The 57,671-nt window shown below is 54.5% G+C and carries 44 protein-coding genes, 1 tRNA gene and 1 pseudogene (1 of these 46 running past the window's edge); 25 read left to right on the plus strand and 21 right to left on the minus strand.

The window, feature by feature from the left end; translation table 11 throughout:
- Positions 1 to 52: 52 nt before the first annotated feature.
- Positions 53 to 562, minus strand: coding sequence for a hypothetical protein (locus tag IDM49_RS10765; RefSeq protein ID WP_190724506.1), 510 nt, complete (start codon positions 560 to 562; stop codon positions 53 to 55).
- Positions 563 to 974: 412 nt separating this feature from the next.
- Here IDM49_RS10765 and IDM49_RS10770 point away from each other — a divergent pair.
- Positions 975 to 2,959: pseudogene (locus IDM49_RS10770) on the plus strand (M13 family metallopeptidase).
- Between the two features lie 329 nt (positions 2,960 to 3,288).
- Here IDM49_RS10770 and IDM49_RS10775 read toward each other — a convergent pair.
- Positions 3,289 to 4,842, minus strand: coding sequence for an MFS transporter (locus tag IDM49_RS10775; protein WP_190724507.1), 1,554 nt, complete (start codon positions 4,840 to 4,842; stop codon positions 3,289 to 3,291).
- A 131-nt stretch (positions 4,843 to 4,973) separates the two neighbouring features.
- Between IDM49_RS10775 and IDM49_RS10780 the strand changes: the two genes are divergently transcribed.
- Complete coding sequence (locus tag IDM49_RS10780; protein WP_190724508.1) at positions 4,974 to 5,501, plus strand: TetR/AcrR family transcriptional regulator; 528 nt, start codon at positions 4,974 to 4,976, stop codon at positions 5,499 to 5,501.
- 161 nt (positions 5,502 to 5,662) lie between these two features.
- Here the strand turns inward: IDM49_RS10780 and IDM49_RS10785 are convergent, their stop codons facing one another.
- Positions 5,663 to 6,433, minus strand: coding sequence for a LamB/YcsF family protein (locus IDM49_RS10785; RefSeq protein WP_168615647.1), 771 nt, complete (start codon positions 6,431 to 6,433; stop codon positions 5,663 to 5,665).
- Between the two features lie 186 nt (positions 6,434 to 6,619).
- On the opposite strand from IDM49_RS10785, the gene IDM49_RS10790 reads away from it, so the two are divergent.
- The 3 genes from IDM49_RS10790 to IDM49_RS10800 all read left to right on the plus strand — a co-directional run bounded on the left by IDM49_RS10790 (position 6,620) and on the right by IDM49_RS10800 (position 10,929).
- On the plus strand, positions 6,620 to 8,335 hold the full coding sequence (locus tag IDM49_RS10790) for a 5-oxoprolinase subunit B/C family protein (protein WP_190724509.1): 1,716 nt from the start codon (positions 6,620 to 6,622) through the stop codon (positions 8,333 to 8,335).
- Positions 8,328 to 10,082, plus strand: a complete 1,755-nt coding sequence (locus IDM49_RS10795; protein WP_190724510.1) for an acetyl/propionyl/methylcrotonyl-CoA carboxylase subunit alpha — start codon at positions 8,328 to 8,330, stop codon at positions 10,080 to 10,082. The genes IDM49_RS10790 and IDM49_RS10795 overlap by 8 nt, the downstream gene beginning before the upstream one ends.
- A 157-nt stretch (positions 10,083 to 10,239) precedes the next feature.
- The gene (locus IDM49_RS10800; protein ID WP_190724511.1) at positions 10,240 to 10,929 is read left to right on the plus strand and encodes a GntR family transcriptional regulator; all 690 of its coding nucleotides are present in this window, start codon (positions 10,240 to 10,242) and stop codon (positions 10,927 to 10,929) included.
- Positions 10,930 to 11,043: 114 nt separating this feature from the next.
- On the opposite strand, the gene IDM49_RS10805 is transcribed toward IDM49_RS10800, so the two are convergent.
- The 6 genes from IDM49_RS10805 to IDM49_RS10830 form a co-directional block, all read right to left on the minus strand.
- Positions 11,044 to 12,525, minus strand: coding sequence for a 5-methylcytosine restriction system specificity protein McrC (locus IDM49_RS10805; protein WP_190724512.1), 1,482 nt, complete (start codon positions 12,523 to 12,525; stop codon positions 11,044 to 11,046).
- 11 nt (positions 12,526 to 12,536) lie between these two features.
- The gene (locus tag IDM49_RS10810) at positions 12,537 to 14,120 is read right to left on the minus strand and encodes an McrB family protein (RefSeq protein ID WP_228008100.1); all 1,584 of its coding nucleotides are present in this window, start codon (positions 14,118 to 14,120) and stop codon (positions 12,537 to 12,539) included.
- The gene (locus tag IDM49_RS10815) at positions 14,110 to 15,201 is read right to left on the minus strand and encodes a Fic family protein (protein ID WP_190724513.1); all 1,092 of its coding nucleotides are present in this window, start codon (positions 15,199 to 15,201) and stop codon (positions 14,110 to 14,112) included. Before IDM49_RS10815 ends, IDM49_RS10810 begins: the two co-directional genes overlap by 11 nt.
- A gap of 185 nt (positions 15,202 to 15,386) precedes the next feature.
- Positions 15,387 to 15,644: a Txe/YoeB family addiction module toxin gene (locus tag IDM49_RS10820; protein WP_190724514.1), complete on the minus strand. Its 258-nt coding sequence runs from the start codon at positions 15,642 to 15,644 to the stop codon at positions 15,387 to 15,389.
- Between the two features lie 2 nt (positions 15,645 to 15,646).
- Positions 15,647 to 15,901 carry a type II toxin-antitoxin system Phd/YefM family antitoxin gene (locus tag IDM49_RS10825; protein WP_190724515.1) on the minus strand — a complete coding sequence of 85 codons (255 nt, stop codon included), beginning with the start codon at positions 15,899 to 15,901 and terminating at the stop codon, positions 15,647 to 15,649.
- Positions 15,902 to 16,205: 304 nt separating this feature from the next.
- A complete protein-coding gene (locus IDM49_RS10830) occupies positions 16,206 to 17,444 on the minus strand; it encodes an NRAMP family divalent metal transporter (RefSeq protein WP_228008101.1) in 1,239 nt (412 codons plus the stop codon).
- A 357-nt stretch (positions 17,445 to 17,801) separates the two neighbouring features.
- Between IDM49_RS10830 and IDM49_RS10835 the strand changes: the two genes are divergently transcribed.
- Positions 17,802 to 18,929 carry a zinc-dependent metalloprotease family protein gene (locus IDM49_RS10835; protein ID WP_190724516.1) on the plus strand — a complete coding sequence of 376 codons (1,128 nt, stop codon included), beginning with the start codon at positions 17,802 to 17,804 and terminating at the stop codon, positions 18,927 to 18,929.
- Positions 18,930 to 19,205: 276 nt separating this feature from the next.
- Here IDM49_RS10835 and IDM49_RS10840 read toward each other — a convergent pair whose 3' ends face one another.
- A complete protein-coding gene (locus IDM49_RS10840) occupies positions 19,206 to 20,708 on the minus strand; it encodes a protein adenylyltransferase SelO (protein WP_190724517.1) in 1,503 nt (500 codons plus the stop codon).
- A gap of 393 nt (positions 20,709 to 21,101) precedes the next feature.
- Here IDM49_RS10840 and IDM49_RS10845 point away from each other — a divergent pair, with 393 nt between their 5' ends.
- From IDM49_RS10845 to IDM49_RS10860, 4 genes are all read left to right on the plus strand, one after another.
- Positions 21,102 to 21,638, plus strand: a complete 537-nt coding sequence (locus tag IDM49_RS10845) for a type 1 glutamine amidotransferase domain-containing protein (protein WP_168615637.1) — start codon at positions 21,102 to 21,104, stop codon at positions 21,636 to 21,638.
- Between the two features lie 105 nt (positions 21,639 to 21,743).
- The gene (locus tag IDM49_RS10850) at positions 21,744 to 22,064 is read left to right on the plus strand and encodes a putative quinol monooxygenase (protein ID WP_168615636.1); all 321 of its coding nucleotides are present in this window, start codon (positions 21,744 to 21,746) and stop codon (positions 22,062 to 22,064) included.
- Positions 22,065 to 22,515: 451 nt separating this feature from the next.
- Positions 22,516 to 23,340, plus strand: coding sequence for an NUDIX hydrolase (locus IDM49_RS10855; RefSeq protein ID WP_168615635.1), 825 nt, complete (start codon positions 22,516 to 22,518; stop codon positions 23,338 to 23,340).
- 41 nt (positions 23,341 to 23,381) lie between these two features.
- A complete protein-coding gene (locus IDM49_RS10860) occupies positions 23,382 to 24,353 on the plus strand; it encodes a thermonuclease family protein (protein WP_190724518.1) in 972 nt (323 codons plus the stop codon).
- 155 nt (positions 24,354 to 24,508) lie between these two features.
- Here IDM49_RS10860 and IDM49_RS10865 read toward each other — a convergent pair whose 3' ends face one another.
- Both IDM49_RS10865 and IDM49_RS10870 read right to left on the minus strand, forming a co-directional pair.
- Positions 24,509 to 25,141 carry a superoxide dismutase gene (locus IDM49_RS10865; protein WP_168615633.1) on the minus strand — a complete coding sequence of 211 codons (633 nt, stop codon included), beginning with the start codon at positions 25,139 to 25,141 and terminating at the stop codon, positions 24,509 to 24,511.
- Between the two features lie 231 nt (positions 25,142 to 25,372).
- The gene (locus IDM49_RS10870; protein ID WP_190724519.1) at positions 25,373 to 26,113 is read right to left on the minus strand and encodes a LysR family transcriptional regulator; all 741 of its coding nucleotides are present in this window, start codon (positions 26,111 to 26,113) and stop codon (positions 25,373 to 25,375) included.
- Here IDM49_RS10870 and IDM49_RS10875 point away from each other — a divergent pair.
- A complete protein-coding gene (locus IDM49_RS10875; protein WP_190724520.1) occupies positions 26,101 to 26,364 on the plus strand; it encodes a hypothetical protein in 264 nt (87 codons plus the stop codon). The two genes, IDM49_RS10870 and IDM49_RS10875, sit on opposite strands and share 13 nt — an antisense overlap.
- Before the next feature lie 702 nt (positions 26,365 to 27,066).
- Here the strand turns inward: IDM49_RS10875 and IDM49_RS10880 are convergent.
- The 3 genes from IDM49_RS10880 to IDM49_RS10890 all read right to left on the minus strand — a co-directional run bounded on the left by IDM49_RS10880 (position 27,067) and on the right by IDM49_RS10890 (position 29,143).
- Positions 27,067 to 27,567 (minus strand): DoxX family protein, encoded by a 501-nt coding sequence (locus IDM49_RS10880; protein ID WP_190724521.1) that lies wholly within the window; start codon positions 27,565 to 27,567, stop codon positions 27,067 to 27,069.
- Positions 27,568 to 27,626: 59 nt separating this feature from the next.
- Entirely contained in the window at positions 27,627 to 28,121 is a 495-nt protein-coding gene (locus IDM49_RS10885; protein ID WP_193836654.1) for a DoxX family protein, read from the minus strand.
- Positions 28,122 to 28,615: 494 nt separating this feature from the next.
- Positions 28,616 to 29,143, minus strand: a complete 528-nt coding sequence (locus tag IDM49_RS10890) for a MarR family winged helix-turn-helix transcriptional regulator (protein WP_228008102.1) — start codon at positions 29,141 to 29,143, stop codon at positions 28,616 to 28,618.
- Positions 29,144 to 29,556: 413 nt separating this feature from the next.
- Here IDM49_RS10890 and nhaA (IDM49_RS10895) point away from each other — a divergent pair, with 413 nt between their 5' ends.
- A complete protein-coding gene (gene nhaA, locus IDM49_RS10895; RefSeq protein ID WP_190724523.1) occupies positions 29,557 to 30,945 on the plus strand; it encodes a Na+/H+ antiporter NhaA in 1,389 nt (462 codons plus the stop codon).
- A 327-nt stretch (positions 30,946 to 31,272) separates the two neighbouring features.
- Positions 31,273 to 32,646, plus strand: a complete 1,374-nt coding sequence (nhaA, locus tag IDM49_RS10900; protein WP_190724524.1) for a Na+/H+ antiporter NhaA — start codon at positions 31,273 to 31,275, stop codon at positions 32,644 to 32,646.
- Between the two features lie 291 nt (positions 32,647 to 32,937).
- Here nhaA (IDM49_RS10900) and IDM49_RS10905 read toward each other — a convergent pair whose 3' ends face one another.
- A complete protein-coding gene (locus tag IDM49_RS10905) occupies positions 32,938 to 34,086 on the minus strand; it encodes an alpha/beta hydrolase (RefSeq protein WP_190724525.1) in 1,149 nt (382 codons plus the stop codon).
- Positions 34,087 to 34,254: 168 nt separating this feature from the next.
- Here IDM49_RS10905 and lysX point away from each other — a divergent pair, with 168 nt between their 5' ends.
- Positions 34,255 to 37,545 carry a bifunctional lysylphosphatidylglycerol synthetase/lysine--tRNA ligase LysX gene (lysX, locus tag IDM49_RS10910; RefSeq protein WP_190724526.1) on the plus strand — a complete coding sequence of 1,097 codons (3,291 nt, stop codon included), beginning with the start codon at positions 34,255 to 34,257 and terminating at the stop codon, positions 37,543 to 37,545.
- Positions 37,546 to 37,630: 85 nt separating this feature from the next.
- The gene (locus IDM49_RS10915) at positions 37,631 to 38,314 is read left to right on the plus strand and encodes a hypothetical protein (RefSeq protein WP_190724527.1); all 684 of its coding nucleotides are present in this window, start codon (positions 37,631 to 37,633) and stop codon (positions 38,312 to 38,314) included.
- A gap of 175 nt (positions 38,315 to 38,489) precedes the next feature.
- Here the strand turns inward: IDM49_RS10915 and IDM49_RS10920 are convergent, their stop codons facing one another.
- Positions 38,490 to 39,266 (minus strand): transposase family protein, encoded by a 777-nt coding sequence (locus IDM49_RS10920; RefSeq protein WP_190724528.1) that lies wholly within the window; start codon positions 39,264 to 39,266, stop codon positions 38,490 to 38,492.
- 245 nt (positions 39,267 to 39,511) lie between these two features.
- Here IDM49_RS10920 and IDM49_RS10925 point away from each other — a divergent pair, with 245 nt between their 5' ends.
- Positions 39,512 to 39,817, plus strand: coding sequence for a hypothetical protein (locus IDM49_RS10925; RefSeq protein ID WP_193836656.1), 306 nt, complete (start codon positions 39,512 to 39,514; stop codon positions 39,815 to 39,817).
- 1,313 nt (positions 39,818 to 41,130) lie between these two features.
- Here IDM49_RS10925 and IDM49_RS10930 read toward each other — a convergent pair.
- Both IDM49_RS10930 and IDM49_RS10935 read right to left on the minus strand, forming a co-directional pair.
- Positions 41,131 to 42,579 (minus strand): NAD(P)H-binding protein, encoded by a 1,449-nt coding sequence (locus IDM49_RS10930; protein ID WP_190724529.1) that lies wholly within the window; start codon positions 42,577 to 42,579, stop codon positions 41,131 to 41,133.
- A 361-nt stretch (positions 42,580 to 42,940) separates the two neighbouring features.
- A complete protein-coding gene (locus IDM49_RS10935; protein WP_190724530.1) occupies positions 42,941 to 44,614 on the minus strand; it encodes an alpha-keto acid decarboxylase family protein in 1,674 nt (557 codons plus the stop codon).
- A gap of 242 nt (positions 44,615 to 44,856) precedes the next feature.
- Here IDM49_RS10935 and IDM49_RS10940 point away from each other — a divergent pair, with 242 nt between their 5' ends.
- The 6 genes from IDM49_RS10940 to IDM49_RS10965 all read left to right on the plus strand — a co-directional run bounded on the left by IDM49_RS10940 (position 44,857) and on the right by IDM49_RS10965 (position 54,512).
- The gene (locus tag IDM49_RS10940) at positions 44,857 to 45,507 is read left to right on the plus strand and encodes a phosphatase PAP2 family protein (RefSeq protein ID WP_190724531.1); all 651 of its coding nucleotides are present in this window, start codon (positions 44,857 to 44,859) and stop codon (positions 45,505 to 45,507) included.
- A complete protein-coding gene (locus IDM49_RS10945) occupies positions 45,507 to 46,052 on the plus strand; it encodes a DUF2127 domain-containing protein (RefSeq protein WP_190724532.1) in 546 nt (181 codons plus the stop codon). Before IDM49_RS10940 ends, IDM49_RS10945 begins: the two co-directional genes overlap by 1 nt.
- A 322-nt stretch (positions 46,053 to 46,374) precedes the next feature.
- Positions 46,375 to 47,940 carry an alanine/glycine:cation symporter family protein gene (locus IDM49_RS10950; RefSeq protein WP_190724533.1) on the plus strand — a complete coding sequence of 522 codons (1,566 nt, stop codon included), beginning with the start codon at positions 46,375 to 46,377 and terminating at the stop codon, positions 47,938 to 47,940.
- Between the two features lie 445 nt (positions 47,941 to 48,385).
- A complete protein-coding gene (locus tag IDM49_RS10955) occupies positions 48,386 to 50,080 on the plus strand; it encodes an LGFP repeat-containing protein (protein ID WP_190724534.1) in 1,695 nt (564 codons plus the stop codon).
- Positions 50,081 to 50,324: 244 nt separating this feature from the next.
- Positions 50,325 to 52,832: an S-layer homology domain-containing protein gene (locus IDM49_RS10960; protein WP_190724535.1), complete on the plus strand. Its 2,508-nt coding sequence runs from the start codon at positions 50,325 to 50,327 to the stop codon at positions 52,830 to 52,832.
- 234 nt (positions 52,833 to 53,066) lie between these two features.
- On the plus strand, positions 53,067 to 54,512 hold the full coding sequence (locus IDM49_RS10965) for a TIGR01777 family oxidoreductase (protein WP_190724536.1): 1,446 nt from the start codon (positions 53,067 to 53,069) through the stop codon (positions 54,510 to 54,512).
- A gap of 112 nt (positions 54,513 to 54,624) precedes the next feature.
- Here IDM49_RS10965 and IDM49_RS10970 read toward each other — a convergent pair whose 3' ends face one another.
- Entirely contained in the window at positions 54,625 to 55,557 is a 933-nt protein-coding gene (locus IDM49_RS10970; RefSeq protein WP_190724537.1) for a PDDEXK family nuclease, read from the minus strand.
- A 317-nt stretch (positions 55,558 to 55,874) separates the two neighbouring features.
- Here IDM49_RS10970 and IDM49_RS10975 point away from each other — a divergent pair, with 317 nt between their 5' ends.
- Together IDM49_RS10975 and IDM49_RS10980 are read left to right on the plus strand one after the other, a co-directional pair.
- Positions 55,875 to 56,129, plus strand: coding sequence for a PLDc N-terminal domain-containing protein (locus IDM49_RS10975; RefSeq protein WP_168615479.1), 255 nt, complete (start codon positions 55,875 to 55,877; stop codon positions 56,127 to 56,129).
- Between the two features lie 195 nt (positions 56,130 to 56,324).
- Entirely contained in the window at positions 56,325 to 56,924 is a 600-nt protein-coding gene (locus IDM49_RS10980; RefSeq protein ID WP_168615480.1) for a hypothetical protein, read from the plus strand.
- A 230-nt stretch (positions 56,925 to 57,154) separates the two neighbouring features.
- On the opposite strand, the gene IDM49_RS10985 is transcribed toward IDM49_RS10980, so the two are convergent.
- Positions 57,155 to 57,238: transfer RNA gene (locus IDM49_RS10985), tRNA-Leu, on the minus strand.
- A 170-nt stretch (positions 57,239 to 57,408) separates the two neighbouring features.
- On the opposite strand from IDM49_RS10985, the gene IDM49_RS10990 reads away from it, so the two are divergent.
- A protein-coding gene (locus tag IDM49_RS10990) for a YrhK family protein (RefSeq protein ID WP_168615481.1) crosses the window boundary here: on the plus strand, positions 57,409 to 57,671 show its 5' portion. The gene runs 37 nt beyond the window's last position; 263 of the gene's 300 nt are visible here — the first part of the coding sequence; it begins with the start codon at positions 57,409 to 57,411; the stop codon falls past the right edge of the window.

Genomic DNA, 57,671 nt, shown 5'->3' on the forward strand with positions numbered 1-57,671 from the left:
TAGCAGTCAGGCCAAGCAAAAGTTTTGCCTCATTCAGTACGCTACTTGAATGTTAGAAGGTGTACTTCTCAATACCGTTACTGTCTGTCATCGTGAATCCGTTAGCGGTAGTAAAGCTAGTAACGTACCCTGCATAGTATGATCCGGTTGTCGCTTTAGTAAACCCAAAGAAGCCGAGATCAACTGTGGTTCCTGGCCATGTGGTTCGCCCATCAATACCGACAACAGGATTTGTCATTACACCTTTAAAACTCGTCTTATATACGTTATACCCAGTGGTAGAAATACTGGTCGTTCCACCAGCCCCATTATCGACGGCAAGAGTTGCAGCTGTGACCTTGGTAAGAGGGGTCCAGTAGGTGGAGGTGGAACCATATGTGGCTGGGATGCCGTCATTAGAGAACCGTGTAGGCACCATGACGTAGTAGTCTAGGCGTTGCAAGGTAGCCGTGGTGTCCTCGCCCATACCCGGCTTGTAGCTAATAGAAAAGCCAGCAGGATTTTCATCGACGGGGTCGGTGGTGTAGACGTAGAGGTCTTTAATAGAGCCACCTTTAGGCACGAACTCATGAGACTGGCTGTCATACCAGAGATACCTCCGGATTAACAGATGCAGCAAACGCTGGCACTCTTACTGAAGCAATTACTACTGGAGCTGACCAAACCATGCCTCTGGCGAGATTGCGTCGTGAAATGGGGGAAGTCATCGGCGGAGCCCTTCGGCTTAATTGAATCTGCCGGGTAGCAGAAAGATAACTATAGAGAACGGTCAGATAAAGTTTACCAATAAAATGATAAACAGAGATTCCTATTTTTGAGGTTTGTAAAAGATCACTCTGTAGAGCAAGTCCAGTGAGACGGAAAACTGGTTAGATCTGGCATAAATAGTTTCGCAACACGGGCATCCTTTCTTGGGTAGTGAACAGCCGGTCTCTCACAGTGACGTCCACAATCTCACCGCCTAAACTTGGGGTATGACTAAAAAATCAGGACTCGACCTAGAATTCATTGATTCATCAGTAAAACCAGCTGACGATTTTTTCCGCCACGTCAACGGCAAGTGGCTAGACACCTACGAGATTCCCGCGGACCGCTCCAAAGACGGCGGCATGTACTTTCTGCGCGATGAGGCAGAGAAAAACGTCCGCGAAATCGTAGAAAAAATCGCCGTCGAAGACCCGGAGTCACGCATCGGCGCGCTCTACAACTCTTTTATGAGCGTTGAGCGTATTGAAACCGAAGGCGTCATTCCGCTACTGCGCGAGCTCACTCCGATTCTTGAAGCGCAGACCACCGACCAGTTTGTGAAGGTTATGGCGGACGCGGACCGCGCGGGCGTCGGCGGACTCTTCGGCTGGTACACCAGCATCGACGCTAAGAACCCCGGTTACTACACCGTGTACCTTGGCCAGTCAGGTCTTGGTTTGCCCGACGAATCCTACTACCGCGAAGACAAGACGAGGACATTCGCCAGGCCTACGTCAAGCACATTGAGCGCATGTTCACCCTCACCGGTGCTGCTGAGCCCTTTGGTCTGACTCCGGATCTCGTTGGTCAGATCATCATGGCGCACGAAACCGAAATTGCCTCGCATCACTGGAGCAACGTCGAAAACCGCGATGCCGACAAGCGTTACAACCCCGTACCCGCCGCTGAGCTTGAAGACAAGTTCCCCGGTTTCCCCTTCGCCAAGTACATTGAAGGTATCGGCTCTTCCGTTGAAAATTTCGGCACCGTGGTTGTCTCACAGCCCTCATTCTTTGAGGGCGCAGCCAAGATGTTCGCGGACGTCCCGCTGATGACCTGGAAGCTCTGGCTGATTTGGCAGTACACCTCAGCACGCGCATCCCTACTCAACAAAGAAATGGTTGAGGCCAACTTCGACTTCTACGGCCGCACCCTTTCGGGTACCGAAGAAGTCCGCGAGCGCTGGAAGCGCGGCATCTCACTGCTGGAGAGCTACATCGCGGACGAAGTGGGCAAGGAATACGTTGCCGTGCACTTCCCGCCGGAGCACAAGCAGAAAATGCTGGTACTGGTCGATAACCTCATTGAGGCCTACCGCCAGTCCATCACCGAACTGGACTGGATGACCGACGAAACCCGCGAGCGCGCGCTGGAGAAGCTGGGCAAGTTCGTGACCAAGATCGGTTACACCGACAAGTGGCGCGACTACTCAGACCTTGAGTTCGAAAAGGGCGACCTCTTTGAGAACGTTCGACGCGCGACCCTGCACGAACACAACTTCATGCTGAACCGCATCGGTGAGCCCGTTGATAAAACCGAGTGGCTGATGAGCCCGCAGACCGTCAACGCCTACTACATGCCGCCGGCTAACGAGATTGTGTTCCCGGCAGCGATTTTGCAACCGCCTTACTTTGATCCCGAAGCTGACGATGCCGTGAACTACGGCGGTATTGGTGCTGTGATCGGCCACGAGATTGGCCACGGCTTTGACGATCAGGGTTCAAAGTACGATGGCACCGGCGCGCTGAACAACTGGTGGACAGAAACCGACCGCGAGGAGTTCACCAAGCGCACCGCGTCCTTGGTTGACCAGTACAACAAGTACACCCCGGCAGGCCTTGACCCCGAGAAGTACACTGTGAACGGTGAGCTGACTCTAGGCGAGAACATTGGCGATCTTGGCGGCCTGTCCATTGGGTTGAAGGCGTACAAGATTGCGCTGGCAAAGGAGGGCATTACCTCCATTGAGGACGCTCCCGTCATTGACGGTTACACCGCTCTGCAGCGCGTGTTCATGGGCTGGGGCATCGGCTGGCGCACCAAGGCACGCCAGCAGTTCGAAGAGATGATGCTGGCGGTTGACCCGCACTCGCCGAGTGAGTTCCGCGTCAACGGCATCGTGCGCAACATCGACGAGTTCTACGACGCGTTCGATGTGCAGGAGGGTGACGCCCTCTACCTGGCGCCGGAAGACCGCGTGCGCATCTGGTAGCAAGATCTGATGCGCGAGAGGGGCTAGGTGTGGCGGGTGCGAGCTAGCGAGCACGCAAAGAGCCACACCTAGAAAGCCCACCAGCCAACTCGCTCACACGACGAATCTCTAGGAGCACAGTTTTAATGCGCGAGAGGGGCTAGGTGTGGCGGGTGCGAGCTAGCGAGCACACAAAGAGCCACACCTAGAAAGCCCACCGATCAACCCGCTCACACGACGAATCTCTAGGAGCACAGTTTTAATGCGCGAGAGGGGAGGAATGTACCGTTTTTCGGCGAAAAACGGTACATCCCTCCCCCGTCGCGATTATGAGAAGCGCTAACCTACATCTAGTGCTCTGCAGGTTCAGCGTTGGGGTCTACACCGGCAATCATCCTCAGCACCATGAATCCGGCAAAAACCAGGAGCAGGACGCTGATGCCCGCCGTCCACACCACGCCCGCGTCGAAGGCGTGCTGGGCGGCTTCGAGTAGCTGAGCGCCAAGCGTTCCACCGGCATCCGAAGCAACCTGCGTAGCCCCACCGAGGGTTTCAGAGGCGGTGTTCTGTTGTTGCTCACTCAGCCCGGCGGGAAGGTCAATAGATTTGCTGTAAACAGCGGTGAGGATGCCGCCGAGAATAGCGGTTCCTAGCACTGCACCCAGCTCGTAAGAGGTTTCTGAAATGGCGGACGCGGCACCCGCTTTCTGCGGCGGAACCGAGGACAGCATGACGTCATTCGCGAGGGTTTCAGAGGCACCCACGCCCAGTCCCATCACGATGAAAGCGAGCATCAGCACCAGGTTGCTTTCACCGCCGAGCGCAAAAATCAGTCCGAAGGCTGCGGCGTTGAGAAACATACCGAAAGCGATGACCTTCGCGGGGTGAAAACGCGGTACAAGACGCACAAACAGCAACCCCGACACCATGGCTACGAGTGTGCCGGGCACCAGGAAGAGGCCCGCGTCCAAGGGGCTAAGCCCAGCCACTAACTGCAGGTGCTGAGACACAAAGTAAATAAAGCCGACCATTGACATCATCGCCAACAGGTTGGCCGATATAGCGCCGGTGAAAACCTTGTTGGTGAACAGACGCATGTCGAGCATGGGGTTCGCTTGGCGGAGCTGACGGCGGGTAAACAGCCAACCGGCTACAAGACCAATGAGAACCGCAGCAACAAGCGTCGTATCAAACCCGACCTTAGCGATGTGCTTAATGGCGTAGGTAATAGCCGTCATCGCGACCATGACCAGACCAATGGAAAGCGGGTCGATTGGCCCGGGCTGAGGGTCCTTAGATTCAGGCACAAGGAGGGGTGCCAGGATGAGGAAGGGAACCAGCACAGGAACCGCCATCATAAAGACGGCACCCCACGCAAAGTGTTCAAGCAGAAACCCGCCAATAACAGGGCCGAGTGCCGCGCCGGAGCCAAAACCAGCTGCCCAGATAGCAAGCGCCATGCGCCTCTCGTTGGAGTCGGTAAAAATATTGCGAATAAGCGAAAGAGTAGAGGGCATCAGCATAGCGCCGAAGAAGCCCAGTCCCGCACGAGCAATAATGAGCAACTCAGCAGTCGGTGCAAAGGCAGCTAATGCTGAAATAGCGGCAAAGCCGGTAGAACCAATAATTAACAGCCTCTTTCGGCCGATGCGATCGGCAAGAGATCCCATAGGCACCAGCAGCCCCGCAAGCACCAGGGAGTAAGCATCGATAATCCACAGCTGTTGGACGCCGGTAGGTTCTAGTGCGCGGGCGATAGAGGGCACCGCAAAAGAAAGCACGGTGTTATCAATGGACACTAACAGCACCGGCAACATGAGAATAGCGAGGGCAACCCACCGCTTTTTCTTGTTCGAAGAGGTTGCTTGCTGATGGTCAATGAGAGGCATCGATACCGTACTCATGGTTTCACGTCTTTCTTGAGGAGAAGTGCAAAGCACTGCTTTACTGTACCGACTAGACGGTTTTTACATCGCCTCAACTGTACCAACCATACGGTAAAGTTTCTAGAGAATTTTCTGGTATCTTGAAACACATGAGCGCAAAAGACAAAATCCTCGCCGCCTACGAATCCACCCTCATCCACCAGGGCGAAAAATCCGCAACCATGGACGCCGTCGCAAAAACCGCAGGTGTTTCCAAAGGAGGACTGCTCTACCACTTTCCTTCCAAGGATGCGATGGCGGCAGGGCTCATTGAACGATTCACCGCGCTCTCAGAAGAAGACCTCAAGGCGATGAAAGCCGCAGAAGAAGGTGCTTCTGCCTACTACATTTCAGTCTCGGATTATGAAGACAATGACTTCGACCGCGCCATTGTGGCAGTCAGCCGTCTCGCCCAGGAATCTAACGCCGCTGCATCCGCAGCACTCAAAGAAGCGCAGGACAAAGTCACCGGGCTCATCGAAACCGAGGTGGGCGATGCAGACACCGCCCGAGCGATTGTACTTTTGTCTGACGGCGTGTACTACAACGCAACTTTCTTTGGTGGCACCGTGGACGAGCATGCTAAGAAGGAGGATCAGCGCATCCTCTTAGCCGCCGTCAAAAAGCTACGCGCATAAAGCGCTTAATCGCGAGACTAGGTGTGGCGGATGCGAGCTGGCGAGCACACAAAGAGCCACACCTAGAAAGCCCACCGATCAACCCGCTTTTAATACGTGGGAGGGGAGTTGTGTTGCACTTTTTGGCCAAAAAGCGCAACACAACTCCCCTCTCGCGGTTTTTAGCCAGCGAAGGCCGCGATTTCTACGCCCTCTTTCTCCAGGGCGGCGCGCACCTGGCGCGCAATTTCCACGGCGCCGGGAGTATCGCCGTGCACACATACGCTGTGCGCATTCAGGCCAACTTCGCTACCGTCAACCGCGGTCACGGTCTTCTCTAACGCCATTTTCACGACGCGCGCCGCTACCTGCTCGGGGTCATGGATAACAGCCCCTGCTTCGCGGCGAGAGACCAGCGTCCCTGACGGGGTGTACCCGCGATCAGCGAAAGCCTCGTAGAAAACCTGCACGCCCGCATCCTGCGCGCGACGTTCAATCTCGCTGTTGGGCAGGCAGAGAACAGAGAGATTAGTGCCGGATGCGCGGTTCAGCTCGGCGAGCGCGGTGGCAACAGCCTGCGCCTGGGCTTCGTGGTGAACGATGGCGTTGTAGAGTCCGCCGTGGGGCTTGACGTAAGAAACAGTGCCACCGGCTAAGGATGCGACCGCCTGTAGCGCGCCGATTTGGTAGATGACAGCGTCGATGAGTTCGGTGGCTGTCATGTCGATAAAGCGGCGGCCAAAACCAGCGAGATCCGGGTAGGCAACGTGCGCGCCGATAGCCACCTTGTTTTCAACGGCTGCGGCGATGGTGGAGCGCATGACCGAAGGATCGCCAGCGTGGTAGCCGCAGGCGATGTTGGCGGATGAGACGATCTGCATCATGGTGGCGTCGTCGCCCATGGACCATGAGCCGAATGATTCGCCGGAGTCTGAATTGAGGTCTATGCGCACGGGGAGCTCTTTTCTGTAAATTTCTCAAAGTGTGCGTCGAGACTGCACTTTAACCCCGATTTTGACGAAAAAACCGGTTAAAGTGCAGTTTCAACGTAGCATTACCTCTATTGTTGCGTGAACAAGCCCACATCTGTCAAGATTGTTGAACAATCTCAAGTTAGTGCTGTCAAAGGTGGTCTTATCATGTCGCGCATCAAAAGGTTTTCTCTAACCAACGCCATGATTGACTGTGAGTCACTGTCACAGGCACTTTCCCTTCACGAACATCTGACGAACCACCCCGAACGCGGCCAGGTTGAGCTCATTCCCGCCGCGCAAACTGTGCTCGTCCGCTTTGATACCGCTGAAAACACCAGCCGGTTTATCACCTCTTTCACCCTGCCCGAACACGTTGATGCCGAGGACGGGCAGGTAGAAACCCGCGTCATTGAGACCGTTTACGACGGTGAGGATCTCGCAGAGGTTGCCGCGTTGGCAGGGCTCAGTGAGCAGGGCGTCATCGACGCTCACACCGGCGCTGATTGGCACGTAGCCTTTGCCGGTTTCGCGCCCGGTTTCTTCTACTTGCACGCTGAAGACAATGTGCTGAACGTGCCGCGTCGTTCATCGCCGCGTACCGCTGTTCCCGCCGGAGCTGTTGGCTTAGCTGGCGCGCTGTCGGGTATTTATCCGCGCCAGTCACCCGGTGGCTGGCAGTTGATTGGCCGCACCAACGCGCCTCTATGGGATCTTTCGCAGGCCCCTCCCGCCCTCCTAGAACCCGGCATGAAAGTGCAGTTCAAGGCGGTGCGCGAGCTAATCGAGGTGCGCGCCGAATCCAATACCCGCACCAGCTCCCAGGTAAGAGCTGAGGATGTAATCCTGCGCGTAGATTCACCCGGCATACAGACACTCATTCAGGACGCCGGCCGCCCACATCTGGCGCACTGGGGCGTTTCGCCCTCCGGGTTTGCAGATGCCCCAGCGGCCCGCGAAGCTAACCGTCTTGTCGGCAACGAGCTCAATACACCCGTCCTTGAAAATCTCGGTGGTGGTTTACGCATTACAGCTGGTCAGGACGCGGTTCTGGCGGTGACCGGCGCGAGCGTTGAGGGCACGATCACCCCGGTAGTACAGGCTGCACAGGGAGCGCAGTCGGCACAGATATCCGATGCCGGCAGCGATGAAACAGCTGAGAACGCCAACACCGCAGACTCACTGCCCAAACAGCTCCGTCAGTACACACCGTTTGCACTGAAAGCCGGCGAAACTCTCACGCTAGGCCCGGCAAGTAGCGGTCTTCGCGCCTACGTAGCGCTACGCGGTGGATTCGCGGCAGAAGCGCAAGCAAACAGTGCTTCTCGGGACACCCTCTCGAGCATCGGCGCCCAGCCACTGGCGTCCGGCGACTTTCTCGCGGGCGCCAACCTGCACGCATCAGCCGTAGCAGTGCCGAGCACTCCCCTGCCGCTACCCGGCGACGACATGGAGTTGCGCGTCATCCTCGGCCCGCGCGATGACTGGTTCACCGCTCAATCGCTCAGCAACTTTGTCACCGCCGCCTGGAAAGTCAGCAATTCAAGCGACCGCATTGGCGTACGCCTTGTGCCCGACGAGATGCCAGCAGGCCCCGGCCACGTTGACCAGCTACTAGAACGCACCAACACCGCAGAGCTTCCCAGTGAAGGCATGGTCACCGGCGCAATACAGGTGCCACCCAACGGTGAGCCGGTCGTCTTTCTCACCGACCACCCCGTCACCGGCGGCTACCCCGTCATCGCATCCGTACTACCAGCTGACCTGCGATTACTCGCCCAAGCGCCGCCCGAAACGCGCATCAGGTTCACCGAGGTTGACCCCTCAACCTTAGATATTAATCCTTCAGACTCCTCAGATACCCAGAAAGAAAATCATGCGTAAAGTTCTCATTGCTAACCGTGGCGAAATCGCTGTTCGCATCATCAACGCCTGCGCCGATGCCGGTTTTGAAAGCGTCGCGATTTTCGCTGATTCCGACGCGCAAGCACTGCACACTGTGCTCGCCGACGAGGCATACGCACTCGAGGGCAACACCCCCGCAGAGAGCTACCTCAACATCGAGAAGGTACTGGATATTGCGCGTCGTAGCGGTGCCACCGATGTTCACCCCGGCTACGGCTTCTTGGCTGAGAACGCTGATTTTGCGCGCGCTGTTATCGATGCGGGCATTACCTGGATTGGTCCCTCACCCGAGACCATCACCGCTCTTGGCGACAAAGTAGCTGCACGCGACATCGCACTGGCCGTGAATGCGCCGCTGGCACCCGGCACCGACGGCCCCGTAGCTAACGCCGGTGAAGCTCGCGCTTTCGCCGAAGAACACGGCCTGCCCGTCGTCATCAAGGCAGCCCACGGCGGTGGCGGACGCGGTATGCGCGTCGTCCGCTCGCTGGATGAAGTTGAGCAAGCATTTGATTCGGCACAGCGTGAGGCTGTGGGTGCGTTCGGCAACGGCGACTGCTTTGTCGAACGGTTCTTGGACCAGCCCCGACACGTTGAAGCGCAGGTTGCGGCGGATGCGCACGGCAACGCAGTCGTTATCGGCACCCGCGACTGCTCGCTGCAACGTCGCCACCAGAAACTCGTTGAAGAAGCACCCGCGCCCTTCCTCACCGCTGAGCAAGAAGCGCAAATCGTGCGCGCATCCACCGAAATTTTCAAGAAGGCAGGCTACGTAGGCGTAGGCACCGCCGAGTTCCTGGTAGCCAACGATGGCACCATCTCGTTCTTGGAAGTCAACACCCGCATTCAGGTAGAACACCCCGTCACCGAAGAAGTCAGTGGCGTTGACCTGGTGCAGCTACAGTTCGCCATCGCAACAGGCGAGCCTTTGCCGATGACCGAGATGCCTACCCCGCGCGGGCACTCTTTCGAATTCCGCATCAACGCTGAAGATCCTGCCCGAGGTTTCCTGCCCGCAGCTGGTGAAATCACCTCGATTAGCGTGCCGGTAGGACCCGGCATTCGCTGGGATTCCGGCGTACGCGCAGGCACAGTGAGCTCAGGTGACTTCGACTCCCTGCTGGCAAAATTGATCGTCACCGCGCCAACGCGCGAACTCGCTATTCGCCGCGCACGCACCGCCCTGCGCCAGCTAGAGATTCAGGGCATTGCAACCGTTATCCCCTTTGCCCAGCGCGTCATGGAACATCCCGACTTCACCGGTGATCAGTTCAAGGTCTACACCACCTGGATCGAAAACGAACTAGGCGATGACCTAGTACCCGACGAAAACTACCGCGGCGGGCTGCTGCCTGTAGGTGCTACCAGCTTTCCGGGCACCGGCGTCACCCGCTTCAACCTTGAGGTCAACGGCGTTTCAACCAAGGTCGGTATTCCCGATGCTATTTTCAACTCCTTCGGTAGCGCGGGCGCGCCCGGAACCGGTGCGGACGCCGGTGGGCAGGACGCCGCATCCGGCATCAATGCGCCCATGAGCGGCTCGCTACTGCGATTTACCGTGGGCGTTGGCGACACCGTTGAGGCAGGCGATCAGGTAGCGATTCTTGAAGCAATGAAAACCGAAGTACCTGTGCACGCGGAAGCAGGCGGCGTAGTTGCCGCACTAACTACCGAGGCCGGCGAGCGCGTGCAGGCTGGTCAGACGCTAGTGGAGTTCGAAAGCTAAACCGGCGTCCTGCCCGTAGTGACCACGTTTCTCTCAACAGTGACCACAAAACTCTCAAAAACCGCCCCAAAACACCGGGTTTTTGAGAGTTTTGTGGTCACTACCTGCGCAGGGGTGGATGCGGAACAAAACCCTACCGTTCTATATAGTTAAACCCGTGAACCCTGAGACCACTTCAATACCCCTTGTGCCCACGCTCGACAGCATCGTCGCCCGCTCCACGCCAGACCATGCCTTCGCAACAAAATGGGCGGCGGACGTCCTGCGCACCGCCATGACAGAAGGCGCGCTAGACCCGGGCACCAAGCTCTCCGAAGCGGCGCTGGCGCAGCAACTGGGCATCTCGCGCAACACCCTGCGCCAGGCTTTTACAGCGCTTGAATCTGAGCACCTGATGACGCGCGTGCCCAACCGCGGTGTTTTTGTAGCGACCCCCGGCAAGAAGCAGATTCACGAGCTTTTCACGCTTCGTCTGGCGCTAGAAAGCGGGGCTATCGACCTTATTTCCGCAGGTGAGAAACCGATTTTGCGTCGCATTATCGAGCAGTCGAAGGTGCACCGCGCATCCGGCTCGGTTTCTGGCATGGCGGGCGCTAACCAGGATTTTCACCGCGAACTCGTGCGACTTTCTGGCAGCGAACGCCTCAACACACTTATGGTGAGTGCTCTCGCCGAGATGCGCCTACTCTTTCATTCGATGGTGGCGGTGCCGGACTTCCACTCCCCCTTTGTGGAGAAGAACGAGCATCTCATGCACCTGCTTGAAGCCGGCGACAAGTACGAAGCCCACGTTTACCTGCGCGACTACCTCGCGTCCTCCGCGGCATACTTCGCGGACAGGGTGTAGGGGTGTAGCGTCCGCGCTTTCGGCGCGCACCGCGTCGCGCGCCGAAAGCGCACTTTCCGTGGATTTGCGCTGTAAAAACGCGAAAATTACAGCGCAAATCCACGGAAAGTTGGGTTAGGACGCTTTCTCTAAGAGCCCTGCGAGCTGGGCGATAGAATCCGCAGCGGTTGAGGCCTCTCCAGGTTCAGGAAAGGGAAGAGAGAGGACGCCAATGCGGTAGCTCAACTGTGCAGATTCAAGTTCTCCGGTAGCAGGGCTACCAGGCTTCGGCAGATAAAAAGGCTCGTTTTCAAGCGGCTTTTGACCAGGCTTATGCGGGTACGCAAGAAAAGCATCCGCCGACATACGGTAGGCGTAGGTAGTGAGCTGGTATTGGTCGCTCATAAATGCTTCACTGATGTTCTGCTTACGGAACTTATATTTGGCATCAAGCACTACCGTTTTGTCGTTTTCCTTTACTATTAGGTCTGGCTTCTTCGCTGTTGCAGCCACCGTTCCATTATCTTTGTAGTAGAGGTCGAGCTGTGCCTGTTCTTCTGGTTTGCTACCGAGTTCTTCTTCAAGGAGTCGGGCAACAATTTTCTCCCAGAGATCACTTGAGACAACCTTGAGATTAGCGATAACACCGCCTGCATGACTGGGTTCCTCGACCCCTACGCCAAGCTGCTTGGCAAGAATTGAACGTGCTAACAGATAGGTATTTCTCAGGTTAGCACCAATGCGGGAAAGCTCCGTTGAGCTTAACCTCTCAGCCAACAACGATGCAGAAGTTCTGATACCTACATCGCGAAGATGAGCATCAATCTCTAAAGAGTGAACCTGTAAATGTTCATTTTCTATCTGTCCTGTCACCTGTACGGCAGCACGAATAACCTGCCAAATATGATTATCAGCAGTCAAAGAATCATACTCGCAGAGCACCGGCATACGGTGGTAGATTTTACGTTTGATGAGGCCCTGCGGAACCATACGGCCGCGTATAAAACTAAGTTCTTCTTCTGTTTGAAGAAACACCGGTTTACGCTGCCTAACTGCTTCTTCAGCTTGGGCAAGAAATTGGCGGTAAAACTGGATTTTCAGTTCGGGAACGTCCGGCAGGATGGATACTCCAGACGGCGGAAAATCAACTTTATCGGGCAAAGGAGCAGGGGCCATCTCATAAGAATGGATGAGCTTCCAAAGGGCATCGGCATGCCCTAAATTAAGGACGCCGAGCGGTTCGGTTTCAGAGCGACTTCTAGTTTCTGTCCAAAGCGGGTCAGTTTTCCCCTCTTCTTCCTCACTTACTAGTTTCCCTTGTAGTTCTGCTGGAGCAACTGTCGAAAGCTGAGACGCCCAGCTTTCATCAAGCGCAACAACATCCATTTCATAAACGAAGGTATGAAAAGTCTCGTTATCCAGCCCTAGTGGCAGAGCGAACGCAGTGCTTCCGTTGTGGGCTTTCCGCCAGAACTTAGGGAAGATATGGATAGTTAGGGTTCGGCAGGTCTCGCCTTCAGGAAGCTCTCGTTGCAGAACTGTGAGCCCCACTCCGTTTCCTAGTTTGCTCGCTTGGAAATAACGCAGTGGAGTCTTTATCTCTTCTTGATTACTCATCTCTAGCTCTGCTAGGACTCATCGACAACGTCAGGGCGAGCGCCGAGGCCAGAACCACGGATAAGAATCTTCTTACCGTTGACTGCTCCGATTTCGTCGAGAATGGTCTGGCTGATATTGAAGGTAAAAGCTACTTCCTTGAGCTGGTTGAGCAGAGCTTCTGCGATAGCTTCTTCGTCATCGTCTTTATCGAAGAAGTAGGCGTGGCCAAGACGGGCATCAGGGCCGACTCTATCCAGCAGAACACTGTTAGCTTTTTCGTACCAGGTTGCGATTTCTTCAGGGTAGGTTTCACCGTTTTTCTCTAGCGCATCTTTGAGTTCCTCTGCGGTGTATGGGTGCTGGGTAACCCAGTGGAATCGACGACGCAGAGCAAGGTCAATGGTTCCGACAGAGCGGTCGGTGGTGTTCATGGTGCCGAGTACGTGCAGGTTTGAAGGAACTACAAGCTTGTCAAAGACAACCTTCTTTATCTCACGCCCCTTATTACTTTCATCTTTTTCCGACAGTTCATCAACAATCTCATTATTATCATAGTATTTTTTAACAACGGGAGTCTGCAGTCTAATATAATTCAAATCACTAGCATTAGATTCTTTTGCAATGAGGGAACCAAAGTTATATACGTCTTTAGCTGATGGATCCCCACCATCAACAAATATCGTGCGCTTAGAACTTTCAATGATTAGCATCAAATCACCAAAAACGCGAGAAGTATTAGCTCGGTTAATTTCATCGATAAACAGCAAAAATTTCTTGTCTGGATTTGCAACTGCTTTGTTGCAATGCTCAATAAAAATACCTTCTTGCGTAACGAAGTCATCCTTATTTTCATGATTTTTCATGAAGTTGGGACGAATACCGGAAACGAACTCTTCATAAGAAGTAGAGGGATGGAATACTACGACCTCAATACGATCCCCATCTTCCCCATAGAGAGACTCATATCCATCAAGGTCATTCACTTCATCAGAAGAATCGTTTTGATTGCTAACCTTAATCCGGTACTTTTCTTCACCGGATACGGATTTATTTACATACGCTTTACGAAGTGAACTTAGAAGGTGAGACTTACCAGAACCTGCTACGCCTTCAACTATTACATTCTTATCAAGGTGAAGATGTTTAATTATTTTTTCAAAATTTTCCATAGTCTCCCCATTTCGCTCATCTGAATCCACACTCACTGGTTCCGTTAATCCTTTTTCTTCATATATAAATTCAATTTCAAAGGGATCCAACTTACCTTTTTCTAGATATTTAATAATCTCGTGGAAGGAATTTACCTGACCCCTGCCCTTGATAACATTAAGGTGCTTAGATAACTTCGGAAAACTTTCAAACACCTCATCGCTTGAAGATATTTTTATCTTTGATACAGCTTCAGTAGTGGGTACACAAAATTCCCTTTTTCCATTTTTATCTTTCTTCCCCCATCGAGCAATTAACTCATTTGACGAAACTTTTTCTGAGGGAAATTTGAATATCATCTTTGATTTTTTAGAATGAAGATAATTTCCACCATTTTTTGAGTGATCCCCCTTTTCAGTGGAGTCCCCTAGACAGATTGGGTAGTTTTCTTTGTCAATCTCCAACTGTGCCCTCCTTGCTCTTCAATACTTCCATCAGCTCCTCATTCACGAAGAGCTTCTCCCGGCCAGCTTTTTCTTCGCGCAGAACACCCGAAGAAACCAGCTCACCCAGGTATTTTGTGGCGGTCTGACGCGTCACCGCACAGCGTTCCACAACGTCCTTAATACGACAGTAGGGCTGCTCAAACACAACCTCCATAACGCCAGCAGGCATCTGAGACCCAACAACCTCATGAATCTGCTCCTGCAAGCCCTGAATCCGCTTAATCTTTGCCAGAGTATTCACCGCAATCTCACGCATAGCCTCAACCATGTAAAGCGTCCAGTCCTCCCACAAGCCCTCGGAAGTTACGCCGTTGAGCAGACGATAATACTCGTTCTTCTGCGCAATAATGCTCTGAGAAATATACAGAATTGGCTCTTCCAAAAGCCCAGCAGAAACTAGCATCAGCACATCGAGAATACGCCCGGTACGTCCGTTTCCATCATCAAACGGATGAATAGCCTCGAACTGATAATGGGCCAAAGCAACTCTCACCAGCGGATCAAACTCGCTGGAGGAATTTACAAACTCTTCCCAGTTCTTCAGCTTCTGAGCAATCACTTGCGCGCCTTGCGGTGGGGTGTAAATACGGCGCCGCGTCGTCGGGTTACCAATGTAGACGCCTTCACCATGCCGCACGTCGGTCTCTATATCGCGAATAGTGCTACAGATTTCCTTTGCGGTATTAGCAGTGATGATTCCATGACGTGCTCGCATAGCGTCAAGACCCGCGAAAAGCGCCTTCTGGTAGCGCAAGGCCTCGCGGGTTGCCCCACTAGCATCGCTTGAAATCGTGGCAGCCTTAAAGAGCTCATCGGTGGTGGTTACGATGTTTTCAATCTCAGAGCTCGCCTGCGCTTCAAGTAGGGCCAGGGAGTGCAAAAAGATATTTGGATTTGGCAAAGACACCAACGCCTCATTAAGACCGGCGATAGCGGCGCGTGCCTCAATCACCGCCTTGAGTACGGGCATCGTCTCAACATACTCGGCCGGTGGCAGTGGAGGTAAGTCGTTATAGGGTTCATCAGCAGACCAGGTCATGTTCAAAATCTACCCATTTTTTGACATAAGGCCTTGAAAAATGACCAACGTGTCAAAAATTTCGCGATTTTTTTACAGGTCCAGGTCACATGTTAAAAATTTTGACGCATAGAGCACCGCCCACTTTCCGTGGATTTGCGCTGTAATTTCGATGTTTTTACAGCACAAATCCACGGAAAGTTGGTTTACTCGTAGTGGTAGCGCACCGCGGCAATGCGAATGGAATCGTCGACGATTTTATAGACGATTCTGTGCTCCTTAGTGATCCTGCGCGACCAATACCCCGAGAGATTATTACGCAAAGCCTCTGGCTTGCCTATCCCCTCGTTCCCATTGCGCTGAATATCTTTAATAAGCAGATTGATACGTTTGAGAACCCTGCGATCCTGCCCCTGCCACCACAGATAGTCTTCCCAGGCGTTCTCGCTCCACACAATTTTCATGGCTAGTCTTCGAGTAGATCCCGTTCAGCGCCACCATCATTTTCCAGCTCGCTAATGGAATCAAAAAGACGACGCGCGTTGACGGGAGAGCGCAGGAGGTAGGCGGTTTCTTTCAACGATTCGTACTCCGCCAATGACAGGATGACCGCTGGCTCGCGTCCTGCGCGGGTCACCACCACTTCTTCACAATCATTCACTACCGAATCGAGGACCTCTGCGTAACGCGCGCGAGATTCCGTATATGTCAGTGTTTTCATCGCATCCCTTTCCGTACAGGATACTGTACAGGATAGCAATGGGGCCGACTGCGGTAAAGAGGACCCCGCGCGCACTTTCCGTGGATTTGTGCTGTAATTTCGACGTTTTTACAGCGCAAATCCACGGAAAGTGAAAACCTACTGACACAAAAAATCTCCCCGATGAAAAGCACATTTCACCGGGGAGAATCTCCTCGCTAGCTAGGGAAAACACGAGTTCACTGCGCTCACGCGCTTCTTCGCCTCGCCGCTACGCTGAGCTCGACGCAGGGCTAAAATTTTTATTTCTGCAAAGCAGAAAATTTTAGCCCTGCCACAGTTGCGCGATGCCGCCCAGCGACTTCCAACCCAAGTAAATGGTGAGCAACCACGACGCCCAACCAATCACCAGCAGCCACACCGGGTACTTGTAACCATCAAGCAACTTACGGGTCTTGAACGTTGCCACAAACAGCAGAACACCAAAACCAACAGGAAGAATCAAACCGTTCACAGCGCCAGCAACAATCAGCAAGGTAGACGGCGCCTTACCCAGAGTCACGAAGACAATGGTCGAGACCACGATGAACGCAATGGTCAGACCGTTCTTGATCTTCACCGGGGTGTTGTTGTGGGTGAGGAATGAAACTGAGGTGTACGCCGCGCCAATCACTGACGAGATAGATGCGCCCCACAGGATAAGACCAAACAGGCGGGTACCGATTTCACCGGCGGCAATACCGAACGCCTGGCCAGCGATAGAGCTGTCAGTCGACAGTTCAACACCGGTCGCAACAACACCGAGGATTGCCAAGAAGAGCAAGAAACGCATCAGGCCGGTGATGATGATGCCGGTAACCGATGATCGGGTAATGTCAGTAACCGCTTCAAGACCGGAGACTCCGGCGTCGATCATGCGGTGCGCACCAGCGTAGGTGATGTAGCCACCGACGGTACCGCCCACCAGCGTCGTGATGGTTGCAAAATCAATAGTTTCGGGCATGACAGCGTTGCGCATGGCATCGCCGACAGGCGGGTTCGACACGAAGGCAACGTACGCGGTTGCAAGAATCATAATGACGCCGAGAACCACAACGATGCGGTCGAGCGCCACACCTGCCTTGCGCGATAAGAAGACCGCGATCGCTAGGATTGCGGTGATAACACCGCCGATGGTGGGGTCGACACCGAGCATTGAGTCGAAGCCGAGTCCGCCGCCGGCAACGTTGCCGACGTTGAAGACGAATCCGCCCAGTGCCACCAGGATAGAGAGCAGAATACCCAGGCCGGGCAGGACGGCATTGCTGAGTTCGTGGGCTTTGCGACCGGAGACACCAATGACGCGCCAGACGTTGAGCTGCACCGCGATATCAATCAGGATTGAGATCAGAATTGCAAAGGCGAAGGATGCGCCGAGCTTGTAGGTGAACTGTCCGGTTTGGGTGATAAAGCCAGGGCCGATGGCGCTGGTTGCCATGAGGAAGAGTGATCCGATGAGCACGGATCGGCGTCCGCTCTTGGATGCGACGACGCTTCCTTTAATGGGGGTTGTGTTTTCTGCCAACGCAGGTTCCTCTCACGAGTAAGGAACGCAAGCAAGAGTGCTGCTTCATAGACCTACACCACAATATAGGGATTGTTGAACAATGTTGCAAATAAACGCACTTTAAATGTTTATTTTTGAGACGCCGCATCCCTTTTTAAAACTTGACCGAAATGCATACAAAAACCCTGTTTACCACCGGTTGCAATTTGTATATATCCCCTAATCAGAGGGCATTTTTTACTCGTTTAAAGTTGACCAAAAGCCTATTTTTCACTTAATCTCAGAACCAGAACCACACAACACTCCCCATTTCGAACCACTTGAACCACTTGAACCACTCGAGTTGCTCGAACCACACAGAAAGTACACACGCATATGCGCACCCTATTTTCAGGTAAGAAGTTTCTTGCCACTTTCACGCTAGCGTTCATTGGCCTCACCAGCCTTTCAGCACCTGCTAACGCAGCGTCCTTCACTGACAACGACGGCGACGGCATCCCTAATTCTTGGGAAACCAACGGTTACGATTACGACAATGACGGCAAGATCGACCTTGATTTCCCGGCGTGGGGCGCAGATCCCAACCACAAGGACATCTTTGTCGAGATGGACTACATGCCCGATCTGATGGCTACCCAGTCTGAGCTGGACGCAATCACCCAGACTTTCGCTAACTACCCCATCGACAACCCCGATGGTCGCCAGGGCGTTAACATTCACCTGGATGCAGGTAGTCGCTACGCTAAGTACGATCTCGGCGGCGGTGAGGAGATTCCTTATCAGGTTCTCCGCAACGAAACCACTGTTGGCCAGCTGCGCTATGATCACTCAGATCCCGCTCGTGACGATGTCTTCCACTACATGGTCTTTGGTGACTACTACTCAGACGCACCGGGTTCATCAGGTATCGCGCAGATTAACGGTCGCAACTTTGCCGTAACCCTCGGCCCCAGCTACTGGGGCGAGAATGTTCCGAGCGCTACCTACATCGGCACTTTCATTCACGAACTCGGCCACAATCTCGGTCTGCTACACGGTGGCGATGACAACGTGAACTTCAAACCCAACTACTTCAGCATCATGAACTACCGTTACCAGGTTAAAGGTGTTCCGCTAGCTAACGGCAACGTTTCATTCGGCTACTCAACCCATCAACACGATTCCGTTAATGAGCGTAGCCTGTACGAAGAAGGCGGCTTTGGCCCGGATTCACACGGTTACCTGTACGATTACCGCCCCGACGCTCTTGCGGACGCACCGATTGACTTCAATAATGACGGTCAGATTTCGTCCGGTCCGGTTGCGGCTGATTTGAACAATGACGGTTACCTCTCCACCTTGCACTCACACGACGATGTTGCAAACATCCGCTTCCAAGCTCGTGGTGGCGACTACCGCTACTCGGTCACTCAGCCGCGTGCTGAGCGTAATGAGCTCACCGCTGACCAGGCTCGCGATATGAACCTGCTCGACGAAGATGCTCCTGCAGTGAACCGCTGGTAAGCATCCGGCTGTTCTAATGTAGCCAAGTGTTTTTTCGAACGCGCTGTCTCTACTCGATACCCGAGTGAGGCAGCGCGTTTTTATATGCAGACATATAGGTGCCTCATGCGTCGGTTCTTATCAATAGGCTCCTATAGCAAGCTTTAAACGCGGCGGCGGATTTCTTTACACATGAAACGTGGGGACGTTTCGTGTATTCCGAGGAAATCCGCCGCTGAGTTTATTTTATACAATTTCCCCTATTTAGGGGACAAACATGACGTATATAACGGTTTGCTATGTTCCACAGAAACTCGTAAAGAATCGCGATGAATCCGGCGCCTGCTCCAAATCCTCGTTCCCCACCACACGTGTGTAGGGATTTCGAACGGCTTCAATCAGACGTTGAATGGGTTCAGCATCGCCCGTCTCAACCTTGCGCAGCGCCGCATCGAGCGTGAGATTACGCGGAATGTAGACCGGGTTGTTGCCCTGCATGAGCTGGTAGGACTTTTCCGGTGACGCGCCGGTTTCTGCGCGGAGCCGGTTCAGCTCGGCGAGCCAGGTTTCAGCGGGTTCTTGACCCAACAGGCTCTGGAGTTTCTCCGAGTTCTGAACCTCAGCATCGTCAGTCAGCGCGCGGAAGAAACCCGTGAAGTCGAGGGTTTTCTCTCCGGCAAGATCCAGGGTTTTCTCGATAAAAGCGGCAACTTTATCCAGGGTCTGACCATCTGCACTCTCACCCAGGTCGATACCCAGCTTTGCAGCGAAGAGGCGGGTGCAGGCGTCCTGATAGGTCTCTTCAAACTCAGCAAGGACGTCCGTAGCAAGATGTACAGCTTTGTTGGGGTCATCGTCGATGAGGTCGAGCAGCGTTTCAGCAAAGCGCGCGAGGTTCCACTGCGTCACGCCGGGCTGGTTGCGGTACTTGTAGCGCCCCTGTCGGTCAATGGAGCTGTAGACCGCGTCGCGCGAAAAACCGTCAATGAAAGCGCAGGGGCCAAAATCGATAGCTTGGCCGGAGATGCTGACGTTATCGGTGTTGAGTACACCGTGCACGAAACCCAGGGACATCCAGTGCGCCACCAACTGCGCCTGCTGTTTGCTGACGGCACGCAACAGGTCGAGAGGGTTCTCGGCATTGAGATGTGGATAATGCCTGGTCAGCGCATAGTTCACAAGGTTCTTGCGAAGTTCTTCGCCCTCGGTGAGTTGCGCGTACTGAAAGGTGCCGACGCGAAGGTGCGAGGACGCCACGCGCACGAGTATCCCGGCGGGCTCAGGCATGGGTGAGCGTCGGCGGATGTATTCGCCAGTTTCAATGACGGCGAGTGCCCGGGAAGTTGGAACGCCCAGGGCATGCAACGATTCACCAATCACGACCTCGCGCCAGACCGCTGAAAGCGGTGCTTTACCGTCAGACCCAGGACGCGAAAAGTTGGTGAGTCCACTGCCCTTGAGGTGCAGGTCGACGCGTGGCTGGGTAGGGTTGCCGGATGCGCCGAGTTCAGCACCGGGTAGCGGCAACTCGCCGACAAGGTGCGCGCGTCCGTCACCGAGAACCGGGGAAAGCTGCCCAAACTGAAAACCGGAGTAGGCCAGTGCATAGGTTTCCGCGGAGCCTCCCGTGAGCCACGCCAGCCCGTTGTTGGTAGCCAGCCACGCCGCATCCAGACCCAACTCTTGCGCCAGTGGCTCGTTGACCCAGGTGACGCGCGATTCCGCGGGAATCGTGGGGCGCTGCTCGGTGGCGAGCGTCGGGAAAGTGCAGGCGTAGGTGTGTTCCAGCGTGGGCGTCATGCTCCCAGTCTATCGGGGTGGGCAAGAGGGGCCTCTTGCCCACTATGCCCCGCCGCGGCTCTTTACTGCCTGCCACCGCGCGCCTTGCTTACCCGGTGCGAAATCACCGTTTTGGGTGTGATTTCGCACCCAAAACGGTGATTTGAGACGGGGTAACAGCCCTGCACCACCTACCACCGCGCATTTTCCGTGGATTTGCGCTGTAATTTCGCCGTTTTTACAGCACAAATCCACGGAAAGTGAGGGACAGGACGCGGCACCCCGCAACGCGCGTCCGGTCAAGCTGCGCCTTACCCCTCCGCGCTCAGTGAACGCCAGCGCCGCGTTCTCGCGTCCTGCCGTCGAAAATGCGAGAATAGTAAGCGAACTGTTGAACAGGCGAAAGGATTTATCATGGCTGATCTCAACGGCAAAAAGGTTCTCGCACTCGCATCACAGGGTGTAGAGCAGATTGAATACACCTCACCCCGCGACGCCCTCGAAATCGCGGGCGCGAGCATCACCCTCGCATCACCCGACGGCAAGGAATTCCAGGGCATGGAAGGCGACTGGGAGAAGAAGGATTCCTTCACCCCCGACGCTAAGACCGCAGATGTGAAGGCTGAAGATTTCGACGCACTCCTATTGCCCGGCGGCACTCTGAACGCCGACGCAATGCGCATGGATGAAGGCGCACGCAAGCTGGTCAAGGCATTCCTTGATGCTGACAAGCCCGTTGCTGCTATCTGCCACGCACCCTGGATTCTGGTGGACGCTGGTGTGGCCGAAGGTCGCAAGCTGACCTCATTCACTTCCATCGTGCCGGACCTCAAGAACGCTGGCGCTAACTGGGTTGATGAGGAAGTCGTTGTTGACGGCTCACTGATTACCAGCCGCAACCCCGGCGACTTGGATGCGTTCAACGCAAAGCTGATCGAGAAGCTTTCCTAAGTTTTTGCAGATAACCCCGCCTGTCTTCTTTTATCGCGCCCTGTGACAAGATGGAGGCAGGCGGGTTTGTTGTTCCCGACTGTCTATAGATAAGGATTTATTGACGTGATTTTTATTGTTGTGAAGTACCAGGTGAAGGACGGCAAGCGCGAGGAGTTCCTCGAGGCTACCCGCGAGTTCACTGAGGCTACCCGCGCGGAGCCCGGTAACAAGTGGTTTGAGTGGTCGCTGAGCGTTGAAGACAAGAATGAGGTTGTTCTTGTTGAGGCGTTCAATGACGACGCGGGTGAGGCTCACGTGAATTCGGATCACTTTGCGAAGGGCCTGGAGGCTATGAAGCCGTGGTTGGCTGAGACTCCGAAGATTATCTCTCGCACTATCGATGGCGATGACTGGGGTGAAATGGGTGAACTTCAGATTGACTAGCGCGTAGCGCCCGTCAATCTGAAGTTCGCCCGAAGGGCTGGGCGACGCGGGTGCGAGCTAGCGAGCACGCAAGAGCGTTGCCCAGCGGCGTAGCGAAGCGAAGCCGGTGCGGTGCGGCGGGGAGCCGCACAATGCCCCGCCCACCAGCCAATCTTCAGCTCGCCGGCGCGCGCACCCGCATCCTGAAAACTTACTCCCGAAGTGTGTTTGTACTGACGCTAGTGTCAGTACTTTCGCATTTTGGGAGTAATTTTTTGCTCGCCTACCCTGCCCGCCCCGCATTTTTGGGGTGCTTTTGAGCCAGAAACCCTAGCCGTCCCATATTTTGGGTGGTTTTTATGTAATTACTTGGGGTGGTTGCGACTTTTTCATGACCGGCGGGTCTATTTTCATTAGAATGAGTGGTGTTGTAACGCTTGTGTTCGTGTGAACTATTTTTGGAGCTTGATTCATGACCTCATTCCCTCAGGAAACTGAGAAGCTTGGCCATTCTGATGATCATCATGAGGCTGACCATGCGGCGGTGTCGCTGGCGGTGTCTACGGTGATTCTTGCCTTGCGCCGTAAGGAGGGTGAGTCGCATCATTCGTTGTGGTTGCCTTTGGTGCGTCGTTTGCGTGAGCCTTATAAGGGTCAGTGGGCGTTGCCGGGTGGCCCGTTGCCGTCGGATCAGTCGTTGGAGCAGGCTGCGGGTTCTACGTTGAAGCGTGCTACCGGTTTGGTTCCGGGTTATCTTGAGCAGTTGTACGCGTTTGGTGATGTGCAGCGAACCCCTGATTATAGGCGGATGCGTGAGGGCGTGATTGAGCCTCAGGTTGATCCCGAGCGCGTGGTGTCTGTGGTGTATTGGGCGTCTATTCCGGCTACTGATGTGTCTCATACTCGCGTGCATGAGAATATTAAGTGGTTCCCTGCCGATGAGCTGCCGACTCTGGCGTTTGATCACAATGAGATTGTGGAGTACGCGCTGTACCGCCTGCAGAATAAGGTGGAGTACTCTCGCATCGCGCATTCGTTCTTGGGTGAAGAGTTCACGTTGGCGCAGTTGCGCGAGGTGTATGAGGCTATTTTGGGACGCGCGTTGGATCCGGCGAATTTCCGCCGTCAGATTGCGGCGTCCAAGTCCATTATTGATACCGGTAAGCGTGTTGAGGGTACTCGTCACCGCCCGCCGCGTTTGTACCGTTACGATCACGCTCGCGCGTTCGCTGATCAGGGGCCTTTGGGCATGTACCGGGCTTCTGAGACTCAGGATGTCGCGCAACATAAGTTTTAGTCCTGTAGAGAGCCCCTCCCCCCGGATAGAGAGAAGTCCCCATGCGTTTTGCTCCTGTTGCCGCTGTTATCGGTGTTTCGGCTGTGGTTTTGACGGGTTGTTCGAATAAAGCTGAAGAGCCTACTACGGCTGTGCCTTCTAACTTCACGATGTCCGCTGCTCCTCAGGAGTTTAAGGATGACACTCGCGGTGTGGTGAAAGAGGTGAAGGATGCGAACACCGTGGTTCTGACGATTGATGGTGAGGACCGCGAGGTGCGTATGGCTAATGTTTTGACGCCGAATAAGCGTAATGTGGATTATTCGGGGTCTTGTCTGATTGATGAGGCTAAGGCTTACACCGAGAAGACTTTGCCTGCGGGTACCGAGGTTTCGCTGAAGTTTGATCCGAATGCTGTTGGGTCTTCGGGTTATGTTGAGGCCGCGATTTATAAGGGTAAAGACTTCATTAACAAGAACATTGTCGGCGAGGGCTTGGGTGTAGCTACGTTTATTTCGTACGGCGATAAGTTCTACACCGAGGTCTCTGACGCGCAAAAAGCGGCGGCCGACGAGGGCAAGGGCCTGTACTCGAAAGAGACGGATTGCTCGATTCCGCACATGATTCAGGAGCACACGGATAAAGTTAAGGGCGCCGGTAAGCTGTCCGAAGAAGAGGCTACCGAGGTCTACCGTGACGCATCCGAGTTCTACAACGACCTGCAGCGCTCCACTCAGAGCCCGGCTTCGTGGGAGGGTTCTTTCACTACGCTGACGCCTGTGAGAGACCAGTTGCAGGAACTGATGGACGCTTTGGGCGGTAACTACTACGATCCCACCGGTGTGAAGAAGTCCGATAAGGAATCAGCGTCGGGTAAGCCTGTTCGCCCGGGCGAGAGCTGGTCTGAGCAACCTAATGACGCTGATGCCACCGCACCTGCCGAGGACGCGTCGCCCGCTGAAACCGCGTCCGCCGAGGACGCCGGTGTTGACGGACTGGAACGCAGTGTTGATGGCGAGGATAGCGGCAGCTAGGTTCTTATGCACTAACCCCTGGCGTTGCGCTCATGGCAAGTACTTAAAGTCCCAGCGAATGAGCGAAACGCCAGGGGCTACCCGCCCCATCGCATACAAAAACGCCCCGCACCAGCCAACAAAGGCAGGTGCGGGGCGCTGTAGTATCTAGAAGCTTACGCCTCGGGGATAACCAGACCCTTGGTCTGTGAAACTGCGCGCTCGAAGCGTGCTGCTACGTCTTCCCAGTTCACGATGTTCCAGAATGCCTTGACGTAGTCGCCCTTAACGTTCTGGTAGTCGAGGTAGAAAGCGTGCTCCCACATATCCAGCTGCAGAACGGGAATCAGTGCAACTGAGATGTTGCCCTGCTGATCGTAGAGTTGCTCGATAACGAGGCGCTTACCAACGGTATCCCATGCGAGGATTGCCCAACCTGAGCCCTGGATGGTGGTTGCAACGTTGGTGAAGTGGTCGCGGAAAGCGTCGAATGAACCGAAGTTGTCATCGATTGCTGCTGCGAGTTCACCTACGGGCTTGTCGCCGCCCTCGGGTGAGAGGTTCTTCCAGAAGATGGAGTGGTTGGTGTGGCCACCGAGGTTGAACGCGAGGTCTTTGGAGAGCTTGCCGATGTTAGCGAAGTCGCCGTTTGCGCGTGCTTCTTCCATCTTCTCGATAGCGGTGTTAGCGCCTGCAACGTAGGTTGCGTGGTGCTTTGAGTGATGCAGCTCCATGATGCGAGCTGAGATGTGCGGCTCCAGTGCTGCGTAATCGTAATCGAGGTCGGGAAGAACGTACTTCTCTGCCATGAGGAGTCACCTTTTCTTTCTCTAGACGTTTAAACCTTGCACTCATCAGTTTACGCACCAGTGCAGGTATTGTCTGCCTTATATGTAGAACTTTTACCCTATATTCAGCTATGAGCGCTAAGAGACGAACCCGAAATTTACTTTTTGCGTAAACCTTTTGCGCTGATTTCGTCACGGGGTGACGCTCTCTCTAGTGCCCCAAGGACGCGCGTCCTACCGTATTTAACGGCACTATTTCAGCGTTGCGCGGAGGTGCTCGATAAAGCGCAGCGCAACGGGCGTGAAGGTCTGCTGTTTTTGCCAGACCAAATATATTTTGTTACTCAGCGTCGGGGTAATCGGGCGGAAAGTTAGCTCAGGGTGCGTCTCGGTATTGACGAGCCCGTCAAAGCACAGCATCACAACCAACTTTTCATGCACCAGGTGGGTGGCGTTATACACCAGGTTGTAGAACCCTACGACCTGATGCTCTTTAATCTTGCCTTCGCTCCAACGCGGCAGATCATTTTTAAGCGATTGTCGCGAAATAATGATGTCTCGGTCTTGCAAGTCATCGGCAGAAATCGCGTCCAAAGAGGCTAGCGGATCGTCTTTAGTCATCAGGACGCCCCAGGTGTCTTCGCCCGGAATTTCAATATATTCGTAGCGGTCTAAAGAAGGCGGCTCCACAATCAGCGCGGCGTCGAGCAGGTCGTTATGTAAGAGGTAAAACAGGTGCTCCGTGCTGCCACTTGTGATATCTAGGCGAGAGAGCGGTGCTGTTTTGTGAAAACTCGCAAAAGCAGAAGCAACGACGCTAACTTGCGGCGACTCGGGGCATCCCAACCGGATTTCGCCACCGATAGCATCATCAATCGTTTTGAACTCAGAGACTGTTTTATCCATGAGACCCACGATGACTAAGGCACGGTCTTTGAGGAGCTTGCCGTTAGGAGTAAGTTCCATGTAGCGACTGCGAAGTGTGGGTTTCAATCGCTGCCTGCCACATCGTCTTTCGCAAGCGCTACCTTGCCGAGGGCAACAAGATCAAGGATCTCGCATACCGTGCTCCCGGCTACCCTTACCTGTCTTGGGTAACCCTCATCGTCTGCGCGTTATCGTGCGTTCTCATTGTTTTTGACCCCACACAGCGTCCGGCACTGTTCTACACCGTGCCTTTTGTAGCACTGTGCTACCTAGCTTCATGGATAATGCGCCAGCGATTCTCCCAGACCGGCAAGTAGCCGCGGGGCTTGCGCTGGCTCTTTAGCTTTTATCAGGATGCCTGTTACCAGTACTTCGCCGAAGGGCGGTTTCTAGCCGGCTGGTTGCAGGCATCCTGCTTTTCTCCCCAAGCCCTGCTCTGTGCGATCACGCTTGTGCATTAAGTGCAGAAAGTTATCCACAGATGGGGATAATTCTGTGCATAATTCGAATATAAGTACGTTGATGCGAGTAACACTTATCTAAATACTGCTCTGACAAGGATTTTCTATGGTGCAGCACTCGAAGCTCACCGGTGTAATCACACGCGTGTAAGTTTTCCACGCTGTGGAAAAGAACTGTGGAAAAGTCTCAAAAACCTGTGATTTAAGGGGTTTTTGCAGGTTTTGGCAGGCGTCCTATCCACACACCCCATCTCACAACAGCTCTTTAAGTGGAAAATGTTCACAGAGTTATCCACAGGTGGGGATAAGTTTTCCGCAGATCCCTGCTATGGGATAGGAACAGGGCGTCCAGCAACACCTCGCTTCTTATAAATCCTTGATTTCACGGGCGTCCAGTAGAGATCAGGCATACACATCCCCATACACACCCTCTCCTGCGTCCACTGAGTTACATTCATGTACTTATCCACGCTGTGGAAAACTTCTGTGGATAAAGCTGTGCAGATACAACAATGCCCCCGCTCGACCAGTAGCGGGGGCATTGAGACTTTATTAAATTTAGGCGCTGTATGCAGCTACAGGATCAGCATCAACCACGTGGTTCTCCACAGCGCGGTTCTGCTTCTTCTTGCGGAAAGCCTTAGCAATCATGTGATCAATGGAGAACTTTCCGGGGCCAATCAGGGCGAACAGTAGGCCGCATGCGCCGAGCAACATCACGTACTCAAAACCACCTTCAGCAACGTAGATACCCTTTGCCCAGTGAACAAAGTAGATAGCGCCGAGTGAAACGGCCAGGTATGCCAGGCCAATCAGGCGGGTACCGAAACCCAGGATAAAGAGAATGCCGCCAATCAGCTCAACCGCGATAGAGAAGAGAGCGACAAAACCTGCCATGGGAATGCCCGAACCAGCGAAGGATGCGGTGGTGCCGTCAATGCCCCAGCGGGTGAGCATCATCCAACCGTTAGCGATGAAAATAATACCTACGATAACGCGCAGGATAAGAAGACCGAGTGACTGAAAAGTGTTGTTCAGAAAATCTACCGCATACAACAATGAGCTCCCACCGCAACGGGTGGGAGGTCATGCATTGAGGCTTGATACGCAGTAAAAACTTATGCGCTGTACGCCGCTACCACCGGATCATCAGAAACGCCCTTATTCTTCTTACCCCAGCGTCCGCGGGTTGCACGTGCAATGAGGTAGTCAACCGAGAATTTACCGGGATCGGTGAACACAAAGAGCAAGCTAGCTACACCAAGCAAGAGAATGTACTCATACCCATTATCTGAAACGTAGAGACCGTGCGCCCAGTGGATGTAGTAAATAGCGCCAGCTGAAATAGCGACGTACGCCAAAGCCAGAAGGCGAGTTGCAAAGTCGGCAATAAAGAGGAACCCACCGATAAGCTCAGCCGCAATACTGAAGTACACCACGAGAGCAGTCATAGGAATTCCGGCACCAGCAAACTGGTGAATAGTGTTTTCAATGCCCCACTTGTTGAGCATCATAAAGCCATTGGCAATAAAGATGATTCCGATAACCACGCGGAGGATTAGCAGGCCGAGAGAGTGAAGAATGTTGTTTTCCATGCCTTTAGATTGGCGCAAGTTACTCACCCGTATCAAAGATAAGTGCCACCCTGACCTATAGTCCAAAACGCTCTGACGTGGGGATTTATTAGACTAGAGGCTACTTTATAACTAGCAACACATTAAATATTTTCGTTTTCAGCAGTTTCAACGGCAATCTTTAGGGGTTGATCAGGAGGTTCCTGCTCAACTTCATCACACGCATCTGTGAGAGGCAGAAACCCGCGAACACACCGTGTCGGTAGCTATAGAATCATCGCACCCTTATTTATTCTCAATGTTCTAAATAATCCTGCCCGATCCATCGCGCCACACAATTTACAGGACGCTCGGGAGCAACCAACAGCGACCCATCATTGCTAATCAGCCGGGCTTACCGCAAGCCAGAAGTACCCTCAGTAACCACCGAAAAACCGTCATTAGTTACCTAAATGAACGCATCAGTAATATATTTTTTGCACAAATAAAAGGCGCCGCTTTTATTCAAAACGACGCCTTTGATAAAAATTCTTTTATTCTTCGATAACCGACTTCTTGACGGTAATAATCTCAGAAGGTTTACCACCCAAAATGGCCTCACCAATCTTCGCCAGCTGCACCGTCTGACGCTTATTCAAACGATCAAAAATCTGACGGCGAACCTCAAGAACGTGCCCGGGAGCTGCCTCTAAAATCTTCTCGCGTCCTGCAGGAAGCAGGTGGCAGATGCTCACGCGGCGGTCTTTCGCCCAGACGGTACGCTCCACAAACTCATACTTCTCAAGGCGAGTAACCACGCGTGATAGGCGAGGCAATAAAGTGTTGGTCTGGCGCGCAAGCTCAGTCATCGTCAAACGTGATTCCGGAGCCTCAGACAGCATTGCAAGAACCATGTATTCCACAAAGCTCAGGTCTGAATCTCGCTCCAGCTGAGTCTCCAAAGCACCGGGAAGATTGAAGATGACGGAGCTGAGGAACAGCCACGCATCACGCTCATCATCGGTCAGCCAGGGAGTGTTATCCACCGGGCGATTGACCTCGACGTCCTGCTGGTTGCTCACTAAGTGCTCCGTTTCGTATGTTTTTATCGAGCTGTCTTTATGTGGTTCTTTAGGGAGTTAAAAGACGCTCTGAAGTGCTGATTTAAAAAGTTATTTCATTAAAAATAACTACCTAATACTAAAACACTTAGGCGTTCCTTACCTAGTGATACGTGAAAAAATCCATTGTGACTTTCAAATATGAGTAACCGTACGTTCCCTTATTTTTAGACGGTGCGCTCTTCAAAACCTGTGGTCACATCACCCCTCAGCTGGTAGAATTGTGCGTTCAGGTGTGCCGGGAAGTCTGGTCGGCACCCGTTTTTCTCTTTCTACTACTGGCTCTTAGGGCTAGGGGTCTGCCCGTGAAACTGCGGGCCGAGAAGGGGCAAAGCGGGTAGTACATATTTTGTCGACTTCCCGTTTGGAGAACTATGTCTCAGAACACCGTTCTTTCTCGCGGTACCTACCGCGAATCCCAGCGCATCAGCGAAATTCTTGCCAAAGAGTCCGTAGGTGGCATGATGCTTCTAGCCGCCACCGTAGCTGCCCTCATTTTCGCGAACAGTGGTGCCGCTGAAAGCTACTTCGGTCTACGCGATGCCTACGTTGGACGCGATATCGGCGACTTTCATCTCAAGCTTTCAATCGGTCACTGGGCAGCGGACGGCCTGCTCGCGATTTTCTTCTTTCTCGTTGGTCTAGAACTCAAAAAAGAATTTGTGATTGGCGATTTGCGCAACCCTGGCAAAGCGCTTGTGCCCATGGTGGCAGCAGCTGGCGGCGTCGTTCTGCCCTCAATCATCTACTTCTTGATCAACCTTTCGGGCTCTGCTGAGGCGCGCGGTGGCTGGGCTATTCCGGCGGCTACCGACATTGCGTTTGCGGTAGCTGTTCTTGCCGTCATCGGCTCGCACCTGCCGTCTGCACTGCGTACCTTCTTGCTGACTCTGGCAGTGGTTGATGACCTCATCGCTATCACCATCATCGCCCTCTTCTACACCTCAGACCTCAAAATCCAGTACCTGCTGTGGGCTATCATCCCCATCGCTCTCTACGCACTAATCGCACGCAAGGGCGAAAAGCTTTTCCATCTCAAGCCCGCAGCAGCATGGTTCATCTTGCTCCCCATCGGTTTCATCGTGTGGGCGCTGTTCCTCAACTCGGGTATTCACGCAACCATTGCAGGCGTCATTCTCGCCTTCATGATTCCCGTGCGCATGAACAAGCGCGCTGAGGCGGTGGACGCTGACCACGGCCTGGCAGAGGTCATGGAACACCGCATCCGCCCGTTCTCCGCTGGCTTCTGCGTCCCCGTGTTCGCGTTCTTCTCAGCGGGTGTAGCACTCGGCGGTTGGAACGGTTTCACTTCATCACTCACCGAACCCATCGCGTACGGCATCGTCCTCGCACTGGTCTTTGGCAAGATGATCGGCATTACCGCGTCCACCTGGCTGGTTACCCGCTTTAAGAAAGCAAACCTCGACTCTGATATCGCGTGGGTTGACGTCTTTGGCGTGGCAACTCTGGCAGGTATCGGCTTTACCGTCTCACTGCTCATCGCTGAGCTTTCATTCGGGCTTGGCTCTGATTACAACGATGATGCGAAGGTAGCGATCCTCACCGGCTCGGTCACCGCAGCTGTTTTAGGCGCAATCATCTTGAGCCTGCGCAACAAGCACTACAAGAAGATTGCAGAGAAAGAATCTGTGGACGCTGATGCCGACGGCATACCCGATGTCTTCGCCGACAACGGTGCCTCACTGGGCGGCGGAGCGAAAAGAGCTGAGCACAGCGCAAGCGGCGAAGCGAAAAAGCGATGAGCGAAGCGGATTCACCGCAATTTTCCTAACCGCTAGAGGGGCTGGTGAGCGGTTTTCCGAGCGAGGAAACAAAAACCGCTCACCAGAAAGCTCACCGTCTAACGTGCACAGCGTTATCGAATATGAATAGACATTTGCGTACCCGAGCGCGTCACTAGCTCGCATCCGCCGCGACTACCTCGCTCCCACAGGTTTTTCGCCACCGGGGCTCTCTCGCGCAAACGCTGAATGTGTCACACTTCGTCCCAACATGGGAAAAAACCACCCTTACTTACGTTCCCGGTCATAAAGTAAAAAGAAACGTTCGTACATTGAAAGGGGATGTGAGTGTCTAATTCTTCAGCACCTCATAACCAGACGCTCTCCCGCGGCTCTTATTCTGAGTCCAGCCGCGTGGCGGAGATTTTGCGCCAAGAAACGGTGGGCGGTTTCATTCTGCTTGTTGCCACTGTTCTCGCCGTTATACTCGCAAACTCTCCGGCGGCAGATTTCTACTTCGGTGTACGTGACGCCGAGGTTGGCGCCCATGTTCCAGGTTTTCACCACCTGATGATGACGGTTTCTGAGTGGGCTGCAGATGGTCTGCTGGTTGTCTTCTTCTTTCTGACCGGCCTTGAGCTGAAGAAAGAGTTTGTGGTCGGTGACCTTCATGATCCCGGTAAGGCTATCGTCCCTATCGCTGCTGCGTTCGGTGGTGTAGCGGTTCCCGCGCTGATTTTCGCGGCGATTAACTTCAGCAACCCGTCTGCCTTGCATGGCTGGGCTATTCCTACAGCAACTGATATTGCGTTCGCTGTGGCGGTTATTTCAGCGGTGGGCACGGCGTTGCCGTCTGCGTTGCGCATCTTCTTGCTGACGCTCGCTGTGGTTGATGACCTCATCGCGATTTTCATCATCGCGATTTTTTACACCACCGGTTTCAAACTGACTTACCTTCTGTTGGCGCTGATTCCGATTGCGCTGTTCTGGTTGATCGCGCACAAAGGTGAGACTATGTTCCACCTCAAGCCACTCGCATCCTGGTTGATTCTGCTGCCTCTGGGCATCGTCACCTGGGCACTGTTCTTGGAGTCAGGTATTCACGCGACCATTTCGGGCGTTATCTTGGGCTTCTGCGTGCCGGTGGTGTACAACAAAAAGTCACGTGCCGCGGATGCGCCCGCTGGCTTGGCGGAGGTTCTTGAGCACCGCCTGCGTCCGCTTTCTACGGGTTTCTGCGTACCGGTGTTTGCGTTCTTCTCAGCCGGTGTGGCGATGGGCGGTTTCAGCGGCCTGGCAAAGGCGCTGACCGACTCGGTTGCTTTGGGCATTATGCTCGGCTTGGTTCTTGGTAAGACCGTCGGTATTACTTTGACGACTTGGCTGGTTACCCGATTCCGCAAGGCTAACCTTGATCCGGATATCGCGTGGGTGGACGTCATTGGTTTGGCGATGACCGCGGGTATCGGTTTCACCGTTTCGCTACTGGTAGCTGAGCTTTCGTTCGGCCCGGGTTCTGAGCACACTGAAAACGCGAAGATCGCGATTCTGGTGGGTTCGGTTTCTGCCGCTATTTTGGGTTCGCTGGTGCTGTCTCGTCGTAACAAGCACTACAAGGAACTTACTGAGAAGGAGAGCTTGGACAGCGATGAGGACGGTATTCCAGATGTCTTCACCGACAACGGCTCTCGTTTGGGCGGCGGCGCGAAAAGGGCTGACTAGCATTTTCCGCGAGAGGGGAGGGATGGACCGTTTTTTAGTTAAAAACGGTCCATCCCTCCCCTCTCACGCATTTAATATCTCACCGATAACAATGGCGGGTTGGTCGAGTTATAACCGGTAGGATTCCTAGCCGTGGCTCTTTGCATGCTCGCTAGCTCTCATCCGCCACGGTTAGCCCCTCTCACGCATTAAAAAACGTACCCGCTGAGAATACACCGCGCGCAAGTAAACACATGGGCTTTCTGGCGAGCGATTTTTGTTTCCTCGCTAGCTCGGAAAACCGCCCGCCAGCTATTTCGCGAAGTATCCTGAGCGCTGCGCCAGCCAGTCCAGCCCCAGGTTAATGCCCGGCACCCAGACCTCTACGCGGTGCCCGCCGGTAGGCACCGTTGAGATGGTGAGTTCAGTGGGTGCTTGCACTGCTTTGCGGAAGGCGGGCAGGGTGTCTTTGGGCAGATCATCGTCGTCGCTGGTGTAGAAGAAAATACCGACGTCGGGTTTAGTGCGCGAGACAATATCGGGCAGCATGTAGTTGGGGTCGTGGTCGTCCAGCCACTTCTGGTTATCGCTGTAAATCGGCTCAAAATAGCCCGCCTGCACGAGCGCCGCACTGAAAATATCGGGGTGTTTCACGGTGAACATGGACGCGCACCAACCGCCGGCACTATAACCGGTGGTTGCCCACGCATCCTTGCTATCGATGACGCGCAGGTTAGTTTTAATCCAGGGCACAAGATCCTGCGTCACGAAGGTTTCGGTGTGCGGGGTGTTATCGCCAGAGGCGTCCACGCATTCGCTGTCGTAGTTGCCGGGGTAAACGTCGGGAACAATCAGAATTGTGTTTGCCAGATTACCGCTGGTGTTTTTATCGCGCAGAAGTGCCCCGTAGTCAATGGTGTTCTGGTAGGTATCAGGGCTGCCGGGAAAACCTGGGAACCCCATGATGACGGGGTAAAACTTATCGGGATTGCTCATATATCCCGGCGGTAGCCAGGCGGTCACGCTCATGGTTTTGCCGCTGACGCTACCGGGCACATCAAATTTTACGTATTGGCCTTTGGAGTCATCCTGTGAAAGTTGCGAGCCGAAAAAAGAGTTGGACGCCGGGTTTTTCTGCACAGCGGTAGCTACCTGCTCTACCGCGGGAACGGTAGCAGAGGCCTTCGTTTCTTTCGCACCGTAGTCTTGGGTGGATGCGTCCTGCGCGGTTTCGGGGCTGACGATTTCTTGCCAGCTGGTGAACCACTGGTTTTCTTTATTGAGCCACGCGCCAATGGTGCTGATGCACAGAAGGACGCTCACTATCAGCGCTATCGCCTGCGTCAAGTATTTGCCGATGCCGGGGCCGCGATGCCGGGGAAGAATGAAAATGGCGATGAGAAGTACCACGGCGGTGACCGCTGTGATTCCCCAGACAAATGCGGGACCGGCAATATCCATGGCTCTTCTTTCGTGCGCGCGATAATTCTTTCAATAGAGTGCACGGTTTAGCTGGGAAAATACCGTATGAATGCTGTTGGGTTGCCGGGGGCTCTACAAAACCGTGTCCCTGTTCCTATGAACGGTCTATAATGTGGTTGTTAAGTTCCCCATTTTGAAAGCCGCACCATGAAGCATCCTTCGCCGGTAGAGACCTCTCGAGGTAGAGAGAGAACCGCAAGAATTACCATCGGGCTATATGCTCTTGGAACTCTTATCTCATTTTTTGCGTGGTTGTTGTCGCCGCTACGCGGTCACAGGGGTTTCATGTGGTGGGAGGCTGGTTTTAGCCTGCTGAATATGCCGGTGACGCATACCCTGTTGTCTGCCGCGATTTTGTTTCTCATTACCTCTACGCTGATTCGTCGTAAGCGCATTGGCTTGTACGCGGTGATGTTCTTTCAGGTTATTGGTTTTCTTGCGGGTATTAGTACGCTGACCGCGCTGATTAATTTTGCGGTGCCCACAAAACTTTTCTCTGAGCTGTCTTTCCGCAATCCGCTGGCTGATATTTTCTCTATGCTCTTTGCGCTGTTTGCGCTGGTCTTTTTGTGGCGGGCGCGCCCGGCTTTTCCTGCTCGCATCCACCGTTCGGCGTGGTTGAGTGCGGCGCTGGTGTTGCTGGCTGGTGTGGTACTTACGGGTGTGTTCACTTGGTTTGCGTCTGAGTCGCAGGGTCTGCCGCAGCTTCAGGTTTTCTTGCACACTATCGGCATTGATCCGGGTTTCCGCCCGCCGTCACCGCACGCCAACTGGGTGTTGCAGGTGGCATCGACGCTTTTGGGTATCACGCTGTTGGCGTCAGCTTTCGTGTTCTTGCGGTCGCCCGCGAAGTCGTACAGCGATCACAGTTGGACGCCTGCGCACGAGGTTGAGCTTCGTTCCCTTTTGCAGGATTTTGGTGGGCAGGATTCTCTGTCGTACTTTGCGACGCGTCGTGAGAAGCTTCTTATTTTCTCAACTGACCGTCAGGCAGCAGTGTCTTACCGCATCATTAATTCGGTGTGTTTGGCATCCGGTGATCCGGTGGGTAATCCGGGTTCGTGGGCCGATGCGATTGAGCAGTGGAAGGAGAACGCGCGTACGTACGGTTGGGTTCCCGCTGCGCTGAGTGTAAGTGAGGACGGTGCGCGTGCCTACGCTAATGCCGGGTTGAGCGTGGTGTCGATGGGTGATGAGGCTGTGCTTTACACCGACCGTTTCAGCCTGAATAACACCTCGCTGACCGAGGTTCGTCATGCGGTGAACCGTGTGCGTAAGGGCGGTTACAGCGTCACTATGAGTTATCACGGGGATCTTTCCGCCGAAGAGCTGTCGTCACTAGTTGCTAATGCTGATAGCTGGCGTCACGGTGAAACCGAGCGCGGCTTCTCGATGGCGTTAGGACGCTTAGGCGACCCTGCCGATGCTCGCTCAATTCTTGTTGCTGCCCACGATGCATCCGGCCAGATGGTTGGTCTGCTTTCGTTTGTGCCCTGGGGTAAGACGGGTATTTCGCTGGATGTTATGCGCCGCTCCCCCGATGCGCCCAACGGCATTGTGGAGTTCATGGTTGCTGAGCTCATGGAAGGCGCACCGGAGTTCGGCGTTTCTAAGGTGTCGCTGAACTTCGCGATGTTCCGTAGCATCTTTGAAAACGCTGAGCACTTTGGCGCTAGCCCCACTACCCGTTTGGCATCGCGCACTCTTGGCGTTTTTGACCGCTTCTTGCAGTTGGAACGTCTGTATAAGTTCAACCAGAAGTTCGCGCCCGAGTGGTTGCCGCGTTACCTGTGCACCGATTCGACGGTTTCGCTGGTGCAGGTAGGTATCGCGGCTGGTATTGCCGAGGGCTTCTTGCCGCAGTGGTGGTCTGCTCAAGACCGCACGATGCGTGTGCTCGATGATGATTCCATCGCGCAGATTCGCGCTATTGAGCGTCGCCGCGTCGTAGCTGCCGATCTTGAACCGCGCTGGTCTGATCAGACGCGCCATCGCATCCGCCATCTCAATCAGTTGCGCGAGGCGGGGCACAACCCCTACCCGCTGGGTTTGCGTGCACGTTTCGGCGTGCAAGAGCTCGCTGAATTTTTAGCGGTGGGCGGGCCAGAGCGGCAGCTCACTGTGGCAGGACGCGTGCGTTCAGTACGCGTGCACGGCGGTGTTGCTTTTGCGCAGTTGATTGAAGGTACTTCTACCGCACAGGTGGTCTGTGAGCGTGACGCCCTGGGAGCCACCGAGTTCGCGCTGCTCACTAGCAACCTTGATACCGGTGATATTGCGGCGTTCACGGGCGTCCTGGGGGCTTCGCGCAACGGCACACCCTCGCTGATTGCTGGCGGCTGGCAGTTGGCGTCTAAGTCGTTGCATCCTATTCCGTTTGATGAATTTAGCGATCCTGAGTCCCGCCTGCGCCGCCGTTCCACCGACCTGTTGGTGAACACCGATCAGGTGCAAAACTTGAAGGTGCGTTCGGCAACCATTACCTCTATTCGCAAGACGCTGGATTCCGACGGTTTCACCGAGGTTGAGACCCCGATCCTCAACACGGTGCACGGTGGCGCGTCGGCGCGTCCGTTCAAGACCTTCATCAACGCCTACGGTGCTGACCTCACCCTGCGTATTGCCCCCGAGCTATATTTGAAGCGCCTAGTGGTGGGCGGAATGGGCTCTGTTTACGAGTTAGGACGCGACTTCCGCAACGAGGGTGCGGACGCAACCCACAACCCAGAATTCACGGTACTTGAGGCGTATAAACCCTACGCGGATTACACGACGATGCGCCTGCTCACCGAGATGCTCATTAAGAACGCGGCGTACGCGGTCTTTGGCGACGAGGTACTGCCGCTGGGTGCGAAGAACAGCACCGAGCGCGTGCTCACAGATGTCTCCGGTCCCTGGCGCGTGGTCAGTGTGCTGGATGCGCTCTCAGAAGCCGTGGGTTTTGAGGTTTCACTGGATACCGACTTTGAGGTGCTCCTGCGTCTTGCCCGCGAGAATGAAATTCACGTGCGCGATGACATGGGTGCTGGCGCAGTTATTGAGGAACTCTACGGTGAGCTCGTTGAAGCACACACCGTGGCACCTACTTTCTACACGGACTTCCCTGTTGAAACCTCACCGCTTGCCGGCCCGCATCGTAGCAAGCCCGGCCTGGTTGAGCGTTGGGACTTGGTAATTAACGGTATGGAGATTGGCACCGCCTATTCTGAAATGGCGGACGCTCTCGAGCAGCGCAAGCGCCTGACCGAACAGTCGCTCAAGGCAGCGGCTGGCGATCTTGAAGCCATGCAGATTGATGAGGACTTCCTCTACGCACTCGAAACCGGTCTGCCGCCCACGGGTGGTCTGGGCATCGGCGTCGATCGCCTGGTCATGCTACTCACGCAGACCCAGATTCGCGGTGTGCTCGCTTTCCCATTCGTCAAGCCTGCTGAGTAAAACTAGATGCGCGAGAGGGGAGGGATGTGCCGTTTTTGGCTAAAAAACGGTACATCCCTCCCCTCTCGCGGCAAGAAAGAAAACGATGGACGCCTTCCACTATCTGCTCACCGTCCTGCCGCTGTCGCTCGGCGGTTTTGACCCCGCGCCTGCGCTGATTGCCGCGGTGTTCTTAGCCAACCCCGCGGTGCGCAAGCCGCGCGCTAGCGTCCTGACTTTTGGGGCGGTGCTTATTGGCGGCACGGCGGTGTGGGGGCTGGTGCTGTCTAAGGTGGTGGGCGAACGCATCCGCGATATTCCCTGGCATGAGATTGTGCACGTGCTTTTGCACTCCGGGTTGTGGACGGTTGCCCTGAAGCTCGCGATTGCCGCCAGTTTGCTGGTGTACGCGGTTATCTCTTACCGCAAGCGCGGACGCGAGAAAGAAGAGAAAAGCCGCACCGCGGCGGGTTTGATGGTGGTGGCGCTGGGGTTTGTTGCTCTGGTGACCAGCGATGTACCGTTTGTTGCCACCGTTGCGCTGTCGTCGCATCAGCCTTTTGCCGTGCAGGTGGTGGGTTTAAGCCTGTGGGCGATCATTTCGCAGGTTCCGCTGTTTGCCCTGTGTGTGGCGGTGGCGTTGGGGCAGCATGGCGCTTTCGCACGCTGGCTTGAGAAGGTGTGGACGCGGGTTCGTCCGGTGGTTGGCGTCCTGATTCCCGCAGCGTGCGCGCTGGCGGCGCTGGGGCTGATCGTGGATGTGGTGGTGCACCTGGTGCTGATTACCTAGCGAGCCTAGTGCGAGAGGCTGGCGAGCAGTTTTCTGAGCGAGCTAGCGAGCAAGCACCGTGTCTAGCTCCTCTCACGTACGCCCTACGCGTTCGCTAGCCCGCGTCTACCTGCGACGCTTCGCATACTGAGTATTCAGAAATGCGCATTCACACCAGCCAAAGCGCTATTGAGGCTTATTCAAAAGTCCCACCAGCCGCCAAAAACACCAACCCGCGAACTACCGAGAACACCCGCTGATACGAGCTCAACGGCCGTCTGAAACCCATGTGCAGAACCCGCCAGGTCTTAATGTGAGCGATGACCCGCTCCACCACTGACCTCAGGCGATTGAGCAGCCGATTATTCCTCTTCACTTCAGCATTAAACCGCTGTCCAGGCTTACGCTTGACCGGGGTGGCTAACCCCAGACCAACATAACCCTTATCAGCCAGAGTCGAAGAGTCTAATAACTGATCAAGTCCATGGGCTCTAAAAGCGTAAGCATCATGCCTCGCTCCGGGTAAGGGGTCGGTAATTGCCAGGAGCCTACCACCTAGGGTGCAGATAACTTGGTGGTTGAAACCAGCACGTTTATGCTTGCCTGAGAAGTTTGTTTTACCTAGTGAACGCCAATTCCATGTGGGTATCAGGGTTCCGTCGATGACCAAGGATCCTGGTGCTTTGAGGCTTTCGCCCAGAGGGCGATTCAGTGGGGTGAGGATTTTCTCCAGTGCCCTCTCAATGGTGTTGATAGCTCGTGAAACCGTCGGTTGTGAGACGGTAAAAAGTTCTGCGAGGAGTTCTTCGGTGAGGTTGTGGCGGTGGTAGAGCAAGGTGATTTTGAGGGCTTGGGTTTGGGTGAGGGCTGGTGGTCTTCCGCTTGGTTTTGCCCAGGTGAGGTGGTGGGTGAGGGCTGTGAGGAGCGTGGTGAATTGCGTGGCGGTGAGGCCGGTTGTACGCTGGTGTTGCAACGGTTCTTCCGGTATGGCTTGAGGTTATTTGTAGAGATTTAACGCTCATATTTTTGCCGCTGGTGGGGCCGTTGTCTAGTTGGTGGGTGTGGGGTGTGCTCTTACTTTTGAATAAGCCTCATTAAAACGATAACAATAAAATATTCGTCATAAAACAACATAAAACATTTCAAGCGTTAGAAAACCCGCTCACAGGTGTATTTTCAAGATGTTGCATAAGCAACATCTACAAGAAAGAAACCTTCATGCTTACACGCAGAGCCACCCTCACCGCAGCACCGCTAGCGGCGCTAGAGGCAAGCGCCTCACTGCAACAGGGGCTCCTGACCCATCACACGGTGAACCAGAATGTGAGTTCGACCTTGAAGGAAGGGGCGAATACTACGACGAACACTTTTGCGGGTATGACTCAGAAGCAGTTGATTGCTCAGCAGTCTTCTAAAGAGGGTACCTTTGTATGCACACACGGTTTGAATGATCGTTATGGTAATCCGATGGTGGAGAAGTCAACATCCCTATTAATTAAGAGAAATATATATTATTGTGTTTAATAAAATATCACCAATGACTTATTCTGCAATATTTTGCATATCGGGGTTTATTCTTTTAGGAATTGAGGGATACCTAGGCAGGTTAAGCATTATCGGAACTGCACTATTTGGCTTAGGAATGATTTTCGGTTTCTACGGTTATGGTAAAGCACGAGATCAAAATATTCATGATAACTATAACTCTGAAAATAGGAAACCCTAAGAAAATTTATTAACAAAAGACATCTCCATCAACTTGGAGATACGTTTTATGTAACCGAATATAATTTATCCAATAGAGCGCTTAATGGCGATAGATCAATAGCCAAGATTTTTAAACCAGATGCGATTACTGTTTTTATGTGACTTCGCTGCAGTATACTCCATACTTGGGGTTCTTATTTTATTTTTCCCTGATGATTCTAATGAAAAAAGAAAATAAAATTATCCTAACTCTCTAACCTGTGAAAAAATAAAGTATTTACCGTAGTGTGTCTCTGAAATTTCAGAGACACACTTTTATAATTCATTTTCAGTAGATTTTTTACCATCTTGGTAAAAGACGATGACTCCGCTTCAACTCCCAAAGAGACATCAATGATGCCCTGCCACGGGGGCCTCGCCCCAGTACTAGTGTTGGAGTGGGGGGGGGAGAGACACCGGCACAACCTGTGGTATGTAAGCACCTACAACTTTCCCACTGTAGAAAGGTGAAGATATTGGACGGATTTAACAAAACAATTATGCAATTGCTATGACTGGTATAGTGATTGGTCTAATTGGCATATCCCTTATAGGCAGACCAGGATTTTTAGGAATTGCTGGAATATGTATGTTTCTGACTGCAGCAATAATTGCTGTAATTAATTTTCTAGATATAAGTAAGAGACGTTAGAAGCTGTATTCATAGAATCTACGGTCAGAAAAATTTTGATGAGATGCTTTCATCTTCAGATGAAGGCACCTCATCGTTTTATTCAAAAAGTGCCCCTACGCCCCGTCCGAGGAGTCCGCTAGTCAGGGTTGCGCGCGATCATGCTACCCGGTGATTGGCGTCCTAATCCCCGTAGCGTGCACGCTGGCAGCGCTGGGGCTGATTGTGGATGTGGTGGTGCACCTGGTGCTGGTTACCTAGCGAGCCTAACGCGCGAGAGGGGAGGGATGTACCGTTTTTAAGCTAAAAACGGTACATCCCTCCCCTTTCGCGTACTAAGGAACTGCGCGTTCTTTATGATTTGGTGGGCTAGTTGGTTGGCGGGATTTCTAGCCGTGGCTCTTGCATGCTCGCTAGCTCGCATCCGCCACGACTAGCCCCTCTCGGGTTCTCAAAAACCCTAAGCCACTACATGCCTACCCTGTGCCTTGCGAGCGCCAAGCTTCTCACGCAACTTGTAAAACTTTGCAAGCGCCGCTGTCTCATAACCAAAGACAGTCATCACGATAAGGTGCACTCGCGCCTGCGTCAGAGTGTAGATAAACCACGGCAGTGCAGGCTCGTACTCATGAATAGCGATAATGACGCGGCTTTCATCCAGCACACGACGGAAGACCAAGCGAGCGCGTCCGCCCTCCTGAACACGCGCCAGGCGTCCGCCACTAATCATGTAGGTAACCGCGTCCTCACGTGAACGCTCAGGTGAGTAGTCGAGGGTAAGAATCGGGTCCTTGAGAATAGGCAGGCGAATCTCAGCGTGATTGTCGTTGACGCTGGTACCCACGATTTTCAGGCTCGATCGTGAGAGCCACTGCAGGTAGTAGCTCGCGGTGTGCTGCACCGACCAGTGCTCGGGAATAGTGACGCGTTGAATGGACTTCACATCGTTCTTAGGGTTCTCAACGTCCTTCTTCAAAGGAAGTGAGAAGCTGGGCAGCGTGTAGCCCAGTGAGTCTTGGTTTTCGGTAGCCAGTCGCACGCTTTCCTTAAAAGGCGTGGGCGCATTAGTAATTCCCTCTACGGTATGTTCGGGAGTAATCACCATGTCGTGCACCAGGCTATCGAGCAGCGGACCGACCATCTCAATCGGCTTACCGCTAATGAGGGCGACCCACGCCTTAGAGAGCCAGACGGGAATAATCGGCAGATCCACCATGGGCAGCTTCTTGCCCAGAACTTCTGCGGTTTCTTCAAAGAGCTCGCGGTAGTTCATTTCTTCAGGCCCACCAATGTCAATGGACTGCTGGCCGAGGTCTTCGCGCTCAATCACTGCGAGCAGACCGTCGATGAGGTCGCGCAAAGCCACCGGGTGCGTACGGTTATACGCCCAGGAGGGCAGCACCAGACCGGGCAGACGCTCTACCAGTGACTGCAGAATCGGGAAGGACGAACCCTTCGGCCCCACAATCAAACCGGCACGCAAGGTAGTCACGGGAACACCGAAAGAACCAAGAATCTTCTCGCACTCTAGACGGCTGGCAAGGTGACGCGAAAGCTTTTCATCATCGGGGACGATACCGCTCAAGTACACAATGCGCTTGACGCCGTTGTTCGCCGCTGCTCGCGCGAAGTTATCAGCAAGGAGCGCGTCCATGTCTTCGAACTTGGCTTGCGTCAGCTTTGCCTGCGGCTGCATGGAGTGAACCAGATAAACCGCCAGGTCAATGTCTTTCATGACGCGTTCATTATCTTCAGGTGCGAAGAGATCCGCAGCAACCCAGGTAACGTTTTCTTCGTTTTCCTTGTTCTTAGTACTGCGTGAAACCGCGATAACCTCGTGGTTTTTCTTCAGCTCTTTGAGCAGGTTGCCGCCAATATAACCGGATGCGCCCGTCAAAAGGATTTTCATGTTTACCGCCTTACCGCAGTGTTGGTGCAGAACTCATCAGTAGTCTGTCTAAGGTCAAGAGTAAACTATGCACGATGCGAGAGGGGAGCAATGGGACGTTTCTGCGGCGAAAAATGTCCCATTGCTCTCCTCTCACGGATAGGTGATCTGCTCGATACCCATACAACACAAAGCAAGTCCACGACGAACAGCTTTCTACCCGAGGATTTTCGCTTCCTCGCTCACTCGGAAAATCCTCGACTAGCCCCTCTCGAGTATTAATAATCTAATCCCAACCACTCATTGCGTGGGCAAGGTAATTGGTGAGCTTCCTGGTCGAGGGTCTCTATGGGCTCGCTAGCTCGCACCCGCTTCGCCCAGCTTATTCTTTTTCCACCAGCTTGTTTGCCGCTGCCGCCATTGCACCAAACTTGCGCAGGGTCTCCGGCATATCGTCCTTATCGGTGATGACCTCAATGAAGATCATCTTGTCTTTTTCCCGCTGAGCAACCGCGCAAGCATCCAGTAGCTCATTGACGGTGGACGCGCGCAGAACCACGGTGTTCTCGTCGGTTGCGCCAAAGGCGGCGGGCACCTTCTGCCAGTCCATAGGAGCGATGTCGTTGTAGGAGAGCTTCTTGCCGTGGATAGCGCGCTCAATGGTGTAACCGTCGTTATTAATCAAGAAAATCACGGGGTTGAGGCCCCGACGCACCACGGTGGCGAGTTCCTGGATGGTCAGCTGCGCCGAGCCGTCACCGATAAAGAGCACGCCGCGAGAATCACGATCAGCCACCGCCGCACCCAGAAGAGCGGGCAGGGTGTAGCCAATCGAACCCCATAGGGGCGCACCAATAAAGCGGGCGTCCTTGGGGAAACCGCGCGATGCCATACCAAAGAATGAGGTTCCCATTTCAACCACGACGGTGTTGAGCTCGTCCAGGTTAGAGGCAACAACGTCCCACAACTGGTTCTGAGTCAGTGCATCATCGGATGCGGCAGGCTGCTCAACCTCGCGGGTGAAGGGTGTGAAGTCCATGGGCTGTGCGTCAGCTTCTACTGCAACCTCGGTGAGGATATCCAGTGCATCGCTCAGCGCCAGCGGCGCGAAGGTTTCACGGCCGATGGTTGCCGACTCTGCGCCCAGGTTGATGGCCTTGTGCATATCAACTTTGTGCGAGAAGCCCACGGTGTTGGTATCGGTGAAGGCGACGGCCGAGAGGATGATTGCCTCGGCGTCCTCAATGACGGTGCGGGTTTCATCGGCGGTCAGAGTACCCAGGTAAAGACCGGCGAACTGCTTATTATTCTCATCGATGAGAGCCTTCGCGCCCATCAGGGTGCAGTAGGGAAAATCTGTGGCATCAATCAGGCGCTGCAGATTATCAGTCGCCTGCAAACGCGCGGTCATGTAGTCCGCCAGAATGGAGGTTTTCTTGCCGCGCAGGAACTCGGTGGCGGCTTTTTTGAAAGCTGTTTTCGCTGCGTTGGTTGAGATTGCGAGCTTCACTTCAAGAGGGCCGGTGGGCGGGTCAATTTCTGCGCTGGCAACATCGGCGGACAGCATCAGGTAGCCGGGCTTGTTGTGCACGACGGCATCGCGAAGGACGCGGTCAATATCGAACGGTGCGGTGGCAGGTTGCAAAATCGCGGTTGAAACGTTGACCTCGTCTGCCATGCGAATAAAGTGCTTGAAGTCGCCGTCGCCGAGGGTGTGATGCACGCGCAGGTGCGAGTTCTGCGCAGCTGAGGACGGTGCACCCACAATATGGATAACGGGCACATTCTCTGCGTAGGAACCCGCGGTTGCGTTAATAGATGACAGCTCACCAACCCCGTAGGTGGTCACCAGCGCGCCAAGACCGCGCACGCGTGCGTAGCCGTCCGCCGCATAACCAGCATTCAGCTCGTTCATGTTACCCACCCACTCGAGCTTCTCGTGCTCTAGAACGTCGTCGAGAAAGCCCAGGTTAAAGTCGCCGGGGACGCCAAAAACATCGGTGACGCCCAGTTCTACCAGGCGGTCGAGAAGGTAATTGCCAACGTTGTAAGTCATGCTTGTTCCTTTGAAAAGTGAGAGGTGTGTGCGGGCAAGATGTGCAGCCCACCCGCATCCACAAATGTGGTCGCTAACACATCATACACGGTGGGTGTGACGCGCGGTACGGAGCAGAAATACCCACCTTTACCCGCAATTTATACGCGCGCTAACGCATTCAGCTTTTTCACAGAAGACACATTTCTTGCACTTAAGAAAAACTCAGCGTTCACAGCTTTCACAGGGCGCACTATAAAAATATGAACGCAACAGCAAAACTCCTTCGCTCCCCCAAACTTCTCATCAGCATCGGCGCACTCTGCCTTCTCATTGTCACGGGGCTGGGTTTTGCCCTCAAAAACTCACTCATCACCGCAGAAGACACCGACGTACTCAACGACTTTCTGGCACGTCGCTCAGACACCGCAACCTCGGTACTAACCTTCATTTCCACCATCTTTGACCCGGCGGGCACCATTTTGCTGTCACTCCTCGTCAGCGCAGTGCTTTGGTTTACGACGCGTCACTGGCGCTACGCGGCGCTGGTATGCGGTTCGGTAGCGGCATCTGCAGCTATTACCTACACCTTCAAATCCATTTTTCACCGCAGCCGCCCGCCGCTGGTTGACCACCTCGTCAACGAAACCGACTTCAGCTTTCCCTCAGGCCACGTCACCGGCACTACCGCGCTATTGGTCTCCACCGCGATCGTACTGACCCTCCTCACCGCACGCCGCAGCACCCGCGTCCTCACTTGGATCATCAGTGCAGCTATCATCGCCGCCGTCGCAGGATCCCGCCTCTACTTGGGCGTTCACTGGTTCAGCGACACCGCCGCAGGCTCCCTCGTAGGATTCGGCACCACGCTCATTCTCAGTGCTCTATTGTTAGGTAAAAAGAAAGAAATCTAATGGTTCCCTCCATTCACCACGCGCCATCACAGCCCGCAGTAGCGCAACACTCACCTCGGGGAAAGAACTTAGAAAGCCGCACCGAACGGTTTTTATACAGGTTCTTTCGCGTCAGCCTGTGGGTCAAGCTGCTAGTCGGTATCGGGGAATTCATGTCAGCTGCGGTACTCTTCTTCACCCCGCCAGGGTGGTGGACGCTAGCCGCACAAAAAATAGCGAACTCTGAAATTTTTCAAGACACCGACATCATTACCAGCGCGCAGGTACTCCATGAAGGCAGCGTCCTCAGCCAGCACACCCCGTGGTTCGCTACCGTTTACCTTTTAATCCACGCCCTCACCAAAATCGTGCTTGTGTGGGCAGTCCTGAAAAATAAACTGTGGGCGTACCCGTGGATGCTCGGCATCCTCACCATTTTCACGGGCTATCAGATCTTCGACATCGCAACCGGCGGGTCACTCATAATGGTTGCCCTGACAGTTTTCGACGTCTTCATCGTCTTCCTCACCCTGCACGAGTGGAAGCGAGCCAAAAGAAATCACTAACGGGCAGGTTCTTCGGTAAAACAAGCAGTTTTGCCGAGGAGCCCACCCTTTGCACACCCGCCCACCGCTTAGCGTGCGCCTCATCACTTAAGCCCTAAAATTCAGGCTTTACTCACGCGCCCAAATTGCTTATTTCGCTCCCGACTGTGACAATAAAACGGACTATTGTCGGCATACGTGTCGATTTCACGGGGTGCGCTCACACATCATCGGCGCGTTACGCCCCTCCTTATTTCTTTGCAGCGAAGCAACACTGAAAAAATTACGCGCAGGATTTTTCTGCGCTTTTCGGCGTGGTTTCAAGCAGATATGGAGCACATCTATGGACGCTATTTTGGGCGCGATTGAGTGGTTGAACTCAACCACCGCCGGCGCATCCGACGTCATTTTGAATATCACCAACACCATCTGGACCTACTTTCTCTTTGCGGCCCTGATCATCGTTGGTTTGATTATTACCATCTGGACGCGCGGCATTCAGTTCCGCGGTCTAGGCGAAATGTTCCGCACCCTGAAAGACCCCGCAGGCACCGAGCAAGACGGCTCTAAGGGCATTTCAGCTTTCCGCGCGTTCACCGTTTCAGCAGCATCCCGCGTGGGCACCGGCAACATCGCGGGTGTAGCTATCGCAATCACCATGGGCGGCCCCGGCGCTGTGTTCTGGATGTGGGTTATCGCATCCGTGGGCGCGGCGAGCGCATTCGCTGAGTCCCTGCTCGGCCAGCTCTACAAGGAGCGCGGCAAGGACTCATACATCGGCGGCCCGGCGTACTACATGAAGCGCGGACTGAACGCTAAATGGCTCGGCCTGATCTTCGTGGCATTCATCGTTGTTACTTACGCATTCGTATTCGTTGCTGTGCAGACCAACGCTATTGTCGACGCGACCTCCACCTCATTCGGTGTTGACGTCACCGGCACCAACGGCATGGGCTACCGCCTGCTCGTTGGCGTTATCATCATGGCGCTGACCGCAGCTATCATCTTCGGCGGCATCCGCACCATCTCATCCGTCACCGAGTGGCTTGTTCCCGTCATGGCTGTTCTCTACGTCGGCCTGGGCTTGCTGGTTGTTATCCTCAACATCGGTGCAATCCCCGGCATGATCGTTGAAATCGTTCAGGGCGCATTCGGCATTCGTGAATTCGGTGTTGGCGGCCTCATGGGCGCACTGCTCTGGGGCATGAAGCGTGGCCTGCTCTCTAACGAAGCCGGTATGGGTACCGCTCCCAACGCTGGCGCGACCGCTGTGGTTTCACACCCCGCTAAGCAGGGTTTCGTGCAGTCACTGGGCGTTTACTTCGACACCATCTTAATTTGCTCCATCACCGCTTTCGTTGTTCTCATCTACAAGCCCGAGTACGGTGTTGAAGCGCAGGGCGCATCACTCACCCAGACCGCTCTGGCATCAGAACTCGGCGGCTGGGCTGTTCACTTCCTGTCCATCGCAATTACCCTGTTCGCGTTCTCGTCCATCATCGGTAACTACTACTACGGTGAATCAAACATCCGCTTTGTGACCGAGAGCCGCGTACCGATGTTCATCTTCCGCGTGATCGTTCTCTTCTTCGTGTTCTTCGGCGCTATCGCGTCACTGAACCTGCTGTGGAACACCGCGGACCTTCTGAACGCTGGCATGGTTGTTGTTAACCTGACCGCTGTGATGCTCTTGATGCCCAAGGTCATCAAGGTTCTCAAGAACTACGAAGCTCAGCGCAAGGCTGGCAAGGAACCCGTCTTCCACCGCGAAGACCTACCCGAAGCTAACCTCGCTGCATGGGATGGCCGCGATGAAATCGCATCCAACGAGTTCTGGGAAACTCGTGCCCTGCAGATTGTTGAAGCTAAAGAAGCTAAGCAGCAGGCACGCGACAGCCGCCGCAGCTAGTTTCTAGCGCGGGTAAGGACGCTCCTAAGACTTAGTCATAGGGGATAAATTGCTGGCGCAAGCGTAGCGGGGGCAAACAATCCTTCTCACCGGGTTCGCTTCGCTCACTAGGCGATTCATGCCAGCCCCAGCCAGTTTGCCGCTCGCTACGCTTGTCTCCGGGAGGCCTCTTATGAAAGAGGCTCCTCATCGTAGCGCCCCGCTTCTCATATACGAGAGGCGGGGCGCTTTTGTATGCGAATAACGAATCGCCCGAACTTTTCGTGGATTTGCGCTGTAAAAACACGAAAATTACAGCGTAAATCTACAAAATTTGTTTTTAAAAAATAAATAATGCGAAATATAAGCATTTCTGCGCATTAAAAGAATATATTTAAGGGGTTATTCACGAGAATTCACCGCACTCGTTTTGCCCCTCATATTCACAGAAAATTCAATATCCCCCATGAAAAACCTCTCCTGGAAGAAATTCCTGACTGGCTCACTCGCGTCCGCAACCATCGCAGCATCCTTATTTTCAGCAGCTCCCGCAGCTAACGCGTCTACCTCTAACGGAACTTTCCGTGGCTATACCTCTTCTGCAGGTGTTTATTCTCAGTACCATGTTTATGCAAATAACATCGACTGGAGCCTACCTGTAGGCGTTGTCTTCTACTTGGATGGCGATTACTTTTACAACTACCAGTCAAAGGTTCACAACCCTGCAAATAGCGACCTCGCCCGCATGGCAAATGTGGCCAATTCTCGCAATATGGTTTTTGTTCCCGTTATTTCACCGGATAAAAATGCTGGTGGCGACGGAATTACCTGGTGGGAAGATCAAAGCCGCAACGGTGACTGGTTCCGTGAGTACGCAAACTGGTTTATTAATGCAACGGGCACGGATCGCAATAATATCTGGACCATCGGCTACTCCGGTGGTGCTGAATTTGAAACCTTCGAGCTCGGTGCTGACAATCAAACCTCATGGCGCTCTAATGGTGGCTCCATCATGGTAGGCGGTGGCGGTAGTCGCGGTATGCAAACTGCACCCAACGACGCAGCAAAGCGCATGAATTTCCAGTGGTGGGAAGGCACGAACGACCGTGCTGGGATCACTAACCCGCCCACCTGGTCAGCTTATGACGCTGGACGACAGGGCTTTGACTCCTATGGGGCCTCAGGGTACTGGAATCGCTCGTTTAACGAGGTATGGGGAGTGAACCACTATCAGTACAATTTCCCCTCCATCTTGACTCAGGCACTCGATAAGGCAGGAGTGAAGAAGCAGTCAGGCTACGGACTCAAGGGCGCAATCGGCGAGAAGTATTACAACTCGGGTGCCGCTGGTAAATACGGCCAGCCAACCACCGGGGAATTCTCCCTCATTGACGGCGGAGCCGGACAACAGTTCTCCAACCGTTACACCATCTACTGGTCACCAAATACTGGAGCGCACCCCGTCTGGTGGCCCGGCGGTATCGGTAACCTCTACCGTGTCAACGGTTACGAAAACGGTTTTGGGTTCCCGACCACTGATGAAGCTGCTGGCCCTAACGGCGGGGCCTACCAGCAATTCGCCAAATCCAACGGACAGCGATACACCCTGTACTGGTCACCTGAAACCGGCACTCATTCTCTGTATGAGAATGGAGCCATTGGACACGCATTCAACGATCATTCCCGCTCCTACGGTTGGGGCTATCCCACCATGAACGAAACGGCAGATAACAACGGTGCGAAGCAGGTCTTCTATCAGCCCAGCAACGGCACCCGCACCGCTGTGTACTGGTCTGAGGGCACAGGCGCGCATTCTCTTAATGATCGCGGCGCGATTTCTGCGCTGTGGGTAGCTAACGGCTACAAGCACGGGTTCCCCATTGCCGACGAAACCGCGACTGCTCGCGGCGGGGCTTCTGCGTTCTTCCGCGATGCCAATGGTGTTGAGACCGGTTATTTCTGGTCTGAGGGTACCGGCGTGCACACGGTTAATTCCAAGGGCGCGCTGTACTGGTACTGGAAGCAGCACGGTTTCATTGACGGTATGGGCTTCCCGACTCACGACGAGCGCGTTGAGGGTGACGGCAAGGTTCACTTGCGTTTTAGCGACGGTACTCACCTCACCTGGAGTGAGTCTGAAGGAGTGAAGGTCGCCAAGTAAGGACGCGAGCAAGCTGAGGGCGGACGCGGGGCGGAGGGCCCCGCGTCCCGCCCTACTTGTTTGACTCACCGCTCACTTTCCGTGGATTTGCGCTGTAAAAACGCGAAAATTACAGCGCGAATCCACGGAAAGTGGGCGGTGCTCTTTTGTGGCTACGCGTTGGCAACCTTTTCGTTACCTGCAGGGGTTACAGTATGAAGTGGAATCACTCACATAATCATATTCTTGAACGATAGGAGCCCTCGTGGCCTCACGTTTCTCAAAGACAGCGGCGGCATCGGCAACCGCTTTGGCGCTGTTGGTTGTGCCTCTGACCGCTCCGGCTCATGCAGCTGACGAGAACCGCACCTTGCAGATTCTGAACATCAACGACTTTCACGGTCGCATCAGCAACGACATTGGCATGGGTCTTGCGGCGACTATTCAGGATCAGCGCGCAGCAAACCCCAATTCCCTTCTGCTTTCAGCGGGCGACAATGTGGGTGCATCCCTGTTTGTCTCCAGTGTTCAGGCGGACGAACCCACTTTGCAGTACTTGAATGCTTTGGGTTTGCAGGCATCCGCAGCCGGTAACCACGAGTTCGACCGCGGCTTCTCAGACCTGATCAACCGCATCGAACCGCACGCTGATTTCCCGTACCTCGGCGCGAACGTCACTGACACCGTCACCGGCCAGCCTGCGCTTGACCCCTACGTTATTTTGGACGCGCCCGATGGCACCAAGGTAGCTGTCATCGGCGCTGTCACGCAAGAAACCCCGCAGCTGACCGACCCGTCAGCGCTGAGCTCCTTGGATTTTCAGAACCCCGTGGACGCGGTGAACAAGTACGCGGATCAGCTTTCTGACGGCAACCCCGATAACGGTGAAGCCGATGTTGTGCTGGCTGAGTACCATGAGGGCGTACGCGCATCCGACGCGATGATGGACGGCATGGTCACCAAGACCAACGCGAATGTGGATGCTATTCTCACCGGTCACACGCACCAGCAGTACCTGTTGGACGGTAAGATTCCGGGCACTAATAAGACTCGTCCCGTGATTCAGACCGGTAACTACGGCGATAATCTGGGCAAAATCGTGTTGACCTTGGATGCCGATAACAACGTGGTTTCATACACTAATGAGCTGGTTAAGCGTGAGGCTGTTCCCGCGCCCGAGAAGGTAGCGGCTGACCCTGTTTTGGCGAAGGCTCAGAAGATTCTTGACGACGCGAATGCGCACGCAACCGAGGTTGGTCAGCAGAAACTGGCTGGTCTGACCGCGCCGATTACTACGGGCTGGGATTCTGCGCAGGCGGCTAACCGCGGTGGTTTTGATCAGCGGGACCGCGAGTCAACGATGGGTCACCTGGTAGCTGATATGTACTTGTCAGCGGCTAATTCAACCGGTCGCACCCCGGCTGATATTGGCATTGTGAACCCCGGTGGTTTGCGCGATGAGTTCCCGGGCGGCTTGCGCACTTCGCTGGATACCGCTGTTAGCGATGTGACCGTGGCTCAGGCGCTGAATGTCACCCCGTTTGCAAACAACCTGTGGACTACCACGTTGACCGGCGCGCAGCTTAAGCAGGTTCTTGAGGAGCAGTGGCAGACCACCGCGGACGGCGCGCAGACCTCACGCGCATACCTGCAGCTGGGCCTTTCGTCCAACGTCAGCTACACCTTTACCGGTGCCCGCGATGCGAGCGGCCACGCAACGCTGAACAACAACATCGATGAAATCTTCATTGACGGTAAGAAGGTCACCGATGATCAGCAGATTACCGTCGCCATTCCGTCATTCTTGCTCGGCGGCGGAGATAACTTCCGCACGCTGTCACAGGGTATGGATGCAAAAGACACCGCACTCGTTGATTCAGACGCTTTCCAGTCCTACCTGAAGGGCGAGGGCACCATTTCACCGCGCTTTAACAAGCAGGCAGTGAAGATTTCTGACGTGGCTGATTCGTACGATGCGAACGGCAACCTGACTTTCACCGCGTCCGAACTGAACGTTGATTCTTTCAAGGCACCTGCCGTTGAGAAGCTGAGCGTTTCGGTGGACGGCGTTGAGCTGGGTACCGCGTCCGTTGAGGGCGGCACCGCTAAGGTTGATGTTCCGCTGGCGGGTAAGGTTTCTGCAGGTCAGCACGTTGTTACCCTCAAGGACGCGGCAACCGGCACCGAGACGCACGTAACGGTGGCGGTGGGCGGCAAGAAGGGTGTTGCGTTCCCCGATGTTCCAGCAGGCTCACTGTTCTACAACGAAATCACCTGGATGCAGCAACGCGGCATCACCGCCGGCTGGGAAGATGGCACATTCCGTCCATGGGTTTCTACCAGTCGTGAGGTCATGGCAGCGTTCTTCTACCGCGCAGCAGGCTCACCGGAGTTCCAGGCACCAGCTGTTTCGCCCTTCAAGGACGTCGCTACCACCGACCCCTTCTACAAGGAGATTGCGTGGATGCACCACGAAGGAATCGCTAACGGATGGAGTGATGGTACTTTCCGCCCCGCAGAGCCTGTTAGCCGCGAAGTTGCTGCAGCGTTCTTCTACCGCGCAGCCGGCTCACCTGAATTCCAGGCACCGGCGAACTCTCCCTTTAAGGACGTCTCAACTTCCGACGTTTTTTACAAGGAAATCGCGTGGATGTCATCCAGCAAGCTCTCCACAGGCTGGGCTGATGGTACTTTCCGCCCCGGTGCGGACGTAACACGTGAAGTATCCGCAGCGTTCTTCTACCGTGCTGACCAGAACGGCGTGAAGTTCTAGGAGGCTCTCAAGTAGAAGCCCACAATAAAAGGCTCTGACAAGCACCGAAGGGTGCGGGTCAGGGCCTTTTTGCGCATTGTTTTTGCACCGACGAACGTGATGTTATACCTGCCCCAACCGTCATATAGTATGTAAAACTAACTTTTTGCGGTGTGGTGAGCCACGTTTCACACTAGCCCTGCTAGGTTGAGAGAAACGCTGAAACCAGCACCGCTGTTTTGACAAGGAGCTCTCATGGGCACGTTCTCACATACCTCCACCTATAAGCACCCGGTAGAAACCGTCGCTGCGTGGCACATGCGCAAAGGCGCGCTCACCCGCGCCACTCCCCCGTGGTCAGGCTCCGTCGAATCAGACAAAGGCGTTGAAGAGGGAGTCCAAGCTAAGCTCAAAATGGCGATTCCCGGCTCAAAAGGCCTAGCCAATCGCTCATGGACGGCACTCATCACGGACGTCCACGACTCCGGTTTTTCCGACATCATGCTGGAAGGCCCACTCAGCACTTGGAAGCACACCCACAAATTCTTGGGCACCGCCAACCAGACCGTTATTCGCGATGACATCGAATTCACCGTTGCAGGCGGCGAAGACCTAAAATCACGCGCCATCGAGAAGAACTCAGGCGCCCTCGAATTCGCCGGCAACGTGCGCGGCGGCACCGAAATCGTCGCATCCAAGGTGGCAGCACGCCACCTCGAAAAAGTCTTCGCCGACCGCGCCCGACGCATCGAAGCCGACCTTGACTTCCAAGCACGCTACGCGGACATCGCGCCGAAAACCATCGTCATCGCAGGCGCATCAGGCATGGTGGGCCAGCAGGTTTCAGCCTTACTCACCACCGGCGGCCACACCGTGCGCACCCTAGTGCGCCGCAACCCCGAAGGCGACAACGAGTACGCGTGGAACCCCGATAAGGGCGAGATCGACGAAACCGCGCTCATTGGTGCGGACGCCGTCATCCACCTGGGCGGCGCGTCCATCAACACGCGATTCAACGAGAAAAACAAGAAGAAAATTCTCGAATCACGCACTACATCCACCGGGCTGCTGGCGCGCACTATCCAGCGTTTGCAGGGCGCCGGGAAAGGCCCGAAAACTTTCGTGGTGGCATCAGCCATCGGTTACTACGGCGCCGACCGCACCGGCGAAACCCTACGCGAAGACTCAGTAGCGGGTAACGACTTCCTCGCTGAGGTCTGCCAGAAATGGGAGGCAGCCGCCGACCCCGCACGCGAGGCGGGTGTTCGCGTCGTTCATGTGCGCACCGGTATTGTGCTCACCCCGCTGGGCGGTTTCTTGAAACTGCAGATGCCGCTGTTTTTGAGTGGAACCGGCGGAACCATCGGCAAGGGCGACAACATCCAGTCGTGGATTTCGCTGGATGACATCGCCGGCATCTACGTGCATGCCGTACTGCGCGACTCGGTGGAGGGACCGGTCAACGCTGTCGCCTCATCACCGTCGAGCGCAAAGAAAGTTGCGCGCCTGGTAGGTCAGACGCTCAAGCGCCCGGCGCTGATGCGCGCGCCGAGGGTCGCGTCCGATGCGTTGCTGGGCAAAGAGGGCACCGACCAGCTGGCACTGGCAGACCAATTTGTGTCTAACGAAAAACTAGTGAAGAGCGGGTACGTCTTCTTTGACGACCAGCTCAGCGGCGCCCTGAAGCACGCGCTGGGATAGTTTCTGTATTCTATTTCCGCCGAGATCCTGATTAATCGACGAAATCCTGTTTTAAATCAGGATTTCGTCGATTAATCAGGATCTTGACGGATGTCTAGGTAAGCAGTGCGCGTTAAGCAACTCTGGGTGCGCGACTGCGCCTCTCTACCGCATCGCGCACCATCGCGAGCAGGCGGTGAGGACGCGGGTACACGTCACCCCAGCCCACGCGAATCACGTACCATCCCGCATTTTGCAGGTCTTTTTCGCGCTGACGCTCACGCAGAATCACCTGGTCAGCCGGCCCGTAGTCGGTGTATTTCAGCGCGCCGTCGAACTCGATGATGATTCCCAGCTCAGGAAGAGCAAAATCCACGCGATATATGCGCCCGGCAACGCTAATTTCGTACTGTTGCACCAGCTCGGGCAACGCCTCATCTAGGAGGGCAAAGCGTACGAGCGTTTCCCCCCCCGCCGACTCCGAAAGCGGGCTCATTAACTGGCCTACCCGGCGGGCGGTTCTGCATCCGCGTCCTTTAGATTCAAGGAGTACAGTGCGCAGATCGTCATAAGGCACCCCGGCACTGTAAACAGCTGATTCTGCCGTGACCAGCGCAGACTGCACGCTTTGCGAGGTCGCGCACGAAAGCACCGTCAGCTCTGGTGGCAGAGCCAGCATCGGCGTGCCCGCAACAGGGGTGCTCTTACCCTGAAACGCGTCGTGGTAGTGGCGCCGCAGCCCCTGCTTTTCTCCATGGATGCGACGCCCAACAATGTGCGTCTCGCGCGGGACATCAAGCGTGGCAAGCCCTTGTACTACCGCCGCTGTCTCGTGGGAAAAGACAACTTTCTCCGACAATGTTTTGTGGGTAGCCACGGCATTCAGAATGGCTTTCTCTTTAGGATTGGCACCCTCCCACAGGTGCCGCTCACAGTAGCCGCCGCGGCACAGGGTAACGAGCTCACCCGCATCCGCACGATTTTTGATGCTCCGCGTTGAGTGGCCGCGCTCCAGCAGTTCTTGGGTGGAGTGCGCATAGTCGTAAAGTTCTTTGGTGGTTCTCATGCGCCCTATAGTCGCAGAAAATGCGGATATTTGCGGGAGACGAGGTTAAATGTGGACATCCGTGTCATCCACAGGGGCGTGTGTCCACAATTGACGGCAGGTTTGCCCTGTAAAACTGTTGCTCTGCTTTCTCCTTCCGCCGCCGCTTCCGCCGCCGAGATCCTGATTAATCGACGAGATCCTGTTTTAAATCAGGATTTCGTCGATTAATCAGGATCTCGGCGCATATTAGGACGCGCATGAGGCAGGCAGCGCGGACGCAAGCAACTCCTGGCTCATGCAGGTAACCACGGACGCATCCCCGTACACTGGTAGGCATGGATCTTTCGCTGGTTTTTCAGGTGCTATTTACGGTTGTGTTTGTGCTGGGTGTGGTGCTGGCGCTGTACTGTGTGTTCACAATTCACAAGAACCCGCACATCAATCAGACCGAGAAGCTCGTGTGGCTTCTGCTCGCCTTAGCGCTGCCTATTTTCGGCCCTATCGCCTGGATTTCTAAGATGCGCATGGAAAAGAAATACGCGCAACAGGACGCTACCCAACCGGCCGAGCACGCGCATCCGGCAAATTAAGGAAGCAGAACTAACACTTCTAATCAGCGAAAACTTCCTAAAAGACGCAACGTGGCCATACCTTGTAAAGAACCGCCATCCAAACCACTATGCGGGTGAGAATCTTGCACAGGAGTCACACAGGTTGATGAAAGTTGTCGCATACATCTCTTAGCTAATTTTGTAATACATACAGCGCAAGAGAGGATGCCTGACATGACCACTGCTAATAGCAACAATGCATTAGACCGATACCAGTACCTTCTTTCAACTGCCAGCCCGCAGAATATCGAAAAAGCTCATGAGGAAGCTTTTGCGTCGATGAGCGCTGAGGAGCGACAGCAAGTTCTGGCTGCGCTTGCCCGTGGTGGTGAAACCCCTCAAGACAGTTCGTCTTCTTCATTGGCGAAGGCAGCTACTCGGCTCGAGATGAAGTCGCCGGGGGCGTTGAGTGGCGTTTTCAGCAATGGGCTGGGTAGCGGCGGGACGGTGTTGGCTTCTCTTGCAGCAGGCTTTGTTGGTTCTGCGGTGTGGAGCACTCTCACCGGCGGTGATGGCGTGGGTGGACGCGCGGGGCTTCTGAGTCGCATCTTTAGCGGCGGACGCCGTGGCTTGTTCAGCGGCGGAGGGCTTGTGGGTAACACTATGCCAGGTAATTTTGGTGGTACCTTCGGTGGTCAGTTAGGCAACTTTGGGGGAGGTCGTCCTCGCGATGATATTCCCGGCGGTGGTTTTGGAGAGGGACGCGGTCGCGGAGGTTTCGGCGGTCCCGGCAGTGGTGGCTTCGGAGGTCCTGGTGGTCCTGGTGGCTTCTAAGACTTCCCTCTTTTGGTGGTTGACACTTCGAGCGGCTAGAAAGCAAGGACCGTCCCTCTGCACCACCCCCTCAAGATCCTGATTTATCGACGAAATCCTGATTTAAAACAGGATTTCGTCGATAAATCAGGATCTCGGCGGCAGTAGTCGCAGTAGCCCCCCCGTAACCCGTAGATGGTTAAACAAAAAGAACCCCCGGTTACCTGAAGTAACCGGGGGTTCTTACCTCGTGCGCAAGGGGGGACTTGAACCCCCACGATCTTGCGATCACTGGCACCTGAAGCCAGCGCGTCTGCCAATTCCGCCACTTGCGCAAGCGGCCCTTTCGAGCGTGAGCTCGTTGAGCAACGAAGACTACTATACACAAAGCATGCGCAAAAAGTCCATTTAGGATGCGTGTGCACTAGATCACAAGGAGCCGCCCCACGCGCCCGCGTCCTACCTTTTATCAGTCTGTTTACTATCGTGTGGAACTATAGAGGTCATGACTGAAAAATCTCACGACCTCACGCTCACCATCGGCCACGACGAGCTGACAATTCGCGACCGCTACGAAACCCTGTCGATTCTGAATGACATTCTGATTGGCGTCATCTTTTTGGTGGGTTCTATCCTGTTCTTCTCTGAGAGCACCACCTACGAGGGCACCTGGCTATTTGTTATTGGTTCTGTGCTGATGCTTATTCGCCCGTGCATTCGTATCACCCGCCGTTTTCACCTGCAGAAGGTGCGCGCGCAGCATCCTTC

Origin of the sequence: Rothia terrae (assembly GCF_014705925.2) — a bacterium.
In the GTDB taxonomy this organism is placed as follows: Bacteria; Actinomycetota; Actinomycetes; order Actinomycetales; family Micrococcaceae; genus Rothia; species Rothia terrae.

Coding starts and splice junctions, on each gene's coding strand:
- IDM49_RS10950 (WP_190724533.1), top strand. CDS start 46,375: ATGGACGCTATTTTGGGCGCGATTGAGTGGTTGAACTCAACCACCGCC.
- IDM49_RS10945 (WP_190724532.1), top strand. CDS start 45,507: ATGGTTCCCTCCATTCACCACGCGCCATCACAGCCCGCAGTAGCGCAA.
- IDM49_RS10925 (WP_193836656.1), top strand. CDS start 39,512: ATGCTTACACGCAGAGCCACCCTCACCGCAGCACCGCTAGCGGCGCTA.
- IDM49_RS10970 (WP_190724537.1), bottom strand. CDS start 55,557: ATGAGAACCACCAAAGAACTTTACGACTATGCGCACTCCACCCAAGAA.
- IDM49_RS10935 (WP_190724530.1), bottom strand. CDS start 44,614: ATGACTTACAACGTTGGCAATTACCTTCTCGACCGCCTGGTAGAACTG.
- IDM49_RS10865 (WP_168615633.1), bottom strand. CDS start 25,141: ATGGCAGAGAAGTACGTTCTTCCCGACCTCGATTACGATTACGCAGCA.
- IDM49_RS10795 (WP_190724510.1), top strand. CDS start 8,328: ATGCGTAAAGTTCTCATTGCTAACCGTGGCGAAATCGCTGTTCGCATC.
- IDM49_RS10815 (WP_190724513.1), bottom strand. CDS start 15,201: ATGACCTGGTCTGCTGATGAACCCTATAACGACTTACCTCCACTGCCA.
- IDM49_RS10930 (WP_190724529.1), bottom strand. CDS start 42,579: ATGAAAATCCTTTTGACGGGCGCATCCGGTTATATTGGCGGCAACCTG.
- IDM49_RS10940 (WP_190724531.1), top strand. CDS start 44,857: ATGAACGCAACAGCAAAACTCCTTCGCTCCCCCAAACTTCTCATCAGC.
- IDM49_RS10775 (WP_190724507.1), bottom strand. CDS start 4,842: ATGAGTACGGTATCGATGCCTCTCATTGACCATCAGCAAGCAACCTCT.
- IDM49_RS10980 (WP_168615480.1), top strand. CDS start 56,325: ATGACCACTGCTAATAGCAACAATGCATTAGACCGATACCAGTACCTT.
- IDM49_RS10860 (WP_190724518.1), top strand. CDS start 23,382: ATGCGTTTTGCTCCTGTTGCCGCTGTTATCGGTGTTTCGGCTGTGGTT.
- IDM49_RS10790 (WP_190724509.1), top strand. CDS start 6,620: ATGTCGCGCATCAAAAGGTTTTCTCTAACCAACGCCATGATTGACTGT.
- IDM49_RS10805 (WP_190724512.1), bottom strand. CDS start 12,525: ATGAGTAATCAAGAAGAGATAAAGACTCCACTGCGTTATTTCCAAGCG.
- IDM49_RS10855 (WP_168615635.1), top strand. CDS start 22,516: ATGACCTCATTCCCTCAGGAAACTGAGAAGCTTGGCCATTCTGATGAT.
- nhaA (WP_190724523.1), top strand. CDS start 29,557: ATGTCTCAGAACACCGTTCTTTCTCGCGGTACCTACCGCGAATCCCAG.
- lysX (WP_190724526.1), top strand. CDS start 34,255: ATGAAGCATCCTTCGCCGGTAGAGACCTCTCGAGGTAGAGAGAGAACC.
- IDM49_RS10825 (WP_190724515.1), bottom strand. CDS start 15,901: ATGAAAACACTGACATATACGGAATCTCGCGCGCGTTACGCAGAGGTC.
- IDM49_RS10835 (WP_190724516.1), top strand. CDS start 17,802: ATGCGCACCCTATTTTCAGGTAAGAAGTTTCTTGCCACTTTCACGCTA.
- IDM49_RS10915 (WP_190724527.1), top strand. CDS start 37,631: ATGGACGCCTTCCACTATCTGCTCACCGTCCTGCCGCTGTCGCTCGGC.
- IDM49_RS10975 (WP_168615479.1), top strand. CDS start 55,875: ATGGATCTTTCGCTGGTTTTTCAGGTGCTATTTACGGTTGTGTTTGTG.
- IDM49_RS10955 (WP_190724534.1), top strand. CDS start 48,386: ATGAAAAACCTCTCCTGGAAGAAATTCCTGACTGGCTCACTCGCGTCC.
- IDM49_RS10845 (WP_168615637.1), top strand. CDS start 21,102: ATGGCTGATCTCAACGGCAAAAAGGTTCTCGCACTCGCATCACAGGGT.
- IDM49_RS10820 (WP_190724514.1), bottom strand. CDS start 15,644: ATGAAAATTGTGTGGAGCGAGAACGCCTGGGAAGACTATCTGTGGTGG.
- IDM49_RS10840 (WP_190724517.1), bottom strand. CDS start 20,708: ATGACGCCCACGCTGGAACACACCTACGCCTGCACTTTCCCGACGCTC.
- IDM49_RS10780 (WP_190724508.1), top strand. CDS start 4,974: ATGAGCGCAAAAGACAAAATCCTCGCCGCCTACGAATCCACCCTCATC.
- IDM49_RS10905 (WP_190724525.1), bottom strand. CDS start 34,086: ATGGATATTGCCGGTCCCGCATTTGTCTGGGGAATCACAGCGGTCACC.
- IDM49_RS10965 (WP_190724536.1), top strand. CDS start 53,067: ATGGGCACGTTCTCACATACCTCCACCTATAAGCACCCGGTAGAAACC.